The 57,671-nt window shown below is 37.8% G+C and carries 56 protein-coding genes and 4 other annotated features (1 of these 60 running past the window's edge); of the genes, 9 read left to right on the top strand and 47 right to left on the bottom strand.

All coding sequences use genetic code 11. The features are described from left to right. Positions 1 to 102: 102 nt before the first annotated feature. The 7 genes from rbfA to gmk all read right to left on the bottom strand — a co-directional run bounded on the left by rbfA (position 103) and on the right by gmk (position 5,628). On the bottom strand, positions 103 to 447 hold the full coding sequence (rbfA, locus tag HNQ43_RS05925) for a 30S ribosome-binding factor RbfA (RefSeq protein WP_183375741.1): 345 nt from the start codon (positions 445 to 447) through the stop codon (positions 103 to 105). After that, positions 447 to 2,294 (bottom strand): translation initiation factor IF-2, encoded by a 1,848-nt coding sequence (gene infB / locus HNQ43_RS05930; RefSeq protein ID WP_183375742.1) that lies wholly within the window; start codon positions 2,292 to 2,294, stop codon positions 447 to 449. The genes rbfA and infB overlap by 1 nt, the downstream gene beginning before the upstream one ends. Further along, positions 2,239 to 2,595, bottom strand: coding sequence for a L7Ae/L30e/S12e/Gadd45 family ribosomal protein (locus HNQ43_RS05935; protein ID WP_183375743.1), 357 nt, complete (start codon positions 2,593 to 2,595; stop codon positions 2,239 to 2,241). Before HNQ43_RS05935 ends, infB begins: the two co-directional genes overlap by 56 nt. Further along, entirely contained in the window at positions 2,588 to 2,845 is a 258-nt protein-coding gene (rnpM, locus tag HNQ43_RS05940; protein WP_183375744.1) for an RNase P modulator RnpM, read from the bottom strand. The genes HNQ43_RS05935 and rnpM overlap by 8 nt, the downstream gene beginning before the upstream one ends. Positions 2,846 to 2,853: 8 nt before the next feature. Continuing rightward, positions 2,854 to 4,485 carry a transcription termination factor NusA gene (gene nusA / locus HNQ43_RS05945; protein ID WP_183375745.1) on the bottom strand — a complete coding sequence of 544 codons (1,632 nt, stop codon included), beginning with the start codon at positions 4,483 to 4,485 and terminating at the stop codon, positions 2,854 to 2,856. Positions 4,486 to 4,495: 10 nt separating this feature from the next. Then, entirely contained in the window at positions 4,496 to 4,954 is a 459-nt protein-coding gene (rimP, locus tag HNQ43_RS05950; protein ID WP_183375746.1) for a ribosome maturation factor RimP, read from the bottom strand. A 95-nt stretch (positions 4,955 to 5,049) separates the two neighbouring features. Next, entirely contained in the window at positions 5,050 to 5,628 is a 579-nt protein-coding gene (gene gmk / locus HNQ43_RS05955; RefSeq protein WP_183375748.1) for a guanylate kinase, read from the bottom strand. A 97-nt stretch (positions 5,629 to 5,725) separates the two neighbouring features. Between gmk and HNQ43_RS05960 the strand changes: the two genes are divergently transcribed. Beyond that, positions 5,726 to 7,360 (top strand): Rqc2 family fibronectin-binding protein, encoded by a 1,635-nt coding sequence (locus HNQ43_RS05960; RefSeq protein ID WP_183375750.1) that lies wholly within the window; start codon positions 5,726 to 5,728, stop codon positions 7,358 to 7,360. A gap of 21 nt (positions 7,361 to 7,381) precedes the next feature. Here HNQ43_RS05960 and HNQ43_RS05965 read toward each other — a convergent pair whose 3' ends face one another. Genes HNQ43_RS05965 through HNQ43_RS05995 form a run of 7 tightly spaced genes read right to left on the bottom strand, consistent with a single transcriptional unit; the run spans position 7,382 to position 12,088 of the window. Then, entirely contained in the window at positions 7,382 to 7,699 is a 318-nt protein-coding gene (locus HNQ43_RS05965) for a (Fe-S)-binding protein (protein ID WP_221248010.1), read from the bottom strand. A 2-nt stretch (positions 7,700 to 7,701) separates the two neighbouring features. Further along, positions 7,702 to 7,887 (bottom strand): hypothetical protein, encoded by a 186-nt coding sequence (locus HNQ43_RS05970; protein WP_183375752.1) that lies wholly within the window; start codon positions 7,885 to 7,887, stop codon positions 7,702 to 7,704. Further along, the gene (locus tag HNQ43_RS05975; protein WP_183375754.1) at positions 7,884 to 8,459 is read right to left on the bottom strand and encodes an electron transport complex protein RnfA; all 576 of its coding nucleotides are present in this window, start codon (positions 8,457 to 8,459) and stop codon (positions 7,884 to 7,886) included. The genes HNQ43_RS05970 and HNQ43_RS05975 overlap by 4 nt, the downstream gene beginning before the upstream one ends. A gap of 1 nt (position 8,460) precedes the next feature. Beyond that, on the bottom strand, positions 8,461 to 9,111 hold the full coding sequence (gene rsxE, locus HNQ43_RS05980) for an electron transport complex subunit RsxE (RefSeq protein ID WP_183375756.1): 651 nt from the start codon (positions 9,109 to 9,111) through the stop codon (positions 8,461 to 8,463). Between the two features lie 10 nt (positions 9,112 to 9,121). After that, on the bottom strand, positions 9,122 to 9,634 hold the full coding sequence (locus HNQ43_RS05985; protein WP_183375758.1) for an RnfABCDGE type electron transport complex subunit G: 513 nt from the start codon (positions 9,632 to 9,634) through the stop codon (positions 9,122 to 9,124). Continuing rightward, positions 9,631 to 10,779, bottom strand: a complete 1,149-nt coding sequence (locus HNQ43_RS05990) for an RnfABCDGE type electron transport complex subunit D (protein ID WP_183375760.1) — start codon at positions 10,777 to 10,779, stop codon at positions 9,631 to 9,633. Before HNQ43_RS05990 ends, HNQ43_RS05985 begins: the two co-directional genes overlap by 4 nt. Before the next feature lie 10 nt (positions 10,780 to 10,789). Continuing rightward, positions 10,790 to 12,088: an RnfABCDGE type electron transport complex subunit C gene (locus HNQ43_RS05995; protein WP_183375762.1), complete on the bottom strand. Its 1,299-nt coding sequence runs from the start codon at positions 12,086 to 12,088 to the stop codon at positions 10,790 to 10,792. Positions 12,089 to 12,230: 142 nt separating this feature from the next. Between HNQ43_RS05995 and HNQ43_RS06000 the strand changes: the two genes are divergently transcribed. Further along, the gene (locus tag HNQ43_RS06000) at positions 12,231 to 13,343 is read left to right on the top strand and encodes an FAD:protein FMN transferase (RefSeq protein WP_183375764.1); all 1,113 of its coding nucleotides are present in this window, start codon (positions 12,231 to 12,233) and stop codon (positions 13,341 to 13,343) included. A gap of 41 nt (positions 13,344 to 13,384) precedes the next feature. Here the strand turns inward: HNQ43_RS06000 and ileS are convergent, their stop codons facing one another. The 10 genes from ileS to HNQ43_RS06050 all read right to left on the bottom strand — a co-directional run bounded on the left by ileS (position 13,385) and on the right by HNQ43_RS06050 (position 23,783). Next, entirely contained in the window at positions 13,385 to 16,111 is a 2,727-nt protein-coding gene (gene ileS / locus HNQ43_RS06005) for an isoleucine--tRNA ligase (protein WP_183375766.1), read from the bottom strand. 32 nt (positions 16,112 to 16,143) lie between these two features. After that, positions 16,144 to 16,359, bottom strand: a binding site (T-box leader). After that, complete coding sequence (locus HNQ43_RS06010) at positions 16,354 to 17,124, bottom strand: YlmH/Sll1252 family protein (protein ID WP_183375768.1); 771 nt, start codon at positions 17,122 to 17,124, stop codon at positions 16,354 to 16,356. Its footprint overlaps the feature before it by 6 nt. Continuing rightward, entirely contained in the window at positions 17,108 to 17,545 is a 438-nt protein-coding gene (locus tag HNQ43_RS06015; RefSeq protein ID WP_183375770.1) for a cell division protein SepF, read from the bottom strand. The genes HNQ43_RS06010 and HNQ43_RS06015 overlap by 17 nt, the downstream gene beginning before the upstream one ends. A 96-nt stretch (positions 17,546 to 17,641) precedes the next feature. Beyond that, positions 17,642 to 18,349 (bottom strand): transglycosylase domain-containing protein, encoded by a 708-nt coding sequence (locus tag HNQ43_RS06020; RefSeq protein WP_183375772.1) that lies wholly within the window; start codon positions 18,347 to 18,349, stop codon positions 17,642 to 17,644. Between the two features lie 2 nt (positions 18,350 to 18,351). Continuing rightward, entirely contained in the window at positions 18,352 to 20,346 is a 1,995-nt protein-coding gene (locus HNQ43_RS06025) for an ABC transporter permease (RefSeq protein ID WP_183375774.1), read from the bottom strand. Continuing rightward, the gene (locus HNQ43_RS06030) at positions 20,339 to 21,106 is read right to left on the bottom strand and encodes an ABC transporter ATP-binding protein (RefSeq protein WP_183375776.1); all 768 of its coding nucleotides are present in this window, start codon (positions 21,104 to 21,106) and stop codon (positions 20,339 to 20,341) included. The genes HNQ43_RS06025 and HNQ43_RS06030 overlap by 8 nt, the downstream gene beginning before the upstream one ends. 78 nt (positions 21,107 to 21,184) lie before the next feature. Further along, positions 21,185 to 21,964, bottom strand: a complete 780-nt coding sequence (locus HNQ43_RS06035) for a sensor histidine kinase (RefSeq protein WP_244957046.1) — start codon at positions 21,962 to 21,964, stop codon at positions 21,185 to 21,187. A 203-nt stretch (positions 21,965 to 22,167) separates the two neighbouring features. Further along, positions 22,168 to 22,836, bottom strand: coding sequence for a response regulator transcription factor (locus HNQ43_RS06040; protein WP_183375780.1), 669 nt, complete (start codon positions 22,834 to 22,836; stop codon positions 22,168 to 22,170). A gap of 44 nt (positions 22,837 to 22,880) precedes the next feature. Continuing rightward, positions 22,881 to 23,408, bottom strand: coding sequence for a ribosome hibernation-promoting factor, HPF/YfiA family (gene hpf, locus HNQ43_RS06045; protein WP_183375782.1), 528 nt, complete (start codon positions 23,406 to 23,408; stop codon positions 22,881 to 22,883). A 78-nt stretch (positions 23,409 to 23,486) separates the two neighbouring features. Further along, the gene (locus HNQ43_RS06050) at positions 23,487 to 23,783 is read right to left on the bottom strand and encodes a hypothetical protein (protein ID WP_183375784.1); all 297 of its coding nucleotides are present in this window, start codon (positions 23,781 to 23,783) and stop codon (positions 23,487 to 23,489) included. A 176-nt stretch (positions 23,784 to 23,959) separates the two neighbouring features. Here HNQ43_RS06050 and HNQ43_RS06055 point away from each other — a divergent pair, with 176 nt between their 5' ends. After that, on the top strand, positions 23,960 to 24,970 hold the full coding sequence (locus HNQ43_RS06055; RefSeq protein WP_183375786.1) for a shikimate dehydrogenase family protein: 1,011 nt from the start codon (positions 23,960 to 23,962) through the stop codon (positions 24,968 to 24,970). Between the two features lie 63 nt (positions 24,971 to 25,033). Here HNQ43_RS06055 and aroD read toward each other — a convergent pair whose 3' ends face one another. Together aroD and HNQ43_RS06065 are read right to left on the bottom strand one after the other, a co-directional pair. Next, positions 25,034 to 25,795, bottom strand: a complete 762-nt coding sequence (aroD, locus tag HNQ43_RS06060) for a type I 3-dehydroquinate dehydratase (RefSeq protein WP_183375788.1) — start codon at positions 25,793 to 25,795, stop codon at positions 25,034 to 25,036. 247 nt (positions 25,796 to 26,042) lie between these two features. After that, positions 26,043 to 26,648, bottom strand: coding sequence for a hypothetical protein (locus HNQ43_RS06065; protein ID WP_183375790.1), 606 nt, complete (start codon positions 26,646 to 26,648; stop codon positions 26,043 to 26,045). Positions 26,649 to 27,080: 432 nt separating this feature from the next. Between HNQ43_RS06065 and HNQ43_RS06070 the strand changes: the two genes are divergently transcribed. The 3 genes from HNQ43_RS06070 (at position 27,081) to aroF (ending at position 29,874) form a co-directional block, all read left to right on the top strand. Further along, positions 27,081 to 27,404 carry a LysR substrate-binding domain-containing protein gene (locus HNQ43_RS06070; RefSeq protein WP_183375792.1) on the top strand — a complete coding sequence of 108 codons (324 nt, stop codon included), beginning with the start codon at positions 27,081 to 27,083 and terminating at the stop codon, positions 27,402 to 27,404. 177 nt (positions 27,405 to 27,581) lie between these two features. Beyond that, complete coding sequence (locus HNQ43_RS06075; RefSeq protein WP_183375794.1) at positions 27,582 to 28,889, top strand: shikimate kinase; 1,308 nt, start codon at positions 27,582 to 27,584, stop codon at positions 28,887 to 28,889. Then, entirely contained in the window at positions 28,861 to 29,874 is a 1,014-nt protein-coding gene (gene aroF, locus HNQ43_RS06080) for a 3-deoxy-7-phosphoheptulonate synthase (RefSeq protein ID WP_183375796.1), read from the top strand. Before HNQ43_RS06075 ends, aroF begins: the two co-directional genes overlap by 29 nt. A gap of 12 nt (positions 29,875 to 29,886) precedes the next feature. On the opposite strand, the gene HNQ43_RS06085 is transcribed toward aroF, so the two are convergent. Further along, complete coding sequence (locus HNQ43_RS06085) at positions 29,887 to 30,558, bottom strand: M48 family metallopeptidase (RefSeq protein WP_183375798.1); 672 nt, start codon at positions 30,556 to 30,558, stop codon at positions 29,887 to 29,889. Positions 30,559 to 30,715: 157 nt separating this feature from the next. Here HNQ43_RS06085 and mnmL point away from each other — a divergent pair, with 157 nt between their 5' ends. After that, the gene (gene mnmL, locus HNQ43_RS06090; RefSeq protein ID WP_183375800.1) at positions 30,716 to 31,663 is read left to right on the top strand and encodes a tRNA modification radical SAM protein MnmL/YtqA; all 948 of its coding nucleotides are present in this window, start codon (positions 30,716 to 30,718) and stop codon (positions 31,661 to 31,663) included. On the opposite strand, the gene tyrS is transcribed toward mnmL, so the two are convergent. From tyrS to HNQ43_RS06150, 12 genes are all read right to left on the bottom strand, one after another. Next, the gene (gene tyrS / locus HNQ43_RS06095) at positions 31,657 to 32,901 is read right to left on the bottom strand and encodes a tyrosine--tRNA ligase (protein ID WP_183375802.1); all 1,245 of its coding nucleotides are present in this window, start codon (positions 32,899 to 32,901) and stop codon (positions 31,657 to 31,659) included. The two genes, mnmL and tyrS, sit on opposite strands and share 7 nt — an antisense overlap. A gap of 29 nt (positions 32,902 to 32,930) precedes the next feature. Then, positions 32,931 to 33,115 (bottom strand) — a binding site (T-box leader). A gap of 58 nt (positions 33,116 to 33,173) precedes the next feature. Continuing rightward, on the bottom strand, positions 33,174 to 33,671 hold the full coding sequence (locus tag HNQ43_RS06100) for a helix-turn-helix domain-containing protein (protein ID WP_183375804.1): 498 nt from the start codon (positions 33,669 to 33,671) through the stop codon (positions 33,174 to 33,176). Between the two features lie 96 nt (positions 33,672 to 33,767). Continuing rightward, a complete protein-coding gene (locus tag HNQ43_RS06105; protein ID WP_183375806.1) occupies positions 33,768 to 36,353 on the bottom strand; it encodes a cation-translocating P-type ATPase in 2,586 nt (861 codons plus the stop codon). A 181-nt stretch (positions 36,354 to 36,534) separates the two neighbouring features. Beyond that, positions 36,535 to 37,476: a glycyl-radical enzyme activating protein gene (locus HNQ43_RS06110; RefSeq protein ID WP_183375808.1), complete on the bottom strand. Its 942-nt coding sequence runs from the start codon at positions 37,474 to 37,476 to the stop codon at positions 36,535 to 36,537. After that, positions 37,439 to 39,769: a glycyl radical protein gene (locus HNQ43_RS06115; protein WP_273477767.1), complete on the bottom strand. Its 2,331-nt coding sequence runs from the start codon at positions 39,767 to 39,769 to the stop codon at positions 37,439 to 37,441. The genes HNQ43_RS06110 and HNQ43_RS06115 overlap by 38 nt, the downstream gene beginning before the upstream one ends. Positions 39,770 to 39,782: 13 nt before the next feature. Further along, positions 39,783 to 40,544, bottom strand: a complete 762-nt coding sequence (locus tag HNQ43_RS06120; RefSeq protein WP_183375812.1) for a DeoR/GlpR family DNA-binding transcription regulator — start codon at positions 40,542 to 40,544, stop codon at positions 39,783 to 39,785. Between the two features lie 78 nt (positions 40,545 to 40,622). Then, positions 40,623 to 41,168, bottom strand: coding sequence for a PepSY domain-containing protein (locus tag HNQ43_RS06125; RefSeq protein WP_183375814.1), 546 nt, complete (start codon positions 41,166 to 41,168; stop codon positions 40,623 to 40,625). Between the two features lie 114 nt (positions 41,169 to 41,282). Then, positions 41,283 to 41,546: a hypothetical protein gene (locus tag HNQ43_RS06130; protein WP_183375816.1), complete on the bottom strand. Its 264-nt coding sequence runs from the start codon at positions 41,544 to 41,546 to the stop codon at positions 41,283 to 41,285. Between the two features lie 21 nt (positions 41,547 to 41,567). Then, the gene (locus tag HNQ43_RS06135; protein ID WP_183375818.1) at positions 41,568 to 42,023 is read right to left on the bottom strand and encodes a MarR family winged helix-turn-helix transcriptional regulator; all 456 of its coding nucleotides are present in this window, start codon (positions 42,021 to 42,023) and stop codon (positions 41,568 to 41,570) included. A gap of 96 nt (positions 42,024 to 42,119) precedes the next feature. Further along, entirely contained in the window at positions 42,120 to 44,729 is a 2,610-nt protein-coding gene (locus HNQ43_RS06140; protein ID WP_342353965.1) for a valine--tRNA ligase, read from the bottom strand. Positions 44,730 to 44,763: 34 nt separating this feature from the next. Beyond that, positions 44,764 to 44,968, bottom strand: a binding site (T-box leader). Positions 44,969 to 45,355: 387 nt separating this feature from the next. Then, the gene (gene ptsP, locus HNQ43_RS06145; protein ID WP_183375820.1) at positions 45,356 to 47,059 is read right to left on the bottom strand and encodes a phosphoenolpyruvate--protein phosphotransferase; all 1,704 of its coding nucleotides are present in this window, start codon (positions 47,057 to 47,059) and stop codon (positions 45,356 to 45,358) included. A 103-nt stretch (positions 47,060 to 47,162) separates the two neighbouring features. Continuing rightward, a complete protein-coding gene (locus HNQ43_RS06150; protein ID WP_183375822.1) occupies positions 47,163 to 48,341 on the bottom strand; it encodes a hypothetical protein in 1,179 nt (392 codons plus the stop codon). 61 nt (positions 48,342 to 48,402) lie between these two features. On the opposite strand from HNQ43_RS06150, the gene HNQ43_RS06155 reads away from it, so the two are divergent. Then, on the top strand, positions 48,403 to 49,278 hold the full coding sequence (locus HNQ43_RS06155) for a class I SAM-dependent methyltransferase (RefSeq protein WP_183375824.1): 876 nt from the start codon (positions 48,403 to 48,405) through the stop codon (positions 49,276 to 49,278). Here HNQ43_RS06155 and HNQ43_RS06160 read toward each other — a convergent pair. The 5 genes from HNQ43_RS06160 to HNQ43_RS06180 all read right to left on the bottom strand — a co-directional run bounded on the left by HNQ43_RS06160 (position 49,268) and on the right by HNQ43_RS06180 (position 53,928). Continuing rightward, entirely contained in the window at positions 49,268 to 50,227 is a 960-nt protein-coding gene (locus HNQ43_RS06160) for a uridine kinase family protein (protein ID WP_183375826.1), read from the bottom strand. The two genes, HNQ43_RS06155 and HNQ43_RS06160, sit on opposite strands and share 11 nt — an antisense overlap. A gap of 86 nt (positions 50,228 to 50,313) precedes the next feature. Then, complete coding sequence (locus HNQ43_RS06165; protein ID WP_183375828.1) at positions 50,314 to 51,138, bottom strand: MetQ/NlpA family ABC transporter substrate-binding protein; 825 nt, start codon at positions 51,136 to 51,138, stop codon at positions 50,314 to 50,316. 19 nt (positions 51,139 to 51,157) lie between these two features. After that, positions 51,158 to 51,838, bottom strand: coding sequence for a methionine ABC transporter permease (locus tag HNQ43_RS06170; protein ID WP_183375830.1), 681 nt, complete (start codon positions 51,836 to 51,838; stop codon positions 51,158 to 51,160). Further along, positions 51,838 to 52,866, bottom strand: a complete 1,029-nt coding sequence (locus HNQ43_RS06175) for a methionine ABC transporter ATP-binding protein (protein WP_183375839.1) — start codon at positions 52,864 to 52,866, stop codon at positions 51,838 to 51,840. The genes HNQ43_RS06170 and HNQ43_RS06175 overlap by 1 nt, the downstream gene beginning before the upstream one ends. Positions 52,867 to 52,904: 38 nt before the next feature. Continuing rightward, positions 52,905 to 53,141, bottom strand: a binding site (T-box leader). 61 nt (positions 53,142 to 53,202) lie between these two features. Continuing rightward, positions 53,203 to 53,928, bottom strand: a complete 726-nt coding sequence (locus HNQ43_RS06180; RefSeq protein ID WP_183375841.1) for a hypothetical protein — start codon at positions 53,926 to 53,928, stop codon at positions 53,203 to 53,205. A gap of 60 nt (positions 53,929 to 53,988) precedes the next feature. Between HNQ43_RS06180 and HNQ43_RS06185 the strand changes: the two genes are divergently transcribed. Then, a complete protein-coding gene (locus HNQ43_RS06185) occupies positions 53,989 to 54,669 on the top strand; it encodes an alpha/beta hydrolase (RefSeq protein WP_183375843.1) in 681 nt (226 codons plus the stop codon). Here HNQ43_RS06185 and HNQ43_RS06190 read toward each other — a convergent pair whose 3' ends face one another. The 3 genes in view from HNQ43_RS06190 to recA are tightly spaced (at most 28 nt apart) and all read right to left on the bottom strand, a layout consistent with a single transcriptional unit that may run on beyond the window. Beyond that, positions 54,670 to 56,115 carry a nicotinate phosphoribosyltransferase gene (locus HNQ43_RS06190; protein WP_183375845.1) on the bottom strand — a complete coding sequence of 482 codons (1,446 nt, stop codon included), beginning with the start codon at positions 56,113 to 56,115 and terminating at the stop codon, positions 54,670 to 54,672. After that, a complete protein-coding gene (locus tag HNQ43_RS06195; RefSeq protein WP_183375847.1) occupies positions 56,116 to 56,724 on the bottom strand; it encodes a cysteine hydrolase family protein in 609 nt (202 codons plus the stop codon). It lies immediately after the preceding gene. Between the two features lie 28 nt (positions 56,725 to 56,752). Continuing rightward, on the bottom strand, positions 56,753 to 57,671 hold the 3' portion of the coding sequence (gene recA / locus HNQ43_RS06200) for a recombinase RecA (protein WP_183375849.1). 83 nt of this gene lie beyond the right edge of the window; the window shows 919 of its 1,002 coding nt (coding positions 84-1,002); the start codon falls outside the window, past its right edge — the gene reads right to left on this strand; its stop codon occupies positions 56,753 to 56,755.

Genomic DNA, 57,671 nt, shown 5'->3' on the forward strand with positions numbered 1-57,671 from the left:
ATTTTCGAGACCCCCACTTAAATTTAAAGCGATACAAGAAAAACACCCCAACCAATTTAAAGGCTAGGGTGTACCCCAACATAATTTAATATATCCTCTTTTTTAGTCTTGGTGAAGATCATGTAAGATCTTTTCAATACGATTTCCTTGTTCTAAGCTAAGGTCTTGAACAAATACAAGATCTGGCATTTTTCGAATTTTGATCTTTTTCGCCAAATTTGAACGAATAAAACCCTTACTCTGGTTTAAAACACGCAATCCCGCATCATTCCGCGTTTGCTGTCCAAGAAAGGATACATAGACCTTCGCTAAACTTAAGTCCTTAGTACATTGAACATCTGTCACAGTGACAAATCCAAGTTTAGGATTTTTTAATTCGAATTGAAGGATCCTTGAAATCTCCTTTAACAAGATATGATCCATTCTTTCCGCTTTTAAAACTGCCATTATGCCTCCTGCACTTCTTGATCTTCATAAGCTTCGATAATATCGTCGACTTTGATGTCATTGTAATTCTCAATGGTCATGCCGCATTCAAACCCATTTGTGACTTCTTTCACATCATTTTCAAATCGACGAAGAGACCCTAATTTTCCTTCATATTGAACGATGCCGTCTCGTATCAAACGCACTTTACAGTCACGTCGAACACAGCCATCTGTAACCATGCATCCGGCAATTGTTCCCACTTTAGAGACTTTATAGATCTGTCGAACTTCAGCTTGTCCGATAACTACTTCTTCATAAACTGGCGCTAACATACCTTTCATTGCCGATTCAAGTTCTTCTAAAGCTTTATAAATAATATTGTGAAGACGGATCTGTACTCCTTCTTCTTCAGCTTTTTTACGAATTGCTGCACTAGGACGAATATTAAATCCATAGATGATAGCATTTGAAGCCATTGCCAACATAATATCCGACTCAGAGATCGTACCTACTGTCGAACGAATGACATTAACACGAACTGTATCAACATCCAATTTCTCCATGCTGGCTTTTAAGGCTTCAGCAGATCCTTGAACATCAGCTTTGATCAAAACATTGATCTCTTGCAGATCGCCTTCTTCCACTTTCTTGGCAAGATCTTCCAAAGACATGGCACTAGTTTGATTTCGCTCTTTTTCAATTTGTTTTTCTAAACGTTGATTCGCGATTTCCTGGGCCTTTTTATAGTTTGCATAAGCCATAAAGACATCGCCAGCGCGCGGTACATCATTCAATCCAATAATTTCTACCGGACAGCTTGGTTCTGCATGTTTGATTTCTTGCATACGGTCATTCGTCATTTTACGAACACGTCCAAATGAACTTCCGACGACAATACTATCCCCTGCATGCAAAGTCCCTCTTTGAACCAGTAAGGTAGCTACCGGGCCACGACCTTTATCCAACTTGGCTTCAATAACAGTCCCGCTTGATAAACAGTTAGGATTTGCCTTTAACTCTTGCATATCTGCAACCAGCAACATCGTTTCTAAAAGTTCAGGGACGCCTTCTCCGGTTTTGGCACTGATCTTTGTAAAGATCGTATCGCCACCCCACTCTTCCGGCATAATACCCAACTCTGCCATTTCTGACATGATCCGATCTGGATTAGCTCCTGGTTTATCCATCTTATTGACCGCAACAACGATTGGAACACCGGCAGCTTTCGCATGGTCGACCGCTTCTTTCGTTTGAGGCATCACACCATCATCCGCAGCCACTACGATGATAACGATATCCGTAACTTGCGCACCTCGAGCACGCATAGAAGTAAATGCTTCGTGTCCCGGGGTATCTAAAAATGTCACTTTACGGCCATTTACATTGACCTGATACGCCCCAATATGCTGCGTAATTCCTCCAAACTCTTCCCCCGTTACATTGGTTTTACGAATGGTATCCAACAATGTAGTCTTACCATGGTCAACGTGTCCCATGATCGTTACAACCGGCGGACGAGGAACTAAATTCTCTTCCTTATCTTCGATATGCCCTAGCTGTTCTTCAATATCATCCTCTTCAATAATGATCTCTTTATGTGGTTCGCAATGAAATTCCATACAGATCAATTCAATATCATCATCGCTAAGGACTGTATTGATCGTAGACATGTTTCCCATCATAAATAAAAATTTGATGATATCGGAACTGTTTCGTTTTAAAAGCTCAGCTAACTGGCCCACAGTCAAAGTATCATGATATGTGATTTCCTTTGGATACTCTACTTTTTTAGCAGGTTGTGGTCGGTTATTATTTCGCTGATTGCGATTCCGATTCGGTTTTTTCTTTTGTTTGTTGTAAGCCATCTGATATCACCGTTCCTTTTCTCTGTTCTAAGATCCGATCCGCCAATTGAGGATCGGTTATAGAAAATGCTACAAAAGATCGTTTCGTGATACGATCAAATTCACTTTGATCTACACCAAAACAAGGTATTTCATAAAATTGGCATTTATTCAATATTTTTTTCTTGATATTTTGCCCAATACAATTTGAATAGATAATAAGTTTTGCCGTCTGGTTCTGAACACTTGGTAAGAGTTGCGCTCCATAGCATACTTTATTTGCCTTGAATGCAATTTGTGCATACGTGATCCATTTATTCATCACAATATGTTTCCAATTGATCAAAGATCTCTTGCGGAATAGTAGTCTCTAAAGCGCGATCCAAAGCATGATTCGCTCTAGCTTTTTTGATAGTTTCTTTTGAACGAGAAACATAAGCACCATGGCCGTTCTTTTTCCCCGTAGGATCGACAACGATTTCCCCTTCAGGGGTACGGACAACACGAATCAGTTCTTTTTTTGGAAAACGCTCTTGTGTTACTACGCATTTTCGCATCGGTATTTTACGCATAGAAACTCCTAATCATCATAATATTCATCAAATTCTTCGTAATCGACATCTTCATCCCAAATGTTCTCTTCTTCCATTTGCTGGGCTTCGATTTCCGCAAGTTCTTCTTCAGAATAAATCGGACGCATTTGTTCAAATTGTTGTTTTGCTTCAGAAAGATCTGTTTTTTCTTCTTTTGTTTCTTTCGGTTCTTCATGCTTTTTCTTTGAAACTTTCGAAGTTGTTTCCTGCTTAGAAGAAGCATCTGCAAAATTTTCAAACTTAGATGTATACTCAACTGTTGGAGCGGCAGAAGCTTTCTCTTTGCGTTTTGCTTTTGCGATTCGAGCCGCTTCTTCCATTTCATCCATTTCTTTTTTCTCTTGTTCTTTTTCAAACAATGTTGTCGTATTTTGAAGTGGTGCTTCGTCTTCAATATCCAATATTGTATCGACATCCTCATAAGTGAAATCTGCAACATCAACGTTTTCAATTTCCGTATCGGCTTTATTTAATTCTTCAATACGCAATTGTTGTTTATATGCGCGTTCCTTCGCCTTCTTAGCTTCGTATTCTTCTTGCATCTGCTGAGAAATGGCACGATAATCTATTCCTAATTCATCCATTTCTGAATCGGATTTGATATCGATCTTTCGATTTGTCAGTTTAACAGCTAAACGAGCATTCTTTCCTCTTTTTCCAATCGCCAATGACAATTGATTTTCTGGTACGACAACGATCAACCCATCTTTTACTTCTTCATTTGGAATTACCGCAATAGCTTCACTAGGACTTAAAGCGTTTTTGATCAAATCTGAAATATTATCTGACCATTCAAAAATGTCGATCTTTTCACCATGCAGTTCATTGATGATCATCTGAACACGAGAACCTCTTGGACCAATACAAGCACCAATAGGATCAATATTCTCGTTATAAGAATGCACTGAAATTTTACATCTTTCGCCAGGTTCACGCGCAATGGCTTTGATTTCAATGATACCCTGGTAAATCTCTGGCACTTCTTTTTCAAACAATCGCCGAACAAATACAGGCGTCGCCCGAGATACTAATACTTGAGCACCTTTCGTATCTTTATTTACTTCTGTAATGACTACAAGAATCTTCTGCCCTTCACGATATACTTCTCCAGGAATCTGCTGACTTTTTTTCATCATAGCCAAAGTTTTACCGATGTTAACGATCACAAATTTCGGCTCAACTGTTTCAATCGTTCCCATCACCATCTCATCCACTTTATCGTTATACTCTTCGTAGACGATCTGTTTTTCAGCTTCACGAATCTTTTGTTTGATCACGTTTTTAGCTAAAACAACAGCTGCGCGATCAAATTGTGTATAATCGACTTCTTCATCGATCATATCTGAAATTTGAACATTCGGATCGACCTTTTTCGCATCCTTTAAAGAAATCTCTAATTCATCGTCCTCAACATCTTCTACAACGATTCGCTGATGATAGAGGTGAATTTCTCCGTTCACAATTTCTGCCTTTACATACGCATCTGGAATCTCGATGTGTTTACGATAAGCTTTGATCATGGCTTCCTTCAATGCGTCCTCAACAATTTCCGGTGTTAATTGTCGATCCGTTTCAATTCCCTGTAATGCTTTCGCAATGGATTCAACTTTTAATTTCATATTAATCTCCTTAAATTTTAACAGCAGTTCGTATCATCAAAATATTATTTCGATCAATATCGATCGTTTTCAATCTCGTTTTATTTCGATATTCAATCTTAACAAATTCATTGTTTACTTCCAAAAGATTTCCAGTCACAGAATCCAAACCGTCTTTTGGATCTTTTAACTTACAAAAAACATATTGATCAATCGCGTTTTGAAGTTGTTCTTCATTTTTAAGTTCTCTTTCAGCACCTGGCGAACAAACTTCTAACATGTATTCTGACGCAAACCAATCTTTTTGATCAAGAATCTCACTGATTGCATCACTGCAAATTGCACATGTATCCAAATCCATCGATCCGTCGTCTTTTTCAACACTGATACGTAAAAGCGGGGGTCGTTCTGAACTTAACCATTCAATATCATACAAATGACATCCTTTTGTTTCTAAGATTGGCACGATCCACTCTCTTAGTTTGTCCATACTCTCTCCTTTTCAAAATGAAGGAGTGGGAAATCCCACTCCTTTTTGTTTATCCATCGATAATTTAGCACACTTACGAATTAAACGCAAGATGATTATTTGTTTTCTTCAAGTTCTATATGCCGTAAAATAATCGTTTCAATCAACTCGGCTGCCAGCTGCGGATCATCGTTGCAGACAATATATTTGTATTGATAAACCATTTTCATTTCATTAGCTGCTTTAGCAAGACGTTGCTGTACGATTTCTTCTGCTTCTGTCCTTCTTCCTCGAATTCTTCGCTCTAATTCTTCCATAGAAGGAGGAACGATGAAAATGCTGACCGCATCCGGACATTTTTTCTGAACTTGGGTTGCTCCTTGAACTTCAATCTCCAACAGAACATTTTTCCCTTCATCGCGCAATCGATTTACTTCTTTTAAAGGTGTACCATAATAATTGCCAACAAATTCAGCATATTCCAACAATTCTCCATTCTCGATTGCTTTCTCAAAATCCTCACGTGATGTAAAGAAATAATCTACACCGTCAACCTCTCCTTCTCGAGGCTTCCTAGTCGTCATAGAAGTTGAATAAGCAAGATTCAGTTTTTGATCTTGCGAAAAAATCTTTCGTATCGTTCCTTTACCGACTCCACTTGGTCCGCTCAGGATGATCAACAACCCACGTTTCATTCCCATTCTCCTTTTCATACATTTTACACCACTTCACCATACTGTCAAAATAAAGTTTTGAATATGATATAATATTACACAAAAAAGGGGTGATCATATGGCGTTAGACGGTTTGTTGCTGCACGTAATTCTAAAAAGGCTACAATCTCTATGCCCTTGTAAAGTCAATAAAATTCAAAACATCTCAGATGAAGAAATATGTTTTCACGTATATACAAGACACGGAAACGAAAAAATTGTTGTGAATGCACATTCCAATTCGAATCGCATTTATTTAGATCCTTATGCTGTTTCATCTTCGTTACAGCCCTCCAATTTTGTAATGGTTCTAAGAAAATGTTGCAGTCAAGCAATCTTGGATCAGATCCAACAAATCGGATTCGATCGAATATTGGAATTCACGCTTGTCAATCGCGATGAGCTAGGGGATACAAAGAGATATAAACTCTATATCGAACTAATGGGAAAATACTCAAATATAGTCTTGGTCGATCACAACGGAATCATTATTGATGCTCTGAAACGAATCCCTATTTATGAAAACACCAAACGAATGATCCATCCAGGTGCTCAATATACTCTGCCTGATCCAGGTCAAAAAAAGAATCCATTATGTATCGATCAAATTGATCGAAACACTTCTTTAGTCAATCAGATTTATGGCTTTTCACCACTATTGTCTAAAGAGTTCTTGAAAAGAATGCAAGAAGGCGAAAAATACGAAGAAATATTACAAGAGCTTCTTAACTCTAAAACTTTATATATTTATAAAAAAGATTTTCACTGCCTTGCCATGACACATCTGGAAGAAATTCCTAAACAGTTCGAATTCATGGAAGGCTTTCATCATCTGTATGCTGCTGAAGAACAAAAGAATCGCATCCGCGAACAATGCCAAGATGTTTATCGGGCCGTAGAAAAAGAACTCAAGAAGGCTCAGAAAAAACTGCCAAAACTTCAAGATACATTAGAGCTTTCAAAAGATTATTGTAAATATAAGTTGTATGGCGATCTCTTATTTGCTTATATGGGCCAAATCCAAAAAGATCAAACTGTCAAAGTTCCTTCTTTTGAATCCGATGACATCATCGAGATTCCTTTGGATATGCGCTATGATATTAAACAAAACGCAAATCGCTATTATCAAAAATATCATAAAGCTAAACGTTCAATTTCGATCCTACAAGAACAGATTCGACAATGTGAGATGGATATCGCATATTTTGAGCAGCTTCATGAACAACTTCGTCATTGTACGATTCAAGACGCACTAGAGATCAAAGAAGAATTGATCAAAGAAAGAATCTTACGTCCGAAAAAAAACACTTTGACAAAAAGGGGCAAGAAAAAGCCAAACGTTTTATGTTTGCAGATCAATGACGATTTGATCTATGTGGGCAAGAATAACATTCAAAACCAGACGATCACGTCAAAGATCGCAAATAAAAAAGATCTCTGGTTTCATGTAAAAGATTATCACGGATCCCATGTACTCTTAAAAGCCGAAAAACCAACTGAAAACCTTATACGGATGTGCGCCAACTTGGCTGCTTATTTTTCAAAAAGTAAAGATTCCAGCAGTGTTCCGGTCAATTACTGTCTTGTATCCGAGTTAAAAAAAGTCCCGGGAGCAAAAACTGGATTTGTTACAATGAAATCTTATAAAACAATCTTTATTGACCCGCAGGAAGTCCCGATTGAAGAATGGATCCAAACATATAAAAAGATCTGACTGTAAGCCAGATCTTTTCTTCTAACCTTTCAGTTGAATAGTTGATCCATCCGGTCCCGGTGTATTCTTTAAGTAATCGATTATCTCTTGCTTCTTCTCTGCTTTGCACGGTTTACAGGCAATTGTATCCATGTCTCCAGAAACCAAAGCTTCTGCCATACCGGAACATCCAGGAAATCCACAACCTCCGCAGTTATAACCAGGGAGCATAGATGTCACCTCATCTACTCGTTTGTCTTGTTCGACTTTTAAGAATTTATCTGCGAATCCCAAGCCAAGACCAAGAACCGCACCTAAAATCAACATCATGACCACAGCCATTAAGATAGTTTGTATCATAATTAATTTCCTTCTTTCTCCTTATGAGCCGGATTATGCAAACATGCGTAATCATGACAACCTTCACAATCCGCCTTTAAGTTTTCACAGCCTTCTGGTAAAGGAGTCTTTTTATTCATTAGATAAAGACCGATGTAAATACCCACCAAAGCCGCAAAGAATAAAACAGCTAAGATATATTTGATCATACAATGCCTGCTAAGCCGCTAAATGCCATCGACATAATGGCAGCACAAATCAAAGCAATTCCATTGCCTTGAAAAGCTTTAGGAACATTGCTTAGATCCAAACGCTCTCGAATGGTAGAGAAAATATAAAGCACTAATGCGAAACCTAAAGGTGTTCCAACAGAGTAAACTAGCATATGAGAAAAGTCATAAGCGTTTGTAATGTTGATCAAACAAACATTCAAAACAACACAGTTTGTGGTGATCAATGGCAAATATACTCCTAGCGATTTATATAGGCTTGGACTATACTTTTTGATAAACATCTCGGTAAGCTGCACCAAGGAAGCGATGACCAAAATAAATGTAATCAATTCCATGAATTCAAGGCCTAGCGGTACCAATACCAAATAATACAGTCCATAGGTTACCAGGGCTGCAACTACGATAACAAATACAACCGCTACTCCCATGCCTAGGGCACTCGATTGTTTCTTCGAAACCCCCATGAATGGGCACATTCCTAAGAACTGATTCAAGATAACGTTATTGATCAGTACACAAGTTACAAGTAAAGTAATCAATTCACCCATACTACTTCTCCTTTGCCTTTTCTTTAGCGTCTAAATGCGTTTTGTAAGCACCCACGGCAGCCGCTAAACACGCAAATGTGATAAAAGCACCTACCGGTGAACCGAAAAGACTAATTGTAAAATCTTCCGGAAACAATGACAAATCCAAAATCACTTGAGCCGTATTAAATGGGTTTGTTATCAAAATACCTCCAGTCGATAAGACTTCACGAATCACTGACATAGAAAGTACAGCCAACGTATAGCCGCATCCCATGCCGATGCCATCTAACGCACTGTCAAACACTCCATTTTTACTCGCAAAACTTTCTGCACGTCCAAGAATGATGCAGTTTACAACGATCAGGGGAATGAAAACACCTAGACTTTCATTCAATGCAGGAGCAAACGCTTGGATCAACATTTGAATAATTGTAACCAGCGTTGCGATGATCACGATATAAACCGGTATACGAATCTCATCCGGTGTAATTTTACGAATCATAGAGATGATCACATTTGACATCGTCAAGACGATAATAACGGAAACTCCCATACCGATCGCATTATTGATGCTTGTCGTAATCGCTAATGTGGAACAGATTCCCAAAAACAGTGAAAATACCGGGTTGTCTTTGATCAATCCGTTTTTAAAATTCTGAATTCGATTCATAGTCACCCTCCTATTTCAACTGCGAAATCGTCTCGGCGGCTTCGTGGATACCATCTACAACCGGTTGTGAACTTACTGTCGCTCCAGAAATCGTATCCAATTCACCGTCAGCAAGATTTCCTTCTAAGGATTCTTTAAATGGATCTTCCAAAACTTGTGTTCCTAGACCACTCGTGTCTCCATTAGAAATCGCAACAAATTTATCAATCGTTAAATCAATAGAATTGATTGAAACTAAAAAAGTAGTTCCGTCTTTGTATCCGGGAACGCTCATATTAAAAATATAAAGATCATTATATTTATAAATTTTATTGATCGTTGTGGATTCAAGATCGGATATATCGACTGCTTCAAAAGACGAAGTATCCGCATCCGGATACATTTCCAATAAAGATTCTTGTTCTTGTCTTTCGTTGTTTTTAGCTATAACCGGTTCAGTGATCTCATTAAAGAATGCTAAAGCGCCACCGGCCAATACAGAGACTATCGCAAGGAATAATGTCAGATGTAATATTTTTTTCATAGATCTGCCTCCTGTGTGATATAAGCTGTAGTTGATGAAGATTCTACCGATGTCACAGGTTCAATCGAGCTTGCAGCATAGAAAGTGATCGCAAGACCAATAACTCCCAAGCAAAATGAAATCATATATGCTTTCTTCTTGATATCAAGTTGTTTTCCATCCAATGCATTTTCAATCATTGGAGTAAACATGTTCATCAACAAGATTGAATACAAGCATCCCTCTGGAAGATTCGCTTTCAAACGTAATAATACAGTGATGATGGCTGCGCCTAAAGCAAAGATCACACGACCTTGTGCACTGGTTGGCGAAGTCACAGGATCTGTTAACATAAATACGGCACCAAAAACAATACCTCCAGTAACCATATGCAGACATGGATACCAGATAAATCCAGGGATACCATGATAAGCATCGATACCGCTCAATAAAGCAACAACGGCAGTCATGATAAAAATAGATCCCAGATACACAACCGGTACTCGCCAATCAATGATCTTTCTTGCCGCAAACCAAACACCTATCAAAAGAATCGCAATTGTAAATGTTTCTCCTAAAGCTCCATCATAGAAACCAAGAGCTAAATTTCCAAATCCACCAAATTGATCTAAGAAAGAATCTAGAGCATTACTTGAGGCAGGAAGCCAATTGAAGGAATTAGCCAGTGTTGTTGTTGGTGTAGCTCCCGTTGTAATACCATTAGTTGCTGCCCCTGTAAATGCGGCAAAGATCACAGCACGACCAACTCCCGCTGGATTAAAGATATTCTGACCGAAACCTCCAAAAAGAAGCTTTCCAAAAACAATCGCAAAGATCGTAGCAACGATCAAGGCATAACAAGTCATAGTGACAGGTACCATCAATGTTAAAATGATGCTGGTAACCCATCCGAAAGAAGTTTTCAAGTATTCAATCGGATTTTTCTTGTAGATCTTGGCGAAGATAGATTCACAAATAATCATTGTCACCAAAGAACTGATCAATAAAAGAATCACGTGCATCAAATATGCACTGCCATAAGTTGTTGCATAATAATAACAAGATAAACAAAACAACAGCATAAGACCCAGCGTGAGTTCAGCCATGATCTTTTGTGTCGTCAAGCGTCCTTTTAAACTAGGACTCACATGAAAATTAAACTTCATCCTTTACACCTCACGCTTTTTTCTTTTTTAAAGAAACGATTCTCTTCGCTTTCCGAACGTTCTCTGTAACATCAATGTGGCTTGGACAAACATAAGTACATAGTCCGCATTCGATACAGCTCAATGCCCCACGTTTTTCCATCTCTTCTGCATTTCCCATTTTAACTGCCATAGAGATGCGCACCGGCTGTAAACCGCTAGGACAGTGATCACTGCATCGTCCGCAACGCAAACAAGCAATTTCATCATCTTCCACATGTTTTAAAACCGTGATGGCATTAGTGGCTCTGTCAACGACAAACTGATCATTTACAATCGTTTTTCCCATCATAGGACCACCTGCAATCAAACGAACGCTATCCGAAGTATATCCTTGACAAGCTGAGATCAATTCAGCGACTGGTGTACCAACAGGGCATACAATATTGTGCGGTTCTTTAATTCCGTCTCCGGAAACAGTAACCGTTTTTTGATAGATTGCATCTCCATCTTCAAAAGCATCCGCAACTGCCATAGCCGTTGAAGCATTTGAAATAATAGCGCCTGCTTCTCCAGGGAGACGATCATATTCTTTATGCAAAATCTCGCGAACCAAAACACGTTCCCAACCCATTGGATAAACATCCGGAACGGAACGAACAGAGATTCCATCTTTCGATTGCAAATGGCTTTGTACAGCCTGGATCCAATCCGGATGTGTTTTTTTGATTGCAATGTAAACATTAGAAACATTGGCCATCTTCTTGAGAATCTCGCACCCTAAAACCAGGCGAGAAACATTTTGCATGGTATGGGCATAATCGGCCGTGATATAAGGTTCACATTCAACAGCGTTAATAATCACGCATTCCATACCCTCTGTTTTTTGGTATTTGATATAGGCTGGAAATCCGGCTCCACCAAGACCGACGATTCCAGCTTGTTTTATTTGTTCTACACATTCTTCATGAGATGCAGACCGATAATCTAAAGGTTTCAAAGCCTGAATCTTATTCTGAGAATCTGACAATTCGATCACCATATGATCGATTGGCTTTAAACTAGCGCTCATTCGCTTTTTCAGCCCACGATAAAATCCGCTGACGCTAGAATAGATTGGAACAAAAAATCCAGAACGAGTGATAGCTAATTTTGTACCAATCTCAACTTTATCTCCTTCCTGGACTAAAACTTCAAGATCTGTATTAGCTCCGGCTGCTAAAGGAATATAAACTTCCTTCGATGGCGAAACATGTAGGATCTCTTTTTTATCTGTCAAATCTTTATGACCCGGAATAAAGTGGTGCATCGGGCCAAGAAACAATGACATTGTCATCCCTCCTCAAACAAAAATCACTCCTTGATATTTTATGCCTTTTAAATACGAACTTCAAGCTCTTTCCAAAGAACCTGATAACAGGAGAAGAATAGAATCCATAGACAATTTGAAAGCTTTTTTTTATAATACTCCCATGAATAAAAATCATTCTGTACGGAGTTGGATACTCATTTCGATTTGTTTTTTTATTTTAATCGCAAGCATCTCTTATTATTTATCAAATGCAAGCTCAAAAAACAGCACTTCGCAACAAATCACCTTTACTGATGTAGGATTTGATACGGCCATTACTTTCGAAGCAAATTGTTCTAAATCTGATTTTGATCGGTATGCATCGATCGTCTCTGAAACTTTTCAATATTACAATCAACTTTTTGACCAGTATCATTCTTATGACGACATCAATAATGTATATACGATCAATCACAGTGCTTATTCTGAAGCTGTTGCGATTGATTCTGAATTAAAGTCTTTGATTCAAACCGCGATGGATTTTAATGAAATTAACAGTAATTTTGATTGTACGCAAGGAGATTTGTTAGATCTTTGGCATTCTTATCGTGAAGAAGGCTTAACATTAAATGCCGATGGAAAAGATGGAGAGTTGCCCAGCGATACAGAAATTCAAAATGCGCTACAGCATGGCGGTAACGACAAAGTGATTCTCCAGGGCGAAACAATTCAGTTCTCAGATCCGGACACAAAAATAGATCTTGGAGGAATAGCCAAAGGTTACGCCACACAAAAAGTAAAGGAACGTTTGGAAGAAGAAGGATGCAGCGAAGGCTATATCAATGCTGGCGGAAATGTTGTTTTGATTGGAAACAAAGACCAGGAGCCATGGAAAATAGGAGTCAAAGATCCGGATCATGAATCCTCTTTGATCGAAGTAACATCACAAAATCCCAAAGCGTTTGTGACAAGCGGCGACTATCAGAGATATTACATAGCAGATAATCAGGTGTACAGTCACATCATTGACCCTGATACCGGCTATCCGCCTGTATATCATCGCAGTGTTACTGTCATCTGTGAAGACAGTACGTTAGCCGATTTATTAAGCACTGCATTATTTTGTATGTCCCTTAAAGATGGAAAAGCATTTTTATCCGAATACTATCCGGAGGTTCAAGCGATTTGGATTGACAACATCTCAAATGACGCAGAACAGCCCATACTGCAAACTAAAGATTATAACATCTATGCAACAGATAACTGCAAAGACCAAATTGATTTAATTCAATAAAAAAACCGCAGCAAGTTTTTGATCTTGCTGCGATTTTTATTCTAAGAATTCAAGATCTGATGACAACGATCACACAATCCATCTTCATTTTCACTGGTCGTATAATTCCAGCAGCGAGGGCATGCATGACCCTGTGCATGTTCAACTTTAACACCACAGAATTCGTATGAATTCAATTCTTCATCTGAATAGTCAAACTGAGAAACAATGAGCCACTGCTCTGGCTTCTTCAAAATCTCATTCATGATGCCACGAGTATTCGCGTCCACGTGCACACTCACTTTAGCTTCTAAAGATTTACCGATATCGCCATTGGCCCTCGATTCTTCTAACGCTTTTAAAACATCTTTTCTCACTTTAAACAAAATATCCATCTTGTCTTTTAAAGCCTGCGAATCAAACGGCAAATCCAATGATTTGAAGGTAGTAAGATGAATCGACTCTGAATCAAATTTCATAAAATCATTGATTTCTTCGCAAGTATGACAAAGAATAGGTGCCCAAAGTCTCGTTAAAACATCGATGGCATGATACAGTACGGTTTGTACTTGTCTTCTTTGTGGATCTTCCAACTTTTCAATGTACAAAATATCTTTTGTATAATCTAAATAATAAGAACTAAGTTCATTTGTCATCAAATTGCTCAAAGTCTGGACAACATCGGCAAAGCGATACTCTTTGTATGCTTTTTCACAGCTTTGAACCACATCGTTCAAACGAACTAAGATATATTGATTTAACGGCTCTAATTGATCAAAAGGTAAGCAATCATCTTTGCTGAAAGTATGATCATCTAAATTGGCCATCAAGAAACGGAATGTGTTACGAACTTTACGGTAATTTTCACTCACTTGTTTCAAAATGTTTTGTCCCATGGAGCAATCTGCCTGATAATCTACACTGGATGCCCATAAGCGCAAAATATCGGCACCATATTTTTTCGTGATCTCACTAGGGGCCACAGCATTCCACTGCGATTTAGACATTTTAACGCCTTTTTCATCCATGACGAATCCATGAGATAAAACTTCTTTATATGGAGCTTTCCCATAAACAGCCGTTCCAACGATCAAGGACGAGTTGAACCATCCTCGGTATTGATCAGATCCTTCAAAATACAAATCTACAGGATAATCATATCCGCGTTCAACCATACACCCTGTATGCGAAGATCCAGAATCAAACCAGACATCCATAGTATCCGTTTCTTTCTTGAAAATTCCATTTGGAGAATGCTCGTTCGTATACCCTTCCGGAACCAAATCCTTGGCTTCTCTTTCAAACCATACATTCGAACCATATTGTCCAACTAATTCAGCTACATGATCAAAGATTGCATTATCCATCAATGGTGTACCATCTTCTCCGTAGATGATCGGGATCGGAACACCCCAAGCGCGCTGTCTAGAAATGCACCAGTCACCACGATCAGCAATCATATTATGCATGCGGCCTTCCCCCCACGCAGGAACCCAGTGAATGGAGTGGATCTGATCTAAAAGCTGATCGCGAATCTTATCAATAGAAGCAAACCATTGCGTAGTGGCACGGAAAATAATAGGCTTCTTTGTACGCCAGTCATGAGGATAAGAGTGAGTAATGAATGTTAGATTCAATAAATAACCTAACTCATCTAATTTCATCGTGACTGTCTTATTTGCATCTTCTACATATTGTCCTGCTAACCATTCGCCGCAGTCTTCCATCATGCGACCTTGTTCATCGACATTACAATAAACCGGTAAATGATAACGCATACCTGTATTAAAATCGTCTTCACCAAAAGCAGGAGCCGTATGAACACAACCAGTTCCGGCATCTGCAGTAACGTAATCAGCTAACATTAAGAGACTCTCTCGTTCTGGATACAATGGATGCGTACAAGTAATGAATTCAAATTCAGAACCTTTGAAAGTTTTAACGATTTGATAATTTTTACATTCGAACTTTTCACAAAGAGAATCCACAAGTTCTTCCAACATAACGAGTTTTCCCTTTTCTGTATCGACCAGAGCATACGTCATATCTGGATGAACACAGATTCCCAAGTTACCTGGAATTGTCCATGGTGTCGTCGTCCAAATCACAAAATATGTGTCTTGGTCTAAGACTCCTTTTCCGTCTTTAACTTGAAATTTAACATAAATCGTCGGTGATTTGATATCTTTGTATTCAACTTCAGCTTCCGCCAAGGCTGACTCGCTGCTTGGTGACCAATAGACTGGTTTTAAGCCTTTATAGATCAAACCTTTCATGGCCATATCTGCAAAGATTTGAATCTGGTGTTTTTCAAAATCTTTTTGAAGAGTGATATAAGGGTGATCATAGTCCCCGATAGAACCCAATGATAAAAAACCTTTTTTCTGTTTTTCAACTTGCTCCATCGCAAAGTCATAACAAATTTTACGGAATTCAGCAATACCGATTTTTTTACGATCATATCCTAATTTCGTAACAGCCGTTTCAATAGGAAGTCCATGCGTATCCCACCCGGGAATATAAGGGACTTTCTCGCCCATCATAAAATGAGATTTGTTGATAACATCTTTTAAGATCTTGTTTAAGGCATGACCCAAATGGATATCCCCATTGGCATAGGGAGGGCCATCATGAAGCACAAAGGATTTGGCATCCTTTCTGCGTTCCAACATTTTTTCATAAAGCTTTTGGTCTTGCCAACGTTTTTGAAATCCAGGTTCTTTTGTCGGTAATTTTCCACGCATTTCAAAACCGGTTTTAGGCATATGCAAAGTCTGTTTGTAATCCATCATTTCCTCCTTAAAAATAAAAAAACGTCCTCTCCAAGGACGTAAAAAACGCGGTACCACCTTAGTTCACTGATCGATGTCAATGCACCTCATTTCGATAACGGAATGATCCGGAACCTCTTACTAGATTGCTTCAGAAGTTCAGCTCAGAAGGGATACCAAAACCTTTCCTATGCAGTCATCACACCCTATCGACTACTCTCTGAATAGGAATTCTGATTTTGACTTGTCTTCATCAAAGCCTATTTGTATTTTTCAAACGATAGAATCCACCGATCTTTCTTTGTTTTAGAAAGAACGCCTAAACAATGAAAGCGCCCGATTCCTCGAATAGAAACGTAATCATTATGGCATAATTGTTCATTATCTTCAAGAATAACATCATTCAATTTTACATTTCCCTGATCAATCATTTTCATTGCTTTAGACCTGGAAACATTTGCTAAAGAAGCGACAATGGAATCCATTCGAAATGAAGAGACATTAATTGTGATCGTTTCAAGAACTTGTGTATTCCATACAAAACTGTAATTTTCTTCAAAAGCGACAGGCGAATGTGCAACATAACGAAGTTCATTTTGGATCCACTCAGATATTGGCTGCTTGCAAACCAAGGCAATTTCATGATCAGAAACACAGATATCCCCAATTTGATCTCGTTCCAAGCCAAGATTCATTAGAGCACCCAAAACATCACGGTGAGACAATCGACGCCTGTCATAGGAATACGAGCTAGATAAAATCGAATAATCAAAGTCTGATTCCATTGGTTCGAAAGATATAAAAGCATGTTTACGGACTGCTTGATCGTATCCTCCATAAAAAGAAAGAAATAATTGATTCTTTACCAATTGTTTCACGATCTCCTGCTCAGTCGGCGTCAAAAAAGAGGTCACCGCCGGACGCCGATATCGTATGACCGAATAAATCTGATCTTGGATATGAGCGGCAAAAACTTCATGACCTCTTAAAATATTCGCTCTATTTTTTAAAATATTATTCGTCGAAATCATCTGGATTTCCTAAAGAAATCGTTCCTTGAACTCCAATTTCAGCAGGTGAACACAAAATGACATTTTGACCAATCTTTTGAATTTTACCATCTAAAGCAAAAACAACACCAGTTAAAAAATCAATGGTACGCTGTGCATAATCACGATCCAATTTGTGCAAATTCACAACAACAGCACGACCTTCTTTTAACCGAGTTCCAACTTCTTCTGCCTCACCAAAACTTCTAGGTTCAAATAAAACCATTTTTGTCTTTGTGCTCAAAGTAGCAGAATTTGTTCTGCTTTTCGGTCTTTCATATCGATTCTGAGGTTCAGCCTCCGTTTCAGTCGACATTGTCTGCGCTACAGGCTGTTCTTCGTATTCTTCTTCATCTGCGTCAACAGGTGCTACGAAATCTTTTACTTTATCCATAAATCCCATGGGTAGTACCTCCTTATCTCCAACATTATAACATAGAATGTAAATTTGAAAAGAATAATTCAATGAAATAAAACAGTAATAATGTGTTTGAAATCGTCAGCAGATAGAAGCAATTTTTGATTCTAAATCATGAACACGATATTTATCGAGAAAATCATATTTAACCATTTGACCAAGCACTTGATAAGCCCTCTGCTTTGCTAATTCAGGATTGTTGCTTAAAGAATAAACGCTAGGTGCATTAGGTATTCCTGCCAGGACTATCGCTTGTTCATCACTCAAAGCGCCTGCAGGAACACCAAAATAACCAAGAGATGCTTCTTCAATGCCATAATAGCCGTCACCAAAATAGATCGAATTCACATAGACCTCTAAAATCTCATCTTTTGAATATATGTCTTCTATCTTTAAAGCCATGAAAAATTCAGCAATCTTTCGCACAAAATCTTTATCTTGTGAAAAATAAAGATTCTTAGCAAGCTGTTGCGTGATTGTTGAACCGCCTTCTACCAAAGCACCCTCTTTGAGATTTGTCAAAATGGCTCTTCCGATTGATTCGATATCGATTCCAGAATGATGATAGAAATCATGATCTTCCACTGCAACTACCGCATCTAGATATACAGGAGATATATCTTGGAGCGATATATAGTTTTGCTGATTCTGGATCTCTTGAATTTTATCAGGTAAATCTTGTTGGGCAAGAGAATTTTTATATTCGCTATAACCCATAAATGTCAAAACGCCTAAACCCATCAAAACGACAAGAAGAAGCCCTAAAAAGAATATGCCTATCTTTTTCATATCTACTTCACGATCCTATAATAAACTTTTGATGTCAAGAGATATACAATGGAATAAATCACAACAAATACCAAAAAGCAAATCAGAGTCACGGTCACAAATAACTTTGTATCATCAAAGTATAACAATCTAAGTAGTTTATCGATCAAAGGAAATGCAAAACAGATATGAATACCGGCAACAATTAATGGTAAAAAGAAAACCGTTAAAACTTGGGAATTGATCGAGCGTTTGAGTTCTCTTTTTTCCAATCCAATGTTAGCCATAATTTCAAACCGATTACGATCCTGAAGTCCTTCTGTGATTTGTTTATAATACATGATCAATACAGCAGCAACAACAAAAAGCATGCTCAAGAAGATTCCCAAGAATAAGAATCCTGCATATAAAGACATAACTTCATGATACGAGGCATCTTTAGTACTTGTATAAACGTAAACTAAATCTTGGGTCGTATCGCCCTCATCTATATTCAAAGTTCGAAATAATGAAGCAATCTTCTCTTGAGAGCGATTGTCTTTGTCACAATTAAAAGAAAGCATCGTTGTCGGAGTGCTGTAGGCGTTTGAATACAGCATTTCCTGGATCTTCTGTATTTGAAGAACTTGAGTATAATCTGACATTACGACAAAATAATTATCATTTATACTCGTGCCAGCTTCCTGTGTATCCATAAAGTTAGATAATGTATCTTTGACACAATAGCTCACATCTCCCACTTTCAAATAATCATCGGTATATTTTTGATGTGTTCCATAAATGAAAACTTCATCTTGTTTCAAAGTCAGTTGTTGATCCATCGATGCATTGTAGTCCTCTAAAGGAATAAAGTACAAAGATACAACATCCCCAACATTCGAAAGTGAAGCTTGGGAAATATCCGTATCCAAAGTTCCATTCTCCAAAATACCGCTCATGGAACTGTATCGATAAAGCATAATGTCTTCAGCTTGAACTTTGTTTTCTTCTAAGACAGTCATTAACTGGACCTTTGATGAATCCAGATCATATCCTCGCATCGCGACTTGAACTTCCCTGGGAAAACGCGAACTGATGATCGAATCGATACTCATCCATAAAGATACTGTTGTTGACAGCATCACTAAAATCATCGTAGATAGAATACAGATATTTGCCAGTCCGACAGCATTTTGTTTCATTCGATAGATCATATTGGAAACGCTGATGAAATGACGAGTTTTATAATAGTAATTTTTGTTTTTCTTTAGCAGTTTTAGAAATGTGACACTGCCTGCAATAAAAAGAAGATAAGTTCCAAAAATCACAAGGACGACTGCGATAAAGAAAAATGTAAAAGCACTCAGAGGGTCTGTAATTGATACAGCCAAATAGTAACCAAAGCCCAGGCACCCTAAACCGGCCAAAGAAAAAAGCCATTTTGTTTTTGGTTCTTTTTCACCCATTTGTTGTGAATGAATCAATTCAATAGGATTGGTCATCTGGATCTGAAATAAAGAAAAACAATAAATCAACAGATAAATCAATGAAAACAATACCAAACTGTATACAATACCAGTCACAGAAATGTAAAAACCAAATCCGGCATCAAAAGAAAGCATTCTCAACAAGATAAGATAAGATAGTTTGTCGAATAAGATTCCTGTGCCAATACCGAAAACCAGAGAAAATACCAAACTGATCAAAGTCTCATAAAAAATCACTCTAGCAATATGTTTTTTCTCCATTCCCAAGATATTGAAAATCCCAAATTCATGTTTCCTTCGTTTCATCAAAAAGGAGTGTGTATAGAACAAAAATATGATTGAAAAAATCACGATTACACCCACACCAGATGATAATAACATCTGAACGTATTGGCCTCCCACCAAAGCAGTGATGCCTTCATTATGGGACAAAGAGTATACAAGATAAAAAATCATTACGGTCAGTGAACTTGAACAAAGAAACGGAAGAAACATTTTTCCATTCTTCTTTAAATTATCGACAGCCAGACGGAAGTAAAAATGTTTAAGCATGTCGAACACCGCCCGTTGCCAAAAGTGTTAAAGTATCCGATATCGATTCATACATTTGATCAAGAGAACGATCTCCACGATAGATTTGATGAAATACTTCCCCATCTTTGATAAACAGTACTCGTTTCGCATGAGAAGCTGCCTTAGTTGAGTGTGTGACCATTAATATCGTTTGCTCATTTTGATTCAATTGATCAAACAACATTAACAGTTCTTCTGTCGATTTGGAGTCCAGAGCTCCCGTAGGCTCATCCGCCAATATCAGTTCCGGATTCATAATGACAGCGCGAGCAACTGCAACTCTTTGTTTTTGGCCACCGGAGATCTCGTAAGGGTACTTTCCCAAGATCTCACTGATCCCCAATTGTCTTGATAAAGGTTTGAGTAAACGAAACATCTCTTTTGGCTTAGTGTTCGATAAGACAAGCGGTAAAAGAATATTATCCTGATTTGAAAAATTATTGAGTAAGTTAAAATCCTGAAAGACAAACCCAAGGTTATTTCTTCGATAAGAAGCCAGCATTTTTTCAGGAATTTTCGTTAAATCTTTTCCGTTCAAATAAACAGATCCGCTGGTTGGACGATCCAAAGCAGCCAAAATATTTAACAGAGTCGTTTTCCCTGATCCTGATTCTCCCATGATTGCCACATACTCCCCTTTTTCTACATTAAGGTTTACGTTCCGCAATGCCTGCACAGAATTTGTGGAAAAACGCGAAGAGTAGACTTTTTTAACATTTCTTACTTCTAACAATGACATCTCAATTCCTCCTTACACACTCTCAGTTTAAAAGAGAAATCATTCTTCAGACATAGATTAAGCTAACAATAATTAATCTTATCTTACAGTTTTGTAAGATTGTTCAAATGTTAAAAAGACCTTCGTATAGCTTTCAACTTGCGACTCGATAGAGATTTGACAAGAAAGCTTTTTACAGATTTCTTTGCATAGATAAAGGCCCAAGCCGCTGGCTCTTTTATCCTGTCTGCCATTAAAACCAGTATAGCCCTTCTCAAAGACACGAGGTATATCACTGGCTTGAATGCCTATGCCATTGTCTTCTATGACTAGCTCACGATCCTTTTGAAGATAGATTTTGATTTGTCCATAAGGTTTTGTATATTTCAGTGCATTCGATAAAAGCTGCTCAATAACAAAGACGAGCCATTTCTCGTCGCTTAAGACAAAAAGATGTGTTTCTTTAAAGATAAGAGAAATATTGCGTGTAATAAACTCAGAAGAAAAATAACGTATACTCTGCCGAATTGTTTCATCGAGGTCTGTTTCTTTAAAAACATAGTCCGTCTGCGATGCGTTCATACGAAGATATGCCAGAACCATATCGGTATACTGATTGATGCGCAAAAGCTGGCTCTTTAGTTTCTCTTTTGAAAGATGATCTTCCTCTAGTAGAAGCTGCATTGCAGAAATGGGTAATTTGACCTGGTGGATCCATAAAGTAAAATAATCCATATGTTGTTTGAATTGTTCTTCGTTTTGATCAATCGCTTCTAGCCGGGCGCGTTCGATCTTTTTTAAAAGAACCTGGTATTCAATACCCGGCAAAGTAGAATCATGAAGATCCATAACCTGATCAATAGCTTCGGTCTTGATCAAAATGCGCTGATCGTGCCGCTTTTTATAACGATAAAAGTCAGTCCCAATTAAAACTAGAAAGAAGAAAAGACATAGAAGCGTTCCGTAAAAAAGAATTTCTATGTCAATTTGATATAAAAAACAAAGTATGCTTAAAGTGAAAAAACTGACAGTGAGAAAAAGGAGCCAGTAACTATGATCTTTGCAGTACCAAAATAGAATTTTCATACTTTGTACCCCATTCCCTTAACGGTTTCAATGAATCGCTGGCAACCTATAGAATCCAATTTTTTTCGTAAACGGTTCACATTCACGCTTAATGTATTTTCATCCACATAATAATCTGTTTTCCAAAGATAATTCATCATTTCATCGCGGGAAACAATCTTGTTTTTCTGCTGAAGAAGCAGCATCAGAATCTTTGATTCATTCCGTGTTAATTCAACTTCATGATCGTTAAAGACCGCACGCGTTTCCTCTGGAAAAAAACGAAGTCCCTTATGTTCTAAAACAAGTGTTTTGCCAGCGAAATCATAAGTTCTTCTAAGTAACGCTTGAATCTTTGCCTGTAAAATCTGCAACTCGAAAGGTTTTGTGATATAGTCGTCAGCACCTTGACTCAATGCCATAACAATATTCATATTGTCAGCAATGCTCGAGATAAAAAGAATCGGAACTTTAGAAATCTTGCGTATCTCGCCGGCCCAGTGGTAACCATTGAGAAAAGGCAATACAATATCCATACAAACAAGATCTGGATGCGTATCCAAAAATACCTGAAGAATATTTTTAAAATCTTTAGGAATAATGACTTTATAGTTCCAACCTTCAAGAAAATCTTTCATCTTTTGTGCAATAATTTCTTCATCTTCAATTAATAATATCGTATACATAGCTTTATAATAACAAAAAAAGTGCCCGAAGGCACTTGTTGAATCTATTCGGTTTCAATCAATCCATAACCGCCATCATAGCGTTTATAAACGACAGCAATCTTTTGCGTTTCATCATCTGTATAGATAAAGAAATCATGCCCTAACAATTCCATTTTCATGATCGCATCATCTAAGCTCATTTCAACAGGAACAATGGATTTTGTCTTAACTACTTGATCATCCGAATCCAAATCATCATCCACTTCGTCGATAAAGGCTTGGGCTAGAGAATCTTTGTTCTTACGAGTCAGACGAGTCTTTTGACGACGAATCTGATCTTCTAGTTTGTCGATAACTTTATCAACCGCATTATACAGATCATCATCCATAACTTCCGCACGGAGGATTGCGAATTTTGTGGGAATCGTCACCTCGATTTTCTGCTTATGACGATACGTACGAATCAAAACATTGGCCGTATCTTCATCGCCAACAATGAAATACTTGTTGAGCACTTCCAATTTTTTGTGAATCTTATCAGAGATCCCTTGCGTAACGGTTACATTTTTTCCTACTACATTGATTTTCATAATAGGTACCTCCTTGTTATTGAAATTATACCACAGTATAACTCAAATGAAAATCAAGGACCCTTCATTATAGGCCATTTAGGAATCAAGATCTAAATAAACATTTTTAAGCTTCTTTAACTCTCTCACATAAGTCTGATAGAGGTCTTTGGTCATAGAACCATCACTTGGAAAAGGAAAATATAAAAAACATTTTTTATGAAGCTTATTCAGACTCATCTGTAAGACAAGGATTTGTTGAAGCGGGTCCATCTTTTTATATAGAGATAAAAAATGAATCCGAATCTCTTCAATATCTTCATTTCGATCAGCAGCTTCTAAGGACTCTAAAAAACTTTCATAATCTTTAAAAAAAATGTCGATGCAATTAGACATAAGCTTCCTCTTTCTTTATTTTGACAAACTATCAATAGTCTATCAAATTTAAATATGAATAACCAGGAAACGGCTCGAAATTAAAATAGAACGAAGAAACTTCAACAAATGACTAGAAATTTATCTTTTTATTTTCTTATAAATGAGATAAACTTGAAAAAAAAAGAGGTGAAAATATGCAATATGGACTGATTGGCGAACATTTGGGTCATTCTTATTCAAAATTGATTCAAGAAAAATTAATAGACAACTATACTTATGAGATTCATCCTGTTAAAAAAACGGATCTGGATGCGTTTATGAAAAAGCATTCTTTCCAAGCAATCAACGTTACGATCCCATATAAAAAAGACGTGATTCCTTACCTTTATCAATTAGATGATGCTTCCAAGAAAATAGGAGCAGTCAATACTATCGTAAACCGTGAAGGAAAACTTTTCGGGTATAATACGGATTATTATGGCTTTGATTATATGGTCAAAAAACACGGAATATCGTTTGCGAACAAAAAAGTTCTCGTTTTAGGAAATGGAGGAGCCAGCCAGGCGATACAAGCCGTCATTAAAGACAATGAAGCAAAAGAACTCTTAGTAACAGATATCATCCTCAGTGGTGATGTACTCTCTATCGATTCCGTCTACCAAAATCATAAAGATATCGATATTGTTGTGAATACGACGCCTTGCGGTATGTATCCCCATGTTGATTCCGCAGCGGTGGATCTATCGAAGTTTATTCACATTGAAGCAGTATTTGATTGTATTTATAATCCAATGGATACAAAGTTTACGCTACAAGCTAAAAGCTTAGGAATTCCAGTAGCTGTCACTGGATTAGAAATGTTGGTCGGACAAGCAAAGAGGGCCTTGGAGCACTTTAAAGACATTCAAATCGATGATCGGGAAATTGACAGAATCTATCGTGAGATTTTATTCGAAACATCTAATTTGATCACCGACTGCACAAACTCAGATATACTCAACGATCTAAGCAATCGTCTTCATAAAGAAATACGATTTTCTAAGCAAATTGAAAAAGATGCAATTGAAAACAGCCTGATTCTTGTCGTTTCACAAGAGGAAATCTCGGCGCATCAGGAAAAGCTGATTTCGAATGGCTTTATCGTAAATGGAGATTCAGCCGATACAATCATAGCTAGATTTAAATCTGCCATTCAAAAATTCTAAATAAAAACCAGAGATTTTGAAATTGAAAGTTCTCTGGTTTTTTTATCGAATTTGAAAAAGCAATTAGATCGAATTGTGTAAGATATCTAAAACAGAATTCAAATCTGTCACATTGATTTGTCCTGGTGCACTGGCAGCTCTAGCAGCTCCAAATGTCAAGCAAGAACCAAACACTTCCCCAGCCAATCTAGAAATAACACCATCAGCGCCCATTGACATTGTGATAATTGGTCGATCGGCATACTTCTCATTCATATCCAATGTTGCCTTTAAAAGAGTTAGAACATCTGATTTTGACTGCGGCATTAATGCAATCTTGGGAATATCCGCTTCTTTTTCCTGCATCAGTTTCAATCTGGAAATGATTTCTTCATAATCTGGCGTCTTATCGAAATCATGATTACTCATCACTACATATACGCCATGTGCGTGGGCATACTCAACGATCTCTTTCACTTCGTCATCGCCAGTAAAACATTCTACATCCACAAAATCAATCTGTTTAGAATCAATCATTTGTTTGTTCAATGCAACATAATCTTCATTGGAAATGGCCATTTCCCCGCCTTCTTTACTGGTTCTAAAAGTAGCCAGAAGAACGGTATCTGATAACATTGTCCCAACAAGTTGAATTGCTTTTTGGGCTTCTTCTTTTTTTAATATATCTTTGAAGTGGTCCATACGCCATTCAATAATGTCATATGTCAAACCCTCCAAACTCTGGATTTCATTTTTTAGACCCTCTAGATCTTTTCCCATGATTGGGATGCAGATTTTTGGTTTTCCTTTACCAAATTCAACATTCTTAACTGTAATAATCTTCATAATTACCTCCACTCAACATTTTTTAAAGGCTCGTCCTTTGCACATAAAGGGTAACAATCCTTTATTTATCGTGTCTTTTTGATAAAGCATCTCGATATTTCACTCTTTTTGGTGACATTATCGCCATTTTGATGAACTTTAGAACTTTATCATATCGGTCTTTAGGCTCATTCATAATGAACCAAAATAAATTCATCCAGTCTTGCAGATTTTCTCTGTCGTAACCTCCATGTGCTCTCATAAATTTTTAAAGTAACATATGGAGATGATTGACTGGATATAATGGATTCTCTTTATCGTTCAGCTGTTTTATTTTATTAGATAAATATACTTCATTTTTTAATCCCAGTTCTTCAACAAGTATGTTATGAGATTTTTCTTCATCATGAACGATTGTCGAACCTTCGGCTATATGTTTTCCATAGGTTCTGATTGTCGAGGTCCTGGATGGTTTTGATGTTCCTGTCACTATGTAGATGGATGCCTTATCATTGCAGGCAACCCCTACTCCTATTTTGTTCCTGGATATTCCTCGCAGTTCTTTTCCGTCTTTTTTGATCTTGTTCTGTTTGGCTTTTGAAAAATACGTTTCGTCTAAATATACAGTACCATCCAACACTATATCATCTTGGATCCCTTTTAATACTTCAAATACTTTAATAAGCCAGTATTTAGCGGTTGTTTCTGAATTCCTGTTGTCATAAGCTGTGGAATGGAGTGAATGAAATTCAAACAAATGCAGAAGATATTCGATCCATTCCGAAATAGGTATTTTCTTTGAATCAAAGATTGTATTTGTTAATGGATTAAATTGATGATGACATGTCTTACAAAAAATAAATCTGAATTCCATCTTTTCTATGCCCATTTTTAGTGAATTCTGAAGAATCGCATAGCCTACAATTTTCTATAGGTAAAGAGTTTATAAATATTATTTCTTCCTTTGACATCGTACGATGTTTGGCATCATACCATTCAGAAACTGTAGATTCGACTAAAAGTTGATCCGTTGTTTTGGCTTCGGATTTAGACCACGAAAAAGAACGTAAAGGTGTGTATTTTTTACGTTTCTTAGATTTCATTGTTTTGGCGGTTCAGAGTTTCACGAGATGAACAACCAGAACCGCCAAGTTCTCTTGATGGTTATTCACCTCATGAAGCTCCTCAAGAGCTTGCCTTTCTGTAAGCGTCTAAATTATACCACCAAGATTTCATTTTTAATATTTATTCATCCTTTATGTGCAAAGGACGAGCCTAAAAAATTAAACCCTCAGAAAAATGGATCATGTATTCGAAAAGATCGGGTCTTCGTCCGTATCTTGACGAAGTGTTTAAATCTGTAAAAATCACACCCAATATTCAATGTGAAATTGTTGAAGATACCGCAGCTTTAGGTTTGGTCGCCATCAATTATGGCATTGCATTAGTCCCAAATATCAATATCATTAAGCTTTATGATTTAAAAGTCATTAACATCGAAAACAAATTAGAAGATCGAAAGATCTATATGGCCACTTTAAAAAATCGTTATTTGACGCCGTCTGTCAATAAGTTTATTAACTTTATGATCCATAACACTTTTAACAATCAAGAGTTTGAAAATAAATAAGAAAATGTTTGATTTTATATGTAAGAGTTGGTATTATTTTTACATGAAAGTATTTTCTTCTAATTACTTTTACTTTTTTAACTCATAGCCCTGCAGACATTTTAGAATTGATTCAGGGCTTTTCAAAGTGTTAACTCCTTTATAGTTAACACTTTTTATTTTATCAAGGAGAAGGATATGAAAAGAGGATTAATCGGAAAAGACTTACGAGGAAACTTTACACAAAGGGTTTCTAATGCATTTGGTTTATCGAATTATGAAATGGTGGAAATGAATGAAGAACAAGTTATTGATTTTGTAAAAGAAAAAAATTTCGAGGGAATCAATATCACGTTCCCTTATAAAAAATTGATTTATGACTATGTTGATGTTCCCAGTAAAAACGCACAAAAAATTAAGGCAGTCGATACGATCATTGTTAAAGATGGAAAAACTTATGGTTATAACACAGACTACGATTCATTTTACTATTTGATCAAACGACACAATATCAATTTTAAAAATAAAAAAGTTCTGATATTAGGAAATGGCGGATCTAGTTCTGCCGTACAAGTGATTGCGAAAGAAATGCAAGCATCAGAAATTAACGTAGTCGATATTGTTGAGAGCGAAGGCAGTATCTCATACATTGAATGCTTTGCCAAACATTTAAATTCAGATATCGTGATCAACACTTCCCCCGTTGGTATGTCACCAGATATTTTAAATGCTCCAATCGCAATGTCATTATTCTCAAACTGCGAAGCCGTAATCGACCTAGTCTATAATCCTATTCTAACCACATTGGGTTTCAATGCTCAGGAATTAGGAATCACTCGCGTGATCGGAATTGAAATGGAAGTAGCGCAAACCAAATATGCAGTTGAACTGATCACGGGTCAAAAGATATCCGATGATAGAATCGATGAGGTGATCCATGAAATCTTAATAGAAAAATGTAATATTGTATTGATTGGTATGCCAAGTGCCGGGAAAACATCTATCGGACAACTTCTCTCAAAACGTCTTAATAAGCCTTTTATTGATTTAGATGATGTTGTCGTAGAGAAAGCCAAGATGCCAATTCCTGAAATCTTTGATCAAAGCGGTGAAGCCGGTTTTAGAAAACTAGAATCTCTGGTGGCTGTGGAACTTTCTACCTTAAACAACGTAATCATTGCGACTGGCGGAGGAACCGTCAAAAATAAAGCCAATATGGATAGTCTGCGTTTAAATGGAATCGTATTCTTTATTGACCGTGATCTGGACAAGCTGATTTCTAGCGATCCTAATCGCCCGTTGTCTTCAAGCAAAGAAGCTTTGCGAACTATGCATAAAGAGAGATATCCACTGTATCAGAAATATTCAAATGTAGTTGTCTTTAATAACGAAGAAATGGATAAAACCGTAGAAGATATTGTAAAAGGATTCCATGAGACTGCCAAGCAAGCTGTAAAAAAAGATTGGAGGAAATATTGTGATCATCACTCTGAAAAAAGAAGCTAAACCCGAACAAATAAAGAAATTAGTTCATCGTTTTGAAAACATGAATTTAAAGGTTACCGTCATTTATGGAGAAAACTATAATGTATTTGGTTTAGTTGGCGATACATCGAAAGTAGATGAAAAAAACATCATGGCCAACCCTATCGTCGCCAATGTGCAACGTGTAGATGAGCCCTATAAACTGGTTAATCGAAAATTTCATCCCGAAGATACTATCGTCGATGTAAATGGAATCAAGATTGGCGGAAAGAAGCTGACAATGATTGCCGGCCCATGCAGTGTCGAGGGTAAAGATCAAATTCTGAGAATAGCAAAAGAAGTCAAAAAATGTGGAGCAGATATGTTGCGAGGCGGTGCCTATAAACCGAGAACAAGTCCTTACGCTTTTCAGGGGTTAGGAACTCAGGGGATTCTGGATCTTTGTCAGGCACGAAAAGAAACAGGTTTACCCATCGTCAGCGAATTAATGGCAACCGAACACTTGCAAGAGTTCGTTGAAAATGTAGACATTATTCAGATCGGGGCTCGTAACATGCAAAACTTCGACCTTCTCAAAGCTGTCGGAAAAACAAAAAAACCAATTCTGTTAAAGCGCGGTTTAGCAAATACAATTAATGAATGGATCATGGCAGCTGAGTATATTATGTCAGAAGGAAATCCGAATGTAATTTTCTGCGAAAGAGGTATCCGAACTTTTGAAACAATGACACGAAACACCCTGGATCTGGCAGTCATTCCCATCATAAAATCAAAAACGCATTTACCGATCATTATCGATCCAAGCCATGCCGCAGGAAACTGGAAACTTATCGAATCCTTATCATTAGCATCCATAGCAGCCGGAGCTGATGGATTGATCATCGAAGTACATGATAATCCGGAATGCGCTTGGAGCGATGGGGATCAAAGTCTGAAACCAGAAAAGTATGCAAGTTTGATTCAAAAGGGAAAAAAGATTGCTCAAGTTATTGGAAGAGAATTATAGAAAAAAACAGTATCACATCAGATACTGTTTTTCATTGCTTGTTTCGATGAGGTCAATCCGTCTTTTATAATCCGGCATAACTTTGCACAATTGAGCATAAAACGCTGGTGAATGATTGGGCTCAACCATATGGATAAACTCATGACAGATGACATATTCAATAAACTCAACTGGATAATGGATCAATTCAGAATTTAAAGTAATCGAACCTTTATCCGGGTGACAAACTCCCCAGCTCGAAGACATCCTCCGAATCAAAATCTTTGGTTTTTTTGTTAAAATGGGTTGAACGCGTAAAAAAATCATATCCGAGATATCGGATAAAACATCTTTGGCTGTTTGTTTCAGAAAGTCTTGATACACTTTCTCCATCAATGTGCAGTCTTTTGCCTGTATGATCAATTCATGTTCGCAAGTTGAGACATGATTTGAAGAGCCCGTTACTTTTCGAATTTGAAAACTGCGACCAAACAGACGAACTGATGAACTCTTCAGAGGAAAATACAATTCATCAACATGCTCTTGAATGAATTTTTCAATCGATTCTTTCGTGCAAAAAGGATTCGCATGAATAATCAGTTTCCCTTGAGGAGTTACTCGCATACGGATTCCCTTTTGTTTTGTTATCTTGACAGAATATTCCGGAATGGAATGATTCCGAGTTGTATGAATTTTTTTTGACATAAATGAGCCTCCTAAAAACCATCTCAATATGTCCCCTTAATGCTCGATAATAATATCATAACTATAAAAAAAAGTGTATACGAAATCTAAAAAGAACAAAAAAACTAAACTTTTTCGATAAGAACTAAAATGTGATAGTATGTAACAGGTGATAGAAATGAACAATCCTTATCGGAATTCTAACGATAATAAACGATATCAGACCATGAACTATTATTTTCGCTCCAAGTATGGTACAAAGGTCGCCAAAGTTCCTTTAAACGCGGGCTTTACCTGCCCTAACAGAGATGGCACAAAAGGAATCCTTGGATGTACTTTTTGTTCTGAAAAAGGGAGTGGCGACAGTATATTAAAATTTGACCAGGACCTGCAGACTCAATATGAAAAAGGATTAGCGAGAATGCAAAAAAAATGGCCCCGCTGTTTAGGGTTTGCCTACTTCCAGTCATATACCAACACATATGCCGATCTTGATACAATCAAAAAAATCTATGATCCGTTCTATGCTCGAAAAGATGTCACAGGAATCTGCATTGCTACAAGAGCCGATTGTCTGGCTCAAGATGTCTTGGATTATTTTGCCGAGAAAGCTAAAGAGAAGGAAACATGGCTTGAAATAGGACTTCAAAGTATTCACAATAAAACAATTCAATTCTTGAACCGGTGCCATACCACAGAAGAAGTCTGGGAAGCACTGGATCGAATCAAAACCACTGAAATCAAGAGCTGTATCCACATTATTAATTCTTTACCCAACGAAACCAAAGAAGATATGATCGAAACTGTTAAAGAGCTTTCCTGTCATCCATTTGATGCGATAAAGATCCATATGCTTCATCTGATACAAAATACCCAGATGGCAGAACAGTACAAAGAATGTCCCTTCCCTCTTTTATCTCTGGAAGAATATGTTGATGTCGTTGTGAAACAACTGGAATATCTGCCTTATGATTGTGTAGTCGAACGATTAACAGGAGATGGCATGGCAAAAGATTTGATTGAACCAAAGTGGACAATCAAAAAAACGATTGTCACAAATGAAATCGATAAAAAAATGGTTCAAGAAAACACTTGGCAAGGAAAAAAGAGTCGGATATCTTATTGATCCGACTCTTCTAATTTTACGCAATAGTAATTCTTCTTTCCTCTTTTTAAAATCATATAATCTTTTACACAGCATTTTTCAATGCAGATCTTCATCAAAGGATCCGTAACTTTCGTTCCGTTGATGGCGATTGAATTGCCTTTGATCCACTCTCTCGCTTCTCGCTTACTAGATGCGATATGCGTTTGAACCAAAACGTCTTCCAGCAACAAACCGCAAGGACAATTGATCTGATCCATCTGTCCTACAGCTTCCAATTTCTGTTCTTCATTCAACTCGGAAAAAGAACCTCTAAACAAAGCGTTTGTGATCTTTAAAGCGGAATCCAATCCTTGTTCTCCATGAAGATCCTTTACAACATTGGCCGCCAACGCTTTTTGAGCTTCCCGTTTGTGTGGTTCTTCCTTTAATGAAACTTCCAAAGCATTGATTTCATCAATCGATAAGAATGTCAGTTTCTTCAAATATTCAATAACTTTTGAATCCTCTGTATTAAACAAGAATTGATACAGCTCATATGGACTTGTTTTTCTAGGATCTAACCACACCGTTCCGGTCTCACTCTTACCAAATTTTGTCCCGTCGGCCTTTGTAATCAAAGGCATAGTCAATCCATAACATTTCACATCCGCACCGCATTTTTTTCGAATCAGCTCTAATCCTGAAGTAATATTCCCCCATTGATCCTGACCGCCAATCTGCATCGTGCAGTTCCGCGTTTTATATAACGTATAAAAATCAAGAGATTGAAGGATCATATAAGAAAATTCTGTATAGCTGATTCCAGAATCCAGACGTTTTTTTACTGTTTCCTTATTAATCATGTAGTTTACATTGAACAGCTTCCCATAATCTCTTAAAAAATCGATAATTGTGATATCTTTGGTCCAATCCAAGTTGTTGACCATATCAAATCCCCAAAGATTCGAGATTTGTTCATGCAAAGCATCATAATTCTTCTGCAGTACTTCCGGTGTCAACATATTTCTTTCGCCCGTGGCTTTAGGATCACCGATAAATCCGGTTGCTCCGCCGACTAACATAATGGGGTGATGTCCATGCATCTGCAGACGTTTTGCCATCAATAAAGAACTGTAATGTCCGATGTGTAAAGAATCCGCCGTCGGATCGGTTCCAATGTAAAAGGTCAAATGCTCATTATTGATTGCATCTTCTACATCTGGACTAGTAACATTATCGATCAATCCACGCCATTTCAATTCATCAAATAGTTTCATATCATATCCTCCATAAAAAAAACGTCCTGAATAAGGACGTTTGCACGCGGTACCACCTTACTTCATACAATAAGTATGCACTCTAGTCTTTAACGCAGACCTACGTCAAATGAAGCTCCAAGGTGTATTCCACAGATTTTCCTACAGCTTTGCACCAGCCAGCTGCTCTCTGACAAGAAAGATTCTGTGTACTCTTTCTCTTCATCGCTGTAACTAAAATTATACGGATTTAATAATAAAAATCAAGGCAGTCCTTTTTAAAACTGATCACTTTATTTAGGATTCGATTGAAAAAAAGAACATATATTTTTCCACCTCGAACTTGTCACAATAGCACCTAAAACCAGTAAACCAAAAGAACCCCCTAAACAGAATCCTTCTATAAAATCTACGATCGGACTGTTAACAAAATGAATCCATTCCATGATAAAATAGACACTGAAAATCAAACATCCAATTACAAATAAAATGTGATACGCTTGCAAAGTTACCTTTTTTTCTTCTGCAGTATATTGTGCAATCTTCTTATAACTTTCCTCTATGCTCTCTTCCCTGTCACACTGCGTTTGGCCATTTAACATGTCTATTAGTTCAATTTGATAAAAATCAGATAATTCAATCAAAAGATCCAAGTCTGGAAGATTAGATCCCGTTTCCCATCGAGATATGGTCCTACGAGATACATTGAGTTGTTCCGCTAACTGTTCTTGGGTTAATTGTTTATCTTTTCTCAATTTTCTTAAAAAGTTTCCGATTTTAATTGTATCCATGTTATCCTCCCTGCATCTTTATTGTATCAATTGTATATTCTTTAACCAGGACACGAAACGTCCACTTCCAAAAAAAGAGACGAAAGAAACGTCTCTTTAGTCAGAAATTTTCATTTTTATTACCCGAATGATCTGAATACAGATGAAGGATCCCAAAGCACAAAGCACGATAATTCCAACATCACTAAGAGTTAGATCCTGCGCAATGGTGAAAAGACCATGCAGTCCTGGCACCAGTAGAATCAACATCAATAATCCTGCACCGATCACAAAAGCTAAACAGCTGTAAATATTGACGGAAAGTTTAAACAACGGAAGATCCGACCGGCTCGAGAACCCATGAAGCAAACGCGAAAGGCACAATGTCGCAAAAGCCATCGTGCTGGCTAATGAAGCTGAAGACTGGAGCCCTAAATAATACGCCGCCATGACAAACACAAAGATGATCAAACCTTCTGAACCAATTTTTAACATTGTTTTGCGATTCAAAATAGAATCATCGCTCTTGCGTGGTTTTTGACGAAGAATATCGTCTGTTCCTTTTTCCATTCCAATCGCAATAGCCGGTAAAGAATCAGTAATCAAATTGATAAACAATAAATGAACCGCTGTGAATGGAGTCGGCAAAAATAATATTGAGGTAAACACAACAGCCAAGATGGCCGAAAAATTGCCTGATAATAAATAGGTGATCGCATTCTTAATATTGGCATAAACATTTCTGCCCGTAATGACAGCTTTCACGATGGTAGAAAAATTATCATCCATCAAGATCATACTAGCCGCATCTTTAGAGACTTCTGTTCCCGTGATTCCCATCGCAACACCGATATCACTTTGTTTTAGAGCAGGAGCATCATTGACCCCGTCCCCTGTCATCGCAACGATCTCTTTTCGCTTTTGCCAAGCTTTTACAATTCGAATCTTATGTTCCGGAGCTACACGTGCATAAACGGAAACTTTCGGCAAGACTTGATCAAGTTCTTCGTCATCCATTTTTTCCAGCTGTGCTCCTTCTAAACAAATATCTCCTTCTTTAAAAATACCAATTTGTTGTGCGATGCTTTGCGCCGTGATAGCATGATCCCCAGTGATCATAATGGGCTTGATCCCGGCAATTCGACATTTTTCGACAGCATCCTTACTTTCTTCTCGAGGAGGATCCATTTGAGCAACCATACCCACAAAACAAAGTTCTTTTTCATCAGAATAATCTAATTCTCTAGGCTCCATATTTTTATAAGCAAAGCCCAATACACGAAGTCCTTTTTTGGCATATTCTTCATTCTTCAAAAGAATCTTTTCTTTATCTTCTTTTGTTAAGGGACGTTTTTGATCATGGATCAAGATCTGTGTGCAACGCTTTAAAAGTTCATCTACGGCGCCTTTGGTGTAAAGATGAAATTTAGAATTGATCGACATCATCTTTCGGGTAGAATCAAACGGAATCTCATATAACCGTTCGGTCTCTACAACATAATCATCATCTTTTTTTCCGTAATTATCAAACAGTTCAAGCAAAGCGATTTCAGTTGGATCACCAATTTTACTGTCTTCGCGATAAATTGCATTGTTACAAAGCAAGCACTCTTTCAACAAAACATCATGACAATGATCGCTGGCATCTAAGGCTTCTGGTGCAAAGGCCACCTGATTCGCAAAAACATCCATTACTTTCATCTTGTTTTGGGTCAATGTTCCTGTTTTATCAGAACATATAATAGAAACACATCCCAAACTTTCAACAGCATTCAATTGTTTGATAATAGCATTTTCTTTGACCATCTTTTGCGTTGAAATAGATAAAACGATCGTAACAATTGAACCTAATGCTTCCGGAATAGCTGCAACCGCCAAAGCAACTGCGATCAACAGTGCATCTAAAAGATCTTCATGTGCAAACACGACATTAATACAAAGGATAATGGCACAGATCACGCAAATACTGATAGTCAATTTCACTGAAAATTCATCTAAACTTTTCTGCAATGGTGTTTTTCTTTCCGATGCATTTTCAATCATAGTTGCAATATGACCAATTTGGGTATCCATCGCTATAGCATTCACAACATATTTTCCGGTTCCGTTCGTAACCAATCCGCTGGAGAAAACCATATTCGTTTGGTCTGCCAGAGGTTTTTCCCCCTGTAATGCTGCAACGCTTTTTTCTTGCGGAAGAGATTCACCAGTCAAAGCACTTTCATTGATTTGTAAATTTGCAGCTTCCAGAATACGCCCATCGCCTTCGATAACATCTCCAGCTTCAACACAAACGATATCTCCGATCGTCAACTGATCACTGGAGATTTCTTCAACTTGTCCGCCACGTATTACCTTAACATGCGGCGTTGATAATTTTTGCAGGCTCTCTAAAGATTTACGTGCTTTTAATGTTTGAACCGTACCTAAAATCGCATTGATAGTGATTACAACCAAAATTACGGCGGTACTAACATATTCCCCTGATATCGCTGAAATCAAAGCAGCACATATCAATACAATAACCAACAAATCTTTATATTGTTCTAAAAAGATGATGAATGAACTTTTAGGTTTGGATTGATTCATTAAATTCAATCCATACTGGTCTTGGCGTTTCTTTACTTCTTCATGGGATAACCCCTCTAGGCTCGTATCCAATGTTTTCAAAACATCTTCTGGATTTTGATTGTATATCGACATAAGCGTCCTCCCTTATCAAAAAAATAGACAAGATCCATTAAGAACCCTTGTCCTTAATGAGTCTTGTCTTTAAGATTGTCCAGAATGTAACATTCGGGTATGTTGAACAATCACGCGTATTACGAGACTACTCCCTCATTGCGGTTATTATATCGAAGTTAAAAGTAAAATTCAATCATTATCATTCAATGATTAAATTCTGAATACCATTTTCTTTGGCAACTTGATAGAACCCATTCATCACTTCACTGGAATACAGCTTTGGATTGTCATCAAAACAGTACTCCATATCTAAGTAAGCATATTTCGATTTAGCCAAAGGATTATAATTCAAGATTTCATAATGAACATCGGGATAAATTGAAGTCAAAAAAGCAGAAATCTGAGAGATATTTTCTTTCGTTGCGGTCATTGTGGGAATCAAAGGTGTACGAACGATCACCCGATCTTTCTTTTCAGAGGTCAACAAATATCGAATATTATCTAAAATCATAGAATTATGTACACCGGTCCATTTTTTATGCTGGTTCGAATCAAACACTTTACAATCCGCATAGATTTGATCAAGATAGGGTAACGCTTTTCGCAACCATTTTTGATCAACATAAAGGCTGGTTTCTATGGCAGTATGAATACCTTCTTCTTTGCATGCAATCAAAAGCGAGAGCAAGCCATCCGGCTGTAGAAATGGCTCGCCTCCCGAAATTGTAACACCCCCGCCATAACGAAAAAACGATTCATCCTTTTTTATTTCCTCCATTATCTCTGAGACGGAATAAGAGGAAGAATCAAATTGCAGCGCTCTAGTAGGACAAGCATCAACGATAGTTTCCCAATCTTCTTCCGCATCTCGATTCAGACAAAGTTGTCCATCTTGATATGTCACACCGTCACTTTGACAAGCATGAACGCAACTCAAACAATGGATACATTTATTCTCCATATATAAAATTTGCCGTTTCGGCCGTAACCCTTCCGGATTTTGACACCACTTGCAACGCAGAGGACATCCTTTTAAAAATACCGTTGTTCGTATTCCTTGCCCGTCATGAGTAGAAAAACGTTTTATATCAAAAACTTGAAGATTAGATATTGTCATAAGATGTCCTTGCGATGATTTCATTTTGAAGATCTCCAGCCAACTCCGTAAAGTATGCTGTATAACCTGCAACTCGAACTGTCAATGAACTATATTGTTCAGGATGTTTTTGGGCCGCCAATAAATCTTCACGACGAACAACATTAAACTGGATATGAGGGATCTCAAGATCGACAAATGTTCTTAAGAAACTGCAGAATTTTTGAATGCCAGTTTCTGTTTTAAAAAACTCTGGTAGAAACTTCATATTCAACAGTCCGCCATTCGTTGTACAATCGTCATTTAATCGAGATACCGATTTTAATACTGCAGTCGGCCCTTTTAAATCTCGTCCATAAACCGCCGATAAACCGCCATCTGCCAATGGTGTCTGCGAGAGTCTGCCATCGGCACTGGCGCCAACGTTTTGTCCCATTGGAACGTGAGCGCTCACTGTATACATTCCACTATGGTAGAGACCTCCGCGATAATTTGTGTAATTTCTCAATGTATCCCGGAAAAATTGAGCCCATTTTGCACCTAGCTGGTCAACCCATTCAACATCGTTTCCATACTTTGGAACACGATTTAACAACATTTGTCTCATGACTTCAAATCCCTTAAAATCATGTTCTAAAGCTGTTTCCAGGTCAATGGCTGAAATTCGTTTCTGATCATAGACCATCATCTTGATTGCCGCCATAGAATCGGCCAAATTAGCTACCTGGATCATTTGAATGCCAGATAAATTATAATGCGCGCCACCGCGAGTTACGTCCATTCCCTTTTCCATACAGTCATCGATCACACTGCTTAAAAACGCAGTCGGAAGAATATCGATATGGGCTTTTTCAACCTCTTCACAACAAGGAATCATTTTTTTGATAAAATACAACATCATTGTTTGAAAAGCATTCTCAAGATCTTCAAAGGTTTCATATGTGCTCAAAGATCCTAGATCCGGTCCTAGTTGATCATGAGTAATCAAGCATCGGCCATGATTCAGCGTCAGCTCTAACACCTTATTCATGTTGAACATTGCCGCGTCGGACCATCCTAAATTATTCCCCTGTGTTGTCAATTCTACACAGCCCACAATTGCATAATCTTTCGCATCTTTCGATGAAATTCCTAATTTCTGTAACTCATGAATGATTGCCTTGTCATTAAAGAATTGAGGCATTCCGCTTCCTTTAGAGACAACACGGACCGCATGGCGCAAAAGAGCTTCGTTAGTGTGTTCGTGAAGGCGTACACTTAAATTCGGTTGCGGAAGCCCAAGATCCTCTTGAGCATCCAGGAATAAATGGCTGAGTTCGTTACAGAAATCATTTCCATCCTCATCCACACCGCCAACTGCAATATTGAATCCAATTGGGAAACCTGCGAAATATTTAGCAGAATTTTTATTCCGTAAATAAACGATTTGATTGAATTTTAACCATAAGCATTCAATGATCTCTAATGCTTCCTGATCGTTGATCCGTAATTCATCAATGTCTTTTTTATAATATGGATATAAAGTTTTATCCAAACGTCCTGGTGAGAAGCTGGAAGCATTGCTCTCCATATGTAAAACTACAAATAAGAACCAAAGAGACTGTACAGCTTCATGAAAGGTTTGTGCAGGTCGTTGACTCAGATTTTTACAAATCTCGGCAACTTTTTTCATATCGGATGCATACCTTGGATTTTCATCAGATTCCTGGTTCAAAAGATCATGATAACGCATCATAAAATCTTTTACACCATCCATAACCAGGACAACTGAACGATAAAAATCTTTTTGTTCTTCCGCACAGGTCAGTAAATGTTCTTGTGCTTCTCTTTGAAGACCAGATGGACCTTTTTCGAGCCATTCTTTTACATTTGGACAAATATGCCCTTGAGCATGGTCTTTCTGATTGATCTTGACAACTTTACTGATTGCGTCAATCTCTTTACCGGCTCTGGATCGCAGTACATCTTCCAAGCTCTTACCCTTCCAATAAGGAAGGATTTCTTTTCTGAATATTTCTATATCTTCGTCGCGAACTAAAAACTTATCCTGCGGACGTGTAGAAATCGTCTCTAATTCTCGATCAACCCAACTGATTCCGCTTTCCGGAAAAACAACGCCATATCGAACCCCTTTGGTACGATTTCCTACGATCAGTTCTTCTGGTTCGATTCCGATTTCTAATTCATGAAGCGAATTATATAGAGAGTAAGCTCGTTTCATCTGAGCAGAATCCGTTTCATGTTCTTTGTAAGTCCTAGTAATGATCAAAGCTTGTTCAATACTGACAAAGCGCGGCTGTGACAACATTTTGTCCTTCAAAATCTGAATTCTTTCCACTGGTGGTCCCTCCTTAGTCCAAATATTCAACACCATATTTCCGGCAGTATTTCCGTTGTACACTATTTAATTTTTGATCCGTGATCAATCCGGTCACAGAATCAATTGTAGAATACTTATAATTTCCGATTTGATTAAATTTTTCATGATCTGCCAATAAATAAATGATCTTAGATCGATCGATAACCATCTTCTTTGTCACACCGTCTTTAGCCATATAAGTATAGACGGCATTTTCCTCTAAATCTAAGCCCACGACTCCTAAGAATGCCGCGTCAAAGTGAAAGTTTTCAAGCATTTGATCCGCAAGACTTCCTACAAACCCATCTTTTCCATAATCTAGTTCGCCTCCGATAAAAATTACGTTGACATCGCTAGAAATTAATAAATTAACTGCTTCTAAAGAATTTGTAACCACTGTGATATTAAGATTTTGTTGTGCAATCTGACGAGCCAACTCAACAACAGTTGTGCTTATATCAAGGAAGACAACATTTCCCTCTTTAATCAAATCAATGGCTTTTTGTGCAATTACTCTTTTTCCCTCTAAATTCAGTGTCTTTCTTTCCGATGCTTTTTTTCGATTTACATTCTGCTTTGTCGGAATTGCACCACCATATATCTTTTTGCACTTTCCCGCTTTCTCTAAAGTACTCAAATCTTTACGAATTAAATCCTCAGTCACATTGAATCTTTCGCTCAGTTCTTTAACTCGAACACTGCCCTTTTCAAGCATTTGTTTTAAAATCAAATCCTGACGTTCCTCTACAAACATATCATCACCAATTCAAGTATAACAGAATAATAAAAAGTAATAAAGAAAAATAATAAAAAATAAAAAGGCCTTTTGGCCTTAATCATAAATACTCTCTTGTGTAGTGTGCAAAATCTCTCCAGTTGAACCATCGATCGTATAATCATACTCAGTTTGATCTTCGATCACCTCGATTTCGTAGATCAACTTTCCATACTCATGATCCGTATCGGTTCCTTTGATCGATCCGTTTGGATGTTGTTGTAAAGCAATTTGTTGAGCTTTCTCTAATCCGATATCTGTTCCATCCGTAGTGGCAGTCTGTGAATTATTTGGGCAATAATCATTTGTTTGATTGTTTTGTGGATAAGACGGTAAAGATTCTCTTTCAAAACTGCTGACTTGTCCAAAGCCACTGATTTGCACCTCAAATTTTTCAGTATCCGTCTGGATCGTAAACTCGTATTCTGAAAGAAGAAAATCTTTCTCCACTTTTTCTTCAACGATTTTTGCATCAGAATCTCCCACTTGATCTAAGGCAATTTGCCGAGCTTCATCTAAATTCGTCTGCAAGAAAAAGAATGCACCGATCCCAAAAACTATAACAATTATAACAATAACAGCAATTAAAACTCCTTTTTTCATAGTGTCTGCATCCCTTCTTGAATTTATTTTATCAAACTCTAGAATTAGACGCTACTCATTAGCCTTTCTTAAAGAAAAAAGTCTTGGAAAATCACCCAAGACGCAGTCTTTCTATTATTGGATCCCTATGATCAAATACACGTGATCATTTTCTCTTTGTACAGATTCAAACACATCGAAAAGCTGTATCAGTTCTTCATGGATCGTAGTTTTTTGAATCAGCTCAATAACAATATCTTCATGAATGGAATTCATCGCAACCTTTAAGGACTGAACACTTAAAGATCCGGACTTTGGAAGTTCTAAAATCGAATAGATATCTTCTAAAGACTCCTCTAGCGATTCATAATTTGTTAAATTTATTGTATAACGTTTCATAAAACTCCTTTGAACATAAAATCATTCAATTGGATCAACGACATGATTTTTACGAGAAAAATCAATGATCTTATTTAAAATTCGATACAGATTTTCACAGTCTTCTTCACCAAGTTCATCCAAAAAGCAGCTTAGAGCTTCCTGGTGTTCTTTCCACTTTGATAGAATTTTTTCACGAATAGTATCCGTGACTTGAATGGTCACAGTACGACGATCCTCATTTGATCGAATTCGTTTGACCCATCCGTTTTTTTCATATCCTGAAATAATTTGACTTGCAGCAGCTGGAGTTACTCTTAAATTTTGAGCTAGATGAGACATCGTGACCGGCTCTTTTTTTTCTTGCATAAGAATATAAACCAAAATACTCAGATCTCTGGATCGAAACCCTTTGATGGGGCCGCGGTTTTTACGAGTAAATTCCATTAAAGTCAACATAGATTCATTGATCAGTTCTATAGTTCGTTCTTTAGACATAAGCTCTCCTTTTATTAAGTATCTTAATCTTTTAGTAACTAAATACTATCACTTCCTAAGATAATGTCAACAAAAAAGGTCTGATAAACAGACCTTCTAAGATTTTAATTTTGATAAGACATCGTCGAGACTAGTTTGCGTCAAAGATAACTTTTCTTTATACATCTCTAATTTATTTCGTTCCTGGTCTACTTTGGCCTTTGGCGCTTTAGAAACAAAGTTTTGGTTATTCAACATACCCTCGGCTCTTTGAATCTCTTTTCGAAGATGATCGATCTCTTTTTCGAGTTTTGCTTGTTCTTCTTCCAAGTTCACAAGATCTCCCATGCGAACTTTTAAAACAGCAGAATCAAGAGTTCTAGTCAATACATCCTCATCTTTGATTGTTTCAAAAGATGCATGACACATGCGATCGATCATTTTCCGATAATAATCAGACAATGATTTTGGTGCTCCATTTTCATCAACGACATCAATACTTAACGATTCACTTGGTTTTACATTATATTCTTGTTTGATTTCACGAACTTTTGTAATGATGGACAATGCCAAAGATACGGATTGACGGTCATGATGTGAAAAATCAATTTGAATCGGAGTTGGCCAAGTTTCCAGATTGATACTTTCTGCCGTGTGTGGCAAAGACAAATAGATCTCTTCTGTTACAAACGGCATAAATGGATGCAGCAACTTACAAATATTCATCAAAACCGTGTATAAAACACCTTTTGTAGTAGCTACAATATTCGGATCTTCGCTATACAAGCTTGCCTTGCTCAATTCAATATACCAGCTGCAGAAATCATCCCATACAAAGTTGTATAACTCGTTACCAACAATAGCAAACTCATATCGTTCCATATTCCCCGTAACATTTTCCAAAACTTGATCAAATCGATCTAATATCCATTTGTCCACTTCACTTAAATGATCAAAATCAAAGTGCGGAATATCTTCATTCAGCTGCATTTGAACAAAACGAGCCGCATTCCAAATCTTGTTAATAAAATTCCAAGCAGAATCAAGCTTTTTTTCATCAAAGCGTAAATCCAATCCTGGTGTTGAATTGGTCGTTAAGAAAAAGCGCAACGCATCGGCTCCCTTATCTTGAATCACATCCATCGGGTCAATACCGTTACCTAGTGATTTTGACATTTTACGGCCTTGAGGATCGCGGACCAAACCATGAATCAAAACATCTTTAAAAGGACGATTTTTCATGCAGTAACGAGTCTGAAAAGCCATACGTGCTACCCAGAAGAAAATAATATCATAACCTGTAACCAGGCAATCATTCGGGAAATAGCGTTCAAGATCAGCCGTGTCTTCTGGCCAGCCCAATGTAGAAAAAGGCCATAACGCACTTGAGAACCACGTATCTAAAACATCTTCATCTTGAATCCAATTTTCCGGATCTTGAGGATCCTCCATTCCTACATAAAGCTCTCCGGTATCTTTATTAGTCCATGCCGGGATACGGTGTCCCCACCATAGCTGACGAGAAATACACCAGTCCTCAATATTCTCCAGCCACTGTTCGAACGTTTTTTCAAAACGAGAAGGAACAAAAGAAATCTTCTGATCTTCGATTTTTTGATTTTTTAAAACTTCGTCTGCCAATGGTTTCATCTTTACAAACCATTGTTTACTCAAATATGGCTCCACTATAACTCCAGTTCGTTGAGAGTGTCCGACAGGATGCACGTGTTCTTCGATATGATCGACTACACCAGCTGCTTCGAAATCTTTTACTAAAGCTTCGCGACATTCAAAACGATCCATTCCCGCATATTTATGAGCCATTTCATTCATGGTTCCATCTGGATTCATGCAGATAGGCATAGGGAGATTATATTTCTTAGCCAACATAAAGTCATTCGGGTCATGAGCTGGCGTACATTTCATCACAGCCGTACCAAAATCCATGTCAATATAATCATCTGCCATAATTGGAAGAGCGTCTCCATTGGCGGGATTAATCGCATGAAGTCCGACGATGTCCTTATATCGATCATCATCGGGATGAACAAAAATTGCTTGGTCGGCAAACATCGTTTCTGGACGTGTAGTCGCAATGACCAGTTCCTGTCCCGTTTCTACGACTTTATATTTAAAATAATACATATGTCCTGGTATTTCTTTATGCTCGACTTCAATGTTTGATAAAGCCGTCTTCGCTTCCGGATCCCAGTTGATGATTCGTTCTCCTTGGTAGATGAGACCATCATTATATAGATCTACAAACACCTTGCGAACGGCTTTAGACAATCCCTCATCCAAAGTAAAGCGTTCGCGAGAATAATCTAATGAAAGACCAAGTTTTGCCCACTGTTTACGAATCGTAGCCGCATATTCTTCTTTCCATTCCCATGCTCTATCTAAAAATTTTTCTCTTCCGATATCATATCTTGAGATACCTTCATCCTTTAATCGCGCATCTACTTTTGCTTGGGTAGCAATTCCGGCGTGGTCCATCCCAGAAACCCACAAAACATCATAGCCGCGTAAACGCTTGTAGCGGCAAATAATATCTTGTAAAGTTGTATCCCATGCATGTCCCAGATGTAATTTTCCAGTTACATTCGGTGGCGGTATTACAATACAGTAAGGATGTTTTGATACATCCCCCGCTGTGAAATAACCCTTATTGACCCATTGGTCATAAATGTTGGATTCAACTTTTAAATGATCATATTTTGGTTCCATAGTTCTTTTCCTCCAAACAATAAAAAAACACATCCCTTAGGACGTGTAAAACGTGGTACCACCTAAATTCATATGCGATAAGCATACCTCATTACCGATAACGCTGGTTTGCGATGTCTTCTACTTTTGTTCAAAGACCAGCTCCTAGACTACCTTCATCTTGTCTCCGGATCCTTTTTCACCATCCAAGGACTCTCTTCACCTTCCCCAAGACTACTCCTTCTACTCAACGCATTTATGAATATAGTTTAGGGGAAAGTCAGAAAAAATTCAAGTAGATCCTTATATCAAGACCTGATAAACTAACATCACATAGAAAATATAACTACACGATGCCACAACGGTTGTCAAGGATACCCCACACGTCCCCAACAAGAATATAATCCCAATCAATAGCAGCGAAAAAGAAATCACTTCGAATCGTTCTTTAGTCTTTGCCGGGTTGATTATCGATTTGATGTAACCTAATAAACTACATGCGAGACTGCAGAAGCCTAATATATATAACATTATATCACCCTCTATCTAAATTTATCTTAGAGGATGCTTGTTAGTATTAAGCTAAGTGAAAGTTAAGATTAAGTAAAAAAAGTATAGGCAAATCTTTGCCTATACTTTCTAATGCATTATTGTTGAACTTTTGATTTAACGTATTCCAAAACTTCTTCAGCTGTCTGTTTTTGTAAGCATTCTTGAGCCAAATCTTGCATTTCTTCATAGCTCAAAGATTTTACAACTTTACGAGCTTTTAAGATCTGAGTTGCGCTCATAGAGAATTCATCCAAACCTAACCCTAAAAGAATAGGAACAGCATTTGGTTCGCCAGCCATGGCACCACACATTCCAGCCCATTTACCTTGCGAATGAGCTCCTTTGATCGTATTGGCTACTAAACGCAATACACTTGGGTTGAATGGTTGATACAAGTACGATACATGTTCTGACATACGGTCAGCTGCCATAGAATACTGAATCAAATCGTTAGTTCCAATAGAGAAGAAATCAGCATATTTTGCGAACTGATCTGCTAAAACCGCTGCCGCTGGAATCTCAACCATCATACCAACTTCAATATTATCAGCGACTTGAATACCCTCAGAAATCAATTCTTGTTTCACATCTTCAAAGATTGCTTTCGCATCGCAGAACTCTTTAACAGTGGCAATCATAGGGAACATGATGCAAAGTCTTCCGTAGACGGAAGCACGGCACAGCGCACGCAATTGAGTACGGAAAATATCTTGTTCTTTTAAACACAAACGAATGGCACGATATCCCAAGAAAGGGTTCATTTCCTGTGGGAATTCATAATAAGACAAGTGTTTATCCCCACCAATATCCAAAGTACGAACAACAACTCGTTTTCCTTGCATGCCTTCTAAAACTTGTTTATAGGCTTCAAACTGTTCGTCCTCAGTTGGGAAATGATCCGAATCCATATATAAGAATTCTGTACGGAAAAGACCTACACCTTCACCACCATTTTTAAGAACGCCTTCAACATCTTTGAATCCGCCGATATTTCCAGCCAATTCAACTTCATGGCCATCTTTCGTTACCGATTTTTCAGTGACTAAAACTTTCAATTCTTCTTTTTCTTTTGCATAAGCTTCCGCTTTTGCTTGGAATTTTTGTACTGTTTCTTCATCAGGATTTACAACAACTTCACCATCCAAAGCATCCAAAGCTAACACATCACCTGTTTTAACCGCGTCCATAACACCTGGGCAGCCGACAACAGCTGGAATTTCCAAAGAATTTGCCATGATGGCAGAATGACTTGTTTTTCCGCCAATCTCCGTAGCGAACCCTTTTACATATTCATTTAACTGAGCCGTGTCGCTTGGTGTTAAATCGTGGGCCACGATAATCGAATCTTCAGCGATGCTTGTGAGATCCGGAATCGTCAAACCTAACAGATTGCATTTCAAGCGGAACGTAACATCTTTTACATCCGCTGCACGTTCTTTAAAATAATCATTATCCATGCTTTCGAACATAGAAATCATCATAGAAGCAACTTCTTCTGTTGCATATTCGGCATTGACTGACTGGCTTTCGATCATTCCTTTGATTTGGGAAGCAAGTTCTGGATCGCCTGCCATCATTAAATGTGCATCAAATACAGCCAATTCTTCTGGGCTGAGTCGTTTTGCGGCTCGTTCCTTAACACCTTCGATATCCTTTTTTGTCTTTTCCAAAGCTTCATCAAACTTCTTAATTTCTGCTTGAGGATCGCCTTGTTTTTTCTCAATCACAACATTAGGCGTTTCAAGCTTGTAAACTTTCGCAACGGATACTCCGGCGCTCGCAGCAATACCTTTTAACATGATAAAACCCTCCTGTTTATACATAAATATACTATTTGCTCGAACAAATTTTAACACTTTTGTCAGCTATTTACAATTTTTTAAAACGGTTTCAAACTATATGTTACAGATTTTCTTGTGTAAATCCGCTTTCTTTAATACAGCGCAACAGATAATCTTTTTGGTTTTCTTCTTTGAAAACAATATGAAAATACAATTCTTCATCGATTTGGCGAATCTTTGCTTCCATCACCGGAAATCCTTCATCTTCATAAACTATGGTCCAAATCGATTTTCCGTCATACTGGATAGGATTCTGATCCTCTAATTCATGAATCGAAGAACAGATCATCGATTCTTTTGAAACTTGAATAAAATAATCCCACGCATGTTCTTCAGTGCGAGGAGACATTAAACACATCGCTTTCAAAACCGGATCATAACTTCGCTCGCAAGCCCCCAAAGCAACAACTTTACTGTTTTCAAACAGATGATAAACTTCACGCAAACGATATTGGAACACTTCTTGCTCCATTTGTTTTGCGTTATGAAGACGATTCTCACGGCCAAGTAAAGACACATACTCTTGATATTCTCTAACAGGATATGTTAAAGAAGGATCTTTTTGAAATGCGATCTCTAAATAATCACAAATCAAATGCGCCATTTTTAAAGTATGATCATTCATTAGGGAAAAAGGCCCGTATCCTTCTTTCGCCATCAACAACAAGGCTGCATTTTTGTAATACTGGGCAGTTTTATCCCATGTGTTCCATACATAAAAATTATCCATTAAATCTTCCGGATCCATATGAATCAATTCTTTAGTATCTAAATATCCTATCGGAGTAGCAATGGCGTTTTCTTTTTCCAAGGGAAGAAAAAATGTTGAATCATAAAGATAATTCTTAAAATACAAGGGTCGTTTTCTTACAAGTTCGCCGCGAAGATATTCAACTTCATCTTCATATAAATGGAAGATGCGATGAAAGTCTCCATCTTTATCCAGTTCCAAATCATCAATCAGTTCATAATCTCCCGATAATTCATGCTGGATATCTAAGAACAAATCAACGCAAAACGCATGAAAGCCAGGTCCGCCATGGCGTGTATTTGCATACATTACGACTTGACGATCCTCTTCACTGACTTGAATCTTTCCCTGAGGACAAACATCTAACTCTACAATTTCCCCACGTTCTTCGATCTGCAGTTGTTCGCGATGAGCCAAGGCACTGAGAACTTGATAAAGTTCATCTTTTTCTTTTTGATTTCGATCCTTACAAAGCAATTGAACAAACATTGAAATCTCCTTTTTGATTATTATATCAAAATCATTGACTAACTGTGTTATAATAACACACATGAATCAATGTGCAAATAATTGGAAAGACTATGAAGTATTAGATACGGGCAATAAAGAAAAGCTGGAACGCTGGAACTCGATTATCCTGCGCCGTCCAGACCCTGTCTGCGTGTGGCCGATCGATCAATCCAATCTCGATTGGAAAAAAGCAGACGCGATCTACCATCGTTCAAAAAGCGGTGGCGGACATTGGCAAACGGTAAAACCCATCAAAGAATTCTGGACGATTGGCTATAAAGGTCTGCGCTTTAAGATTTCCCCTACCGGTTTTAAACATACAGGCTTATTTCCGGAGCAAGCTGCAAACTGGGACTTTATGATGGACATTATTCAAAAAAACACCCTTCCGGAATTCCGTGTTTTGAATCTCTTTGCCTACACCGGAGGAGCAACTATGGCTTGTGCCAAAGCAGGAGCTACTGAAGTGGTTCATGTGGATGCCAGCAAAGGTATGGTTCAATGGGCAAAAGAGAATATGCAACTATCTCATTTAGAAAATCATAAAATCCGCTTTATTGTGGATGATGTAGTGAAATTCGTAAAAAGAGAACAAAGACGCGGTCGTACTTATCATGCCATTATCTTAGACCCGCCCAGCTATGGTCGCGGTCCTAAACAAGAGCTCTGGAAACTGGAAGACCAAATCTATGAGCTTTTGTTGGAATGCCAGAAATTGCTCGATAAGGATGCACAATTTTTGATTATCAATTGTTATACCACCGGGTTTACGATATCCGCTTTGCATGAAATCTTAAAACGAACGATACAAAATAAAAATGGCGGACAGATCGAATGTGGAGAAAATCTTCTCCCTGTCAGCCATAATCAAGGCGTTCTTCCTTGCGGAATCTTTGGACGTTGGACTAGCGACTAAAAACATAGTCGCTTTTTTCTTTGATCGAATAGGTTGAAAAATAGAGTTCCTCCATCGGAATCCATTCCTTTAAAAAACGATCTATCAAAGATGGTGATCGCTTTTCTAAACGAGCTTTTTGTAAGTCCTGCGAGATATCCAAATAAATCTTTAATGCATTCAGTTCTCCAAAAGCAGGATGATGACTATAACACCCTTCAATAATCAGAAAGGGTGTATATTCAAGATGGATTGGCTTTCGATATGTCTGTGTATGGCAATCAAAAGGACGAAGAAAAAGATCTTCCTTTTTTAGAAACGGTACAACTACTTCGCTATAAAAACGTTCGTGATCAATATTACCCCCTGGTGTACGTAAACGCTCTTTCGTTTTTAAAGAAGAGGGTAAAAAATAATCATCCATATGAATACAAGGGCATTCAAAAAAAGAAGATAGATAGCGAGCAGCCGTTGTTTTACCACTAGCACAAGGTCCGTCGATCAAAACAACCTTTTGCATAGAAAAAGCATGGAGACAAACCTTAAATAGCGAAAAATAATCTACATACTCTTTTCTAATCACTCTGTAATGGGGAGAATAATTCTCTTTAAAGATCTGACTGTGACTCACCGGCCCCCGATCGAAGAAGCCATATTTGGCCAGCGCCTGATCAAAGGCTCTGTGAGTATGTCTTGTCTTTGCGCTTTCTATCAATAGTTCGTTCCATAAGAGAAGGTCTTCTTCTTTCATTTCAATCAGAGGCATTCGTATATAGCCGTTACCTATCTCCTGTACAGGAAACCAGGCAGCTTGTTTCCACTCTTCCACCAAACAATCATACGCCACTTGTTCATCCTTGATCATATGCCCATTGCCTAAGCAAGACTGATAGATCAGCTTATACAGATCCTGACTGGTTCCTAAAGGATGTAATTCTTTTTCGTGATGAATTGCCTGTTCTAAATCCATAAAATAAATATAGTTCAAATTGGTTGAGATTTCCATAAAAAAAGACTTTCTGATTTGATAACAAACCAGAAAATCTCTAAAATCAACTATTCGACATCGAACACAGAAACAACAACACCATCGTATGTGTCATTGATAAAATCAACCGTTTTTTGTGTTTCTAAAACATCTAACAAGTCCTTGATTTTCTGTGAATCTTTATCTTCTTTTCGAACAGCTATCACATTTGCGAACTCATCAGCAGCCTCAGAATCTTTGTCTTCCGTAACTAAAAGATATTCTGTGATTTTGGCATTTAATGCGTTATTACCATTGGCAACCGCAAAATCAACTTCTTCTAATTTCGTTGGGACAACTTCAGCGGCCAATTCTACAATTTCTACATTATATGGATTTTCTACAATATCGGCCTTCGTTGCTTCCAATCCTTTACCTTCAGCCAATGTAATGATTCCTTGTGCCTGTAAAAGCTGCAGGGCGCGTGCCTCATTTGTCGTATCATTTGGAACGGCAATCTGCGCTCCATCCGGCACATCACTTACATCGCTATGTTTGGAAGAGTAGATCCCTAAAGGTTCAAAATGAATCTTTGCGGCTGCAACCAGGTCATCATCATTTTCACAGTTGTTCGCAACCCAATCTTCCAAATATGGGGTATGTTGGAAATAGTTACAGTCAATTTCCCCTTCATACAAAGCTTGGTTCGGCTTTACATAATCAGAAAACTCAACGATTTCAACATCGTAACCTAATTCTTCTAAATCCGGTTTAATATTTTCAATAATCTCTGCATGCGGTGTCACACTGGCCCCGATTTTGATTGTTTTATCATCGGAAGATGAATCCGCCCCACAGCCTACAAGAGCTGCACTCAAACATAATACAGTTAATCCTTTAATAAGTTGTTTCATATTCTCTCCTCTTTTCTTTCTAATGTGTAGTTTTTTTCGCAAGATAGTTTCCTATCGTTTGAACTAAAATCGTTAAAAGTACCAAGACAGCCAAACTAACCCATAATATATCCCAATTATATTGATTATAGCCATAATTGATACAGAACACACCCAAGCCGCCGCTTCCGGTGACTCCTAAAATGGCAGTCAATCCGATCATAGAGATCAAAGTGATTGTAGAGCCGCGAATAATACTCGGAATGCTTTCTCTTAAATATACTTTCCAAATGATTTCAAAAGGTCCTAATCCCATGGCCTGGCTGGCTTCAACTAAACCTCTATCAATTTCAGAAAGAGCCTGTTCCATCTGCCTTGCACAGAATGGTGCGGTTCCGATGATCAAAGGAATAAAAGCTCCTTTTAATCCAATCGAAGTCCCCATGATCAATTGGGATAATGGCGTTAAGATCATTGCTAAGATAATAAACGGAGCGGCACGAAACAAATCTACGATCTTTCCTAAAATCGTATAGAGTACTCGATTCTCCAAGATATCCCCTGGCCTTGTAACGACCAATATAGCCCCTATGATCAAACCCAAAATCAAAGAAATAGAACCGCTGATTAGAATCATAAGGAAAGTCTCATAGATTGATTCCAAAAAAACATCGAATCGGTCGATAACATTCGGCATGATCTGGATGAGAAAATCCATCATCACTTCATCACCTCCACCTGTACTTGATTATTTTCACATAATTGTAAAGCCTTTTGCATATTTTCTTTTTTTCCTGTTAAAACACAAATCAAAGTACCAAATGGAACATCATGCACAATTTCAACATTTCCGAAAATGATTGAACAATCGACATTGTATTCTCTAGAAATCGTTGAAATCAAAGCCTCTTTTGTATTCCCACTTTGATAACTTAATTTCACTAACGTCTGATTGGAATCGATTTGAACAAGAGGGTGTTCATTTTCCAAAAGCTCATTAATCTTTCCCAGATTGTTGGTTGTGTTGATAAAATTCTTAGTGACCGGCATTGAAGGATGTGAAAATACTTCAACGATATTCCCTTCTTCTACAACTTTGCCATTCTCCATAACAGCGACTCGATCACAAATATCTTTGACAACAGCCATTTCATGAGTAATTAAGATGACGGTAAGGTTTAATTCTTTGTTGATACGGCGAATGAGTTGCAGGATCTGTTGTGTGGTATGGGGATCCAAGGCTGAAGTTGCTTCATCACATAGAAGAACCTTCGGCCTGGTAGCTAAAGCTCTGGCTATCGCTACCCGTTGTTTTTGCCCTCCGCTTAGTTGTGACGGATAAGAATCTTTACGATCTTTCAACTCGATCAATTCTAATAAAGAATTTACACGTCTTTGAATCTCGTCTTCTTTCATTTTCATGTGACGCAAAGGAAACGCAATGTTTTCAAAAACAGTTCGGGAACGCATCAGATTAAAATGCTGAAAAATCATTCCCATTTCTTGTCTTTTTAACCGTAATTCTTTTTCGCTTAATTTGAGAAGATCTTTGTCATCAAAATAAACGGCGCCTTGTTCTGGTTTCTCTAACAAGTTGATACAGCGTACGAGTGTAGACTTACCTGCTCCAGAAAATCCAATGATTCCAAAGATTTCACCATCTTGGATCTCAAGACTGACATCTCTTACGGCATGAACATTTCCATTTCGAGTCTGAAAGGTTTTTGTTACATGTTCTAACTTGATCATTCTGTCTTTCCTTTCTAAAATAAAAAAACTTTCATCCGTTATAGGACGAAAGTTGAACTTCGTGTTACCACCTATATTCGTAAAATGATCGCTCATTTTACCTCATCAAGTACAAACATACTCTATCACGATAACGGGTGAACCCGTCAAAGTCTAAATATCGACTTTGCAACTCCAAGACCATGTTCCCTAACAACCTCTTTATCCTCTTTCAGCGCTCAAGGACTCTCTTATTAAAGAAATACGATAGGTACTCTTCTCTTCAACATCATTTATGCATAGATAATATCAACGTCATGAAAGAATGTCAATCGTTTTCTGAAAAGTTTTCAGCCACTAACAAACCATCCACTGTGGATAAAATTGAATTCCGTTCTTAATCATTCTGTGAATCAAAGGTCTGCCAATGGTTTGAAAATAATGCTCGATCGTCGGAACTTGTAAAATCAAGATATCTGCACATTTTCCAATTTCTAAACTCCCGCGATCGTTTAGATTAAAATCTTTAGCCGGTAAAGAAGTCATTCCTTCTAATAAAGTTTTAGAACTCACCTGCATCATCGTAAAGAGATAGTGACAGATAGGCTGAAAGGAATAAACGTACCGATTTAAAGATCCGAAACCACAAGAGAGTAAGAAATGTTCCGGTTTGTGTTTTAAATAATCCGTTTCGGTTTCAATCAATGGGTAAGTACTCTTCTTCTTGATTAAAAAAACATCTTGCGTAAGCTCTTTTCTTTGCACTTTCGGATCGTAAGTCAATAAAGTCAAGATTCCATTTTGAGACATGGCATACAATGCCGCATTATTCTCACGCAATTGATCGCCTAAACGAACATTACGGAAGCCTTGATAATGACAGTCAATCATGGCCGGTATCACTGTCTCTCCAACAGCATCAATGACACGAGTCGTTGGATCGATCCATTTCATATAAGATCCTGTCCCGATATCAATGATCTTATCATGATGAATTGCGATAAAGGCATGTTTCAATACTCTAAACAAGGAATCACACGTATAACAGTTTTCAATATTTTTAATTAAAAGTGTCGCTTTCATAAATAAATTTGCCTATAATTCATTATATACAAAAAATGCTCAAAATGTGAGGTGAGTTACATGTTTTCATTTAACAGAAAAAAGAAAAAAGCACTAATACTCACAATTCACGGATTTGGAAAACAGAGACATCAGGAATTTGACTTACTTTGCCGATATCTGAAAGAGAGTGGCTGGGATAGCATACAATTTGATATCTATTCTCTTAAAAATCCTGAAGATGCTAATCTTGAACAATGGATCAAACGTTGTGAAGAACAGATGCGCTCAGCTCTGAAACTTAAAAAACCCGTGATCTTGGTTGGTTTTTCTATGGGTGGCGTTATTGCCAGCTATCTAGCTAGTGTATTTCCGGTACAAAGTTTGATTTTAGTAGCACCTGCTTTCCGGTATTTTGATATCCAAAAACTTGGCAGTTATTCTTTGCATGCATTGCGAAAAATTACCGCGAAGGAAAAAAACGTCCCCAGTTCATTACAAACTCGAACATTCATGGATCTTGTCGATCAGTATAAAGATTCTATTTATCATGTTACATGTCCCGTTTTGATTCTACATGGTACAAAAGATGAAGTGATTCCTTATGAGAGTTCACAATCCATTTACTATGACTTGAACACACAAAAAAAATGCCTCCTTCTAATTGAAGGAGGAAAGCATCGCATGCTGTATGATGGACTTGGTCACGAGAAACCATGTTTCAAGATCATAGAATCCATGTTAAATGATGAACTCTTGTGATTATTTATGCTCGTTCAACAACTGCAGCTTGAGATCGAGCAGTTTTTTTGTAAGATCCACATAATACTCTTGGGGGTATGCGAAACGCTTGATCTCTTCCCAAATCGTATCTAATTCACGTTTCGAATATTCCCGGATCCCATCCAAGCTAGGACACTGATATACGACCTGTCCTCGCTTAAAAATAGGGACTAAAAGTTCCCGCAATTCATAAGTTCCGCCCGGAATCACTTTATATTTCCATCGCGACATCGGATGATAAATCGTCAAATCTTCGTTTTCATCAAATTTTTCATCCACGAGTGCCAATAAATCCGCTTGCGCCATTCCTGTTTCATGATCATAAATTCGGTACACTGTTTTCATCCCTGGATTAGTTACTTTTTCAACATTGTCGCTGATTTTTATTTTAGGAATCATCTCTCCATCTTTTTCAATCGCAACCAGTTTATAAACGCCGCCAAAAACCGGAGAATTTTTTGAACAAATCAAATTTTCTCCTACGCCAAAAGAATCAATCTTTGCGCCTTGTTGATGAATCAGTGATTCAATCACATACTCATCCAATGAATTTGAAACGACAATACCACAATCCTGCATTCCATTTTGATCTAATTCTTTACGCACTTGTTTAGAAAGATAAGCCATGTCACCTGAATCAATACGAACGCCTTTTAAACGATAACCGTTCGGCTCCAAATAATCCTTTGCGACACGAATGGCATTTTTAATACCACTTTTAAGAGTGCTGTATGTATCAATCAATAGGGTGCAATTATTTGGATATGTTTTAGCGTAATACAAGAAAGCATCGTACTCTGTTGAAAAACTCTGAATAAAAGAATGAGCCATCGTTCCTAAAACCGGAAGGCCGTATTCCTTGCCGGCATATGTTGTGGCAGAACCCACACAACCGGCAATATAAGCAGCGCGTGCTCCATAAATGGCTGCATCAAAATTATGAGCTCGTCTAGCCCCAAACTCCATGACTGCCCGTCCCTCGGAAGCCTGTACGATTCTTCTTGCCTTAGTTGCGATCAAAGTCTGATGATTCAACGCCAATAACAGGGCAGTTTCAATCAGTTGCGCCTCAATAATGGGCGCTTTTACACGAAGCAGCGGTTCATGAGGAAAAACAGGTGTTCCTTCAGGGATCGCATAAATATCTCCTGTAAAGTGAATGGTGCTCAAATAATCTAAAAAATCATTGGAGAACATCTGTAAAGAGCGTAAATACTCAATATCTTCTTTTTCAAAATGTAAGTTTTTAACGTATTCGATCACCTGTTCGAGTCCGCAAAAAAGACACAAGCCTCCATTATCCGGATTGTTTCGATAAAACAAATCAAAGACAACTTCCTGATTTTTATCTTGATTAAAATAACATTGACTCATCGTGAGCTCATAAAAGTCCATAACAAGACTTAGATTCCGCAGTTCTTTCATTTAGTCCTCCCTAATATGAGATACAACCATGATCCCATTCATTTTCATATTCGCTAACGCAAACCGGTTCCAATCATAAGCATCATGTACATCCGGGATATGATAGGTATCAACACAATCGACCGGCAAGATGATTCGATTACAGCGATCATATTCATTCAGCCAGGCGTTTAAACTCAGCGCAAATTGAAGAATACATAAATCCGTGCAACATCCAGTGATCACAATATCCGAATGGTTGTCCAACAAAGGTATTATTTTAGAAAAGCCTTTGGCATGGAATGTATTTGTACTATTTTTATATAAAACATCCTTAACATACGGACAAAGCTCATCAATGACCTTAGATTCTTCACTTTCAGTAATACAATGAGGCGGATACGATTGAAACTCTCTGGCATTCTGAGAATGTGAATCACAAACAAACCATCGAGGTCCGGAAAGTTCCTTTAACAATTTCTGAATATTTGGGGTAATTGAATTGATTTCAAGATCGTGCAAAGGACCGTTTTTCACAAAGCCGTTGATCATATCCACCACAAATAAGATGGGGCTTTTGATTTCATTGACTGAAATTGATTCATAGAGATTATCTTTTACTCTTGCCATAGATGTTCCTCCTAGAAAAAAAGAAGTTCTATTCCTGAACTTCTTCCGTTGCGTCTTTTAAAAGAGCCTCAAGTTGGGTCTGAAACTCGGGATTTTGTTTGATATATTGTTTCGCAGCTTCTTTTCCTTGGCCGATCTTCTCACCTTCAAAGCTGTACCAGGCACCGCTTTTTTTCACGATATTACGATCGACACACAAATCCAATAATTCAGAAATATAGGAAATTCCTTCTCCATATACAATTTCCAAAACCGCTTGTTTAAAAGGTGGAGCCACCTTATTTTTTACGACTTTGACTCGTACTTTGTTGCCAACGATATCCGTTCCATTTTTGATAACGTCTGCTTTACGAATATCGATGCGGACAGAACTATAAAATTTTAGAGCTCGCCCGCCTGGAGTTGTTTCAGGATTTCCATATACGATTCCAACTTTTTCGCGTAACTGATTAATAAAGATTGCCGTACATTCATTATGATTCATGATACCAGCTAATTTTCGCATGGCTTTGGACATCATACGGGCCTGTGATCCAACTTGCTGATCACCCATTTCTCCATCGAGTTCAACCTGAGGAACCAATGCGGCGACACTATCCACAACGACAAGATCCACCGCCCCGCTTTCGATCAACATCAACATAATGTTCAATCCTTGCTCACCAGAATCAGGCTGTGACAAAATGAGCTCATCGATATTAACTCCTAAATTGCGGGCATAAATAGGATCGATTGCATTTTCTGCATCAATAAAAGCGGCACGACCGCCCATTTTTTGAACTTGTGCAATGGCATGGAGCGCTAAGGTCGTTTTCCCACTGGATTCCGGGCCAAAAATCTCGATAATACGTCCTTTGGGATATCCTCCAATTCCCAAAGCCTCATCTAACAACAAGGATCCACTTGGTATGGGTTCCACATCCACGGCTGCTCGATCCCCCAACTTC

The sequence above is a fragment of the Faecalicoccus acidiformans genome (assembly GCF_014202635.1).
In the GTDB taxonomy this organism is placed as follows: domain Bacteria; phylum Bacillota_I; class Bacilli_A; order Erysipelotrichales; family Erysipelotrichaceae; genus Faecalicoccus; species Faecalicoccus acidiformans.

What these genes read in the sequence shown, in the direction of transcription:
- rbfA (WP_183375741.1), bottom strand. Translation starts at nt 447, where the DNA reads ATGGCAGTTTTAAAAGCGGAAAGAATGGATCATATCTTGTTAAAGGAG.
- infB (WP_183375742.1), bottom strand. Translation starts at nt 2,294, where the DNA reads ATGGCTTACAACAAACAAAAGAAAAAACCGAATCGGAATCGCAATCAG.
- HNQ43_RS05935 (WP_183375743.1), bottom strand. Translation starts at nt 2,595, where the DNA reads ATGAATAAATGGATCACGTATGCACAAATTGCATTCAAGGCAAATAAA.
- rnpM (WP_183375744.1), bottom strand. Translation starts at nt 2,845, where the DNA reads ATGCGTAAAATACCGATGCGAAAATGCGTAGTAACACAAGAGCGTTTT.
- nusA (WP_183375745.1), bottom strand. Translation starts at nt 4,485, where the DNA reads ATGAAATTAAAAGTTGAATCCATTGCGAAAGCATTACAGGGAATTGAA.
- rimP (WP_183375746.1), bottom strand. Translation starts at nt 4,954, where the DNA reads ATGGACAAACTAAGAGAGTGGATCGTGCCAATCTTAGAAACAAAAGGA.
- gmk (WP_183375748.1), bottom strand. Translation starts at nt 5,628, where the DNA reads ATGAAACGTGGGTTGTTGATCATCCTGAGCGGACCAAGTGGAGTCGGT.
- HNQ43_RS05960 (WP_183375750.1), top strand. Translation starts at nt 5,726, where the DNA reads ATGGCGTTAGACGGTTTGTTGCTGCACGTAATTCTAAAAAGGCTACAA.
- HNQ43_RS05965 (WP_221248010.1), bottom strand. Translation starts at nt 7,699, where the DNA reads ATGATACAAACTATCTTAATGGCTGTGGTCATGATGTTGATTTTAGGT.
- HNQ43_RS05970 (WP_183375752.1), bottom strand. Translation starts at nt 7,887, where the DNA reads ATGATCAAATATATCTTAGCTGTTTTATTCTTTGCGGCTTTGGTGGGT.
- HNQ43_RS05975 (WP_183375754.1), bottom strand. Translation starts at nt 8,459, where the DNA reads ATGGGTGAATTGATTACTTTACTTGTAACTTGTGTACTGATCAATAAC.
- rsxE (WP_183375756.1), bottom strand. Translation starts at nt 9,111, where the DNA reads ATGAATCGAATTCAGAATTTTAAAAACGGATTGATCAAAGACAACCCG.
- HNQ43_RS05985 (WP_183375758.1), bottom strand. Translation starts at nt 9,634, where the DNA reads ATGAAAAAAATATTACATCTGACATTATTCCTTGCGATAGTCTCTGTA.
- HNQ43_RS05990 (WP_183375760.1), bottom strand. Translation starts at nt 10,779, where the DNA reads ATGAAGTTTAATTTTCATGTGAGTCCTAGTTTAAAAGGACGCTTGACG.
- HNQ43_RS05995 (WP_183375762.1), bottom strand. Translation starts at nt 12,088, where the DNA reads ATGTCATTGTTTCTTGGCCCGATGCACCACTTTATTCCGGGTCATAAA.
- HNQ43_RS06000 (WP_183375764.1), top strand. Translation starts at nt 12,231, where the DNA reads ATGAATAAAAATCATTCTGTACGGAGTTGGATACTCATTTCGATTTGT.
- ileS (WP_183375766.1), bottom strand. Translation starts at nt 16,111, where the DNA reads ATGGATTACAAACAGACTTTGCATATGCCTAAAACCGGTTTTGAAATG.
- HNQ43_RS06010 (WP_183375768.1), bottom strand. Translation starts at nt 17,124, where the DNA reads ATGATTTCGACGAATAATATTTTAAAAAATAGAGCGAATATTTTAAGA.
- HNQ43_RS06015 (WP_183375770.1), bottom strand. Translation starts at nt 17,545, where the DNA reads ATGGGATTTATGGATAAAGTAAAAGATTTCGTAGCACCTGTTGACGCA.
- HNQ43_RS06020 (WP_183375772.1), bottom strand. Translation starts at nt 18,349, where the DNA reads ATGAAAAAGATAGGCATATTCTTTTTAGGGCTTCTTCTTGTCGTTTTG.
- HNQ43_RS06025 (WP_183375774.1), bottom strand. Translation starts at nt 20,346, where the DNA reads ATGCTTAAACATTTTTACTTCCGTCTGGCTGTCGATAATTTAAAGAAG.
- HNQ43_RS06030 (WP_183375776.1), bottom strand. Translation starts at nt 21,106, where the DNA reads ATGTCATTGTTAGAAGTAAGAAATGTTAAAAAAGTCTACTCTTCGCGT.
- HNQ43_RS06040 (WP_183375780.1), bottom strand. Translation starts at nt 22,836, where the DNA reads ATGTATACGATATTATTAATTGAAGATGAAGAAATTATTGCACAAAAG.
- hpf (WP_183375782.1), bottom strand. Translation starts at nt 23,408, where the DNA reads ATGAAAATCAATGTAGTAGGAAAAAATGTAACCGTTACGCAAGGGATC.
- HNQ43_RS06050 (WP_183375784.1), bottom strand. Translation starts at nt 23,783, where the DNA reads ATGTCTAATTGCATCGACATTTTTTTTAAAGATTATGAAAGTTTTTTA.
- HNQ43_RS06055 (WP_183375786.1), top strand. Translation starts at nt 23,960, where the DNA reads ATGCAATATGGACTGATTGGCGAACATTTGGGTCATTCTTATTCAAAA.
- aroD (WP_183375788.1), bottom strand. Translation starts at nt 25,795, where the DNA reads ATGAAGATTATTACAGTTAAGAATGTTGAATTTGGTAAAGGAAAACCA.
- HNQ43_RS06065 (WP_183375790.1), bottom strand. Translation starts at nt 26,648, where the DNA reads ATGGAATTCAGATTTATTTTTTGTAAGACATGTCATCATCAATTTAAT.
- HNQ43_RS06070 (WP_183375792.1), top strand. Translation starts at nt 27,081, where the DNA reads ATGTATTCGAAAAGATCGGGTCTTCGTCCGTATCTTGACGAAGTGTTT.
- HNQ43_RS06075 (WP_183375794.1), top strand. Translation starts at nt 27,582, where the DNA reads ATGAAAAGAGGATTAATCGGAAAAGACTTACGAGGAAACTTTACACAA.
- HNQ43_RS06085 (WP_183375798.1), bottom strand. Translation starts at nt 30,558, where the DNA reads ATGTCAAAAAAAATTCATACAACTCGGAATCATTCCATTCCGGAATAT.
- mnmL (WP_183375800.1), top strand. Translation starts at nt 30,716, where the DNA reads ATGAACAATCCTTATCGGAATTCTAACGATAATAAACGATATCAGACC.
- tyrS (WP_183375802.1), bottom strand. Translation starts at nt 32,901, where the DNA reads ATGAAACTATTTGATGAATTGAAATGGCGTGGATTGATCGATAATGTT.
- HNQ43_RS06100 (WP_183375804.1), bottom strand. Translation starts at nt 33,671, where the DNA reads ATGGATACAATTAAAATCGGAAACTTTTTAAGAAAATTGAGAAAAGAT.
- HNQ43_RS06105 (WP_183375806.1), bottom strand. Translation starts at nt 36,353, where the DNA reads ATGTCGATATACAATCAAAATCCAGAAGATGTTTTGAAAACATTGGAT.
- HNQ43_RS06110 (WP_183375808.1), bottom strand. Translation starts at nt 37,476, where the DNA reads ATGAAATCATCGCAAGGACATCTTATGACAATATCTAATCTTCAAGTT.
- HNQ43_RS06120 (WP_183375812.1), bottom strand. Translation starts at nt 40,544, where the DNA reads ATGTTTGTAGAGGAACGTCAGGATTTGATTTTAAAACAAATGCTTGAA.
- HNQ43_RS06125 (WP_183375814.1), bottom strand. Translation starts at nt 41,168, where the DNA reads ATGAAAAAAGGAGTTTTAATTGCTGTTATTGTTATAATTGTTATAGTT.
- HNQ43_RS06130 (WP_183375816.1), bottom strand. Translation starts at nt 41,546, where the DNA reads ATGAAACGTTATACAATAAATTTAACAAATTATGAATCGCTAGAGGAG.
- HNQ43_RS06135 (WP_183375818.1), bottom strand. Translation starts at nt 42,023, where the DNA reads ATGTCTAAAGAACGAACTATAGAACTGATCAATGAATCTATGTTGACT.
- HNQ43_RS06140 (WP_342353965.1), bottom strand. Translation starts at nt 44,729, where the DNA reads ATGGAACCAAAATATGATCATTTAAAAGTTGAATCCAACATTTATGAC.
- ptsP (WP_183375820.1), bottom strand. Translation starts at nt 47,059, where the DNA reads ATGTTAAAAGGTATTGCTGCGAGCGCCGGAGTATCCGTTGCGAAAGTT.
- HNQ43_RS06150 (WP_183375822.1), bottom strand. Translation starts at nt 48,341, where the DNA reads ATGTTTGTTCAATTGCTTTGTAAGGATCGAAATCAAAAAGAAAAAGAT.
- HNQ43_RS06155 (WP_183375824.1), top strand. Translation starts at nt 48,403, where the DNA reads ATGAATCAATGTGCAAATAATTGGAAAGACTATGAAGTATTAGATACG.
- HNQ43_RS06160 (WP_183375826.1), bottom strand. Translation starts at nt 50,227, where the DNA reads ATGGATTTAGAACAGGCAATTCATCACGAAAAAGAATTACATCCTTTA.
- HNQ43_RS06165 (WP_183375828.1), bottom strand. Translation starts at nt 51,138, where the DNA reads ATGAAACAACTTATTAAAGGATTAACTGTATTATGTTTGAGTGCAGCT.
- HNQ43_RS06170 (WP_183375830.1), bottom strand. Translation starts at nt 51,838, where the DNA reads ATGATGGATTTTCTCATCCAGATCATGCCGAATGTTATCGACCGATTC.
- HNQ43_RS06175 (WP_183375839.1), bottom strand. Translation starts at nt 52,866, where the DNA reads ATGATCAAGTTAGAACATGTAACAAAAACCTTTCAGACTCGAAATGGA.
- HNQ43_RS06180 (WP_183375841.1), bottom strand. Translation starts at nt 53,928, where the DNA reads ATGAAAGCGACACTTTTAATTAAAAATATTGAAAACTGTTATACGTGT.
- HNQ43_RS06185 (WP_183375843.1), top strand. Translation starts at nt 53,989, where the DNA reads ATGTTTTCATTTAACAGAAAAAAGAAAAAAGCACTAATACTCACAATT.
- HNQ43_RS06190 (WP_183375845.1), bottom strand. Translation starts at nt 56,115, where the DNA reads ATGAAAGAACTGCGGAATCTAAGTCTTGTTATGGACTTTTATGAGCTC.
- HNQ43_RS06195 (WP_183375847.1), bottom strand. Translation starts at nt 56,724, where the DNA reads ATGGCAAGAGTAAAAGATAATCTCTATGAATCAATTTCAGTCAATGAA.